Below are 57,671 nucleotides of genomic sequence, written 5' to 3'. Positions count from 1 at the left end.
ACCTTTGACTATGTAAAGGGAGGCGGCGGAAGCGGAGATGTTACAGTGCCTTATGTGAGAAACCTTTACGAGGGCCTGTCACAGTTTTCTGAAGACATTTCAATATTTGACAAATCAGCCAGATTTTACAAGGAATATGTAGAAGAGCAGTACAGACAGGGCATTGCCCCTGGCATGTTAAAAGAGCCGGCTCTTGCAGAGGATATTGTAAGCGACGCTGCAGCCTTCACAGATACTGCAATCATCACTATCAGCAGATTCTCTGGTGAGGGCTGGGATAGAAAAGTTGCAGGAGTAGACAGAGAAATCAAGTGTGAGGACGTAGGACTTGTTGCTCAGGCCAACAAGATCTTCGACCATGGCGATTTCTATCTGACAAATGCAGAAAAGAAGATGGTCAAGCAGGTAAAAGAAAACTTCTCCAATGTCATAGTTGTTATGAACGTAGGCGGAATTGTTGATACTACCTGGTTTAAAAATGATGATGCTATTTCATCAGTTCTTATGGCATGGCAGGGCGGAATAGAAGGCGGCCTTGCAGCAGCAAGAATTCTCATTGGCAAGGTCAATCCATCAGGCAAGCTTGCAGATACATTTGCGGCAAAGCTTGAGGATTACCCATCAACAGACGGATTCCATGAGGATGATGAGTACGTTGATTACACAGAAGATATCTATGTTGGTTACAGATACTTTGAGACAATTCCAGGGGCTGCTAAAAAGGTAAACTATCCATTTGGATTTGGCCTTTCCTACACGACATTCTTGCTTGAGGATTGCAAGGCAGAAGCTTTCACAGTTGAGAGCGTTGTAGAAGATTCAATTGCCGTATCCACAAAAGCGAAGGAAAACAGCGGAAAAACTGCAAAGAGTGTGAAATCAGCTGATGAAACAAAGACAGACAATAACCTTGCAGATGCTATCGTAGTAAGAGCAATTGTTACCAATGTTGGAAAACGTCCAGGAAAAGAAGTAGTGCAGCTCTACTACAGTGCGCCTCAGGGCAAGCTTGGAAAACCCGCTAAGGTTCTTGGCGGATATTACAAGACACGCCTTCTTGCACCAGGTGAGAGCGAGCGCGTGACAATAGCTCTTTATATGGATGATATGGCTTCCTATGATGACCTTGGCAAGGTTAAAAAAGCTGCCTGGGTTCTTGAAAAGGGCCAGTACAAGTTCTATCTTGGAACATCCGTAAGAGACGTAAGAGAACTTGATTATAAATATGAACTTAAGAAAAACGTAGTTGTAGAGCAGGTTTCAAATAAGCTCGTTCCAACATCTCTTAAAAAGAGAATGCTCTCTGATGGTACATTTGAGGAGCTTCCACAGCTTAAGCCTGTTGATACATATGCTTCAATATTTAAAAGAGAAAAAGACTGGAAGGAGACTATCAACTGGAAAGTACTAAAGACACCTAAGGTTCGTCCCCAGGATATGTTCCAGCTCTTCCTTCCACCAAGTGACAAGGATCCCAAGAAATTCATTGAAGTTGCAGAATGCAAGATAACCCTTGAAGATTTCATGAAGCAGCTTTCTGATGAGCAGCTTGCATCTCTCCTTGGCGGACAGCCCAATATGGGTATGGCCAACACCTTTGGATATGGTAACCTTCCAGAGGTTGGTGTTCCATCAGCCATGACCTGCGATGGCCCTGCCGGAGTCAGGATCGCACCTGAAGTTGGCGTTCAGACAACAGCATTCCCATGCTCAACTCTTCTTGCATGCACCTGGAATGAAGACGTTTGTTATGCGGTTGGTGTAGCTGGTGGTGCTGAGGCAAAAGAGTGTAACTTTGGCGCATGGCTAACACCTGCAGTAAATATTCACAGAAGTCCTCTGTGCGGAAGAAACTTTGAGTACTATTCAGAAGATCCATTCCTTGCTGGTAAGCAGGCAGCAGCTATGGTTCGTGGTATTCAGAGCAACAATATCGCTGCTACTCCTAAACACTTTGCCCTTAATAACAAGGAATCCAACAGAAAGGGCAGCGATTCAAGAGCATCAGAAAGAGCCATTAGAGAAATCTACTTAAAGGCCTTTGAAATAATTGTAAAAGAGGCAGAACCTTGGAGCATCATGTCTTCCTACAATATAATAAACGGACAGAGAGCTTCTGAGTCCTATGACCTTCTTACAGGAATCCTCAGAGATGAGTGGGGCTTTGAAGGCGTAGTTGTAAGTGACTGGTGGGGCTATGGTGAACACTACAAAGAAGTCCTTGCAGGCAATGACATCAAAATGGGCTGTGGCTATACTGATCAGCTCCTTGCAGCCATTGATAAAAAGGCACTTTCAAGAAAAGATTTAGAGAAATCCGCTGCTCGTGTTCTCACAATGCTTCTTAAGCTAGACTAATACTTAAACGATATTGTTAATACTTTGTAAATTCTCTGTAAATAGCGCCAAAAACATTGTTTTTGGCGCTATAATTATAGTAGTACAGTAGCTTTTCGTTTTTGTACTAGGGGTGTTAAGGAGGTTTCCTTATGAAGAGAAGATCGATTGTTGGAATATTATTAATTGCATTGCTCATGGGACTTGTAGGTTGCACTTCTGCTGGCAGCAATAGCACAGATAGAACAGTTGGAACTGGCGGAAGCCCTGCGGATTCTGGAGATCTCAAGCCAGTCATTTACCTGTATCCATTAGAGGACAATACAGAAATATCTGTAAGGCTTGATTATGATGGAAATCTTGTGGACCTTATTCCGGAGTTTAATGCCGAGAACACCTGGAATGTAACCGCTAATAGAGACGGCAAGATAACTTTTGAGGGACAGACCTATGACTATCTTTTCTGGGAAGGCGATCCAAACTATTCCTATGACTTTTATTCAGGCTTCTGTGTAAAAGGTGAGGATACAGAGAAATTCCTTAATGAGAAGCTTGCAATCCTTGGATTGAATGATTCTGAGAGAGCAGAATTCATCGAGTTCTGGCTTCCTATGATGGAAAAGAATCCTTATAATATGGTGAGCTTCCAGGGTAATACCTATAGTCGAGGAGCTAAGCTTACAGTTTCACCTGAACCTGATACTCTGATTCGTGTATTTATGGCCTGGTATCCAACAGATAGATACATCAAGATCAACCCTCAGTACCTCGAGACACCGCTTCGTGGCGGCTTTACAGTAGTTGAATGGGGCGGCAATAAAGTGAAATAAACAAGTTTTGAGCATTCACCCTCGATGCTGAAATACATTGCATCGAGGGTTTTATATTGCAGAGCCGCTGATATGATATAAGACAGATTTAACACGCCGTAAATGAGTATTGTTTTGTGAGGGCATAAATGAAGAAAAGAAAAATGTATATAGTTTTAGTTTTAGTAGTGGTCCTTGGCATACTGCTATTGTCACAAATCGCTAAGAACCGCGGCGGAATCAATGTTAAGTGCAACGTAGAGTATCCTGTACCTGAAAAAATGGTTGGCTACAGGCAGGATGATGATAGATGGAAGGATATTCATCTTGGAGAATCCAAGTATACCATGGAATCTTCAGGATGCATTACAACATGCATAGCTTCGGCGATTTCTGAAACAGACAATCCTTTAACTCCAGAAGAAACTGTAACTTTGCTGTCAGAAAATGGCGTATTTGATGACGATGGAAATATGCAGTGGAGCAAGCTTGACAGTCTCCCTGGATTTAATGCTCAGGTTTTCAGCGACCTTAATTCTAGCTATATTGATGAGTGCCTTGCTCAGGGGAGATATCCAATTGTGAAGGTTCACAGGAAATCACTTTTTAGCTATCACCACTTTGTTCTGATCATTGGTGCAGAGAATGGGCAGTATATCTGCATGGACCCATTAAAAGATTCGTACACCACGCTCAAAGACTATGGAAACAGAATTTACTCCGTGAGATGCGTGTGGTACGAGGGTGAAAACTGAATAACATAATTTCAACTTGCAACAAGTATAATGTTGTTTTAAAATGTTGTGCGTGATATTGGATTTTTTCCTGTATCACGCACTTATTTTTTGTATGATGTAAATAATGCAGGATGCAGATTTTTCCTGATTTCCTGCTAGATTTAAAAGAAATGGAGAAATATCATGATGCAATCACGTACACATAACTGTGGTGAGCTGCGCATGGCCAATGTTGGCGAGAGCGTTACTCTTGTTGGATGGCTTGAGAACATGCGTGAAGTTGGTTCAGGACTTGGATTCGTTGTCCTTCGTGACTTCTATGGCACAACACAGATTGTCCTTGAGACAGAGGAAATGGTCAAGACTGCCAAGGCCATCAATAAAGAGTCAACAATTTCCGTTAAGGGTGTAGTAAGAGAGCGTAGCAGTAAGAACCCCAAGCAGGAGACTGGTGATATCGAGGTTGTTCCTGAGTCTATCACAGTACTGGGCCGCTGCCGTTACAACGAGCTTCCTTTCGAGATCAACCACTCAAGAGAAGCTGATGAGACAGCTCGTCTTAAATATCGTTACCTTGATCTTCGTAATCCAGAGGTTAAGAAGAACATTATCCTTAGAAGCAATGTTATCTCAGCACTTCGTCAGGCTATGACAGAGCATGGATTCATGGAGATCACAACTCCTATCCTTACAGCTTCATCACCAGAGGGAGCAAGAGACTACCTTGTACCAGCAAGAAAGCATCCTGGTAAGTTCTATGCACTTCCACAGGCTCCACAGCAGTTCAAGCAGCTTCTTATGACAGCTGGATTTGATCGCTATTTCCAGATTGCACCATGCTTCCGTGATGAGGATGCAAGAGGAGACAGAAGCCCTGGAGAGTTCTATCAGCTTGATATGGAGATGGCTTTTGCTACTCAGGAAGATGTATTTTCAGTATGCGAGGATGTTCTTCCTCCAGTATTTGAGAAGTTTGGAACATATAACCGTGCATCCAAGGCTCCATTTACTCGTATTCCATATCTTGAGGCTATGGAGAAATATGGTTCAGACAAGCCAGACCTTAGAATTGATCTTACAGTAGACGATGTTACTGAGGTTCTCAAGGATTGCGGCTTTGGACCATTTGCATCAACAGTTTCTGCTGAGGCAGCAGAGGCAAGTGAGGGCGCTCTTACAGCAGGCGCAGAAACAGGCGTTAGAATTAAGGCTGTTGTTATTTCTGATTTCAAAGAGAGCCGTAAGTTCATCGACAAGACTATCGGTGATGTAGAGGTTCAGTCAGGTAACAAGGCTTACTGGTTTAGAATGGATGAGAACGGAGAACTTGTTGGAGGTATCTCCAAGTTTGTTGCTCCTATCAAGGATTCTGTAGTTTCAGCTCTTTCACTTAAGGCTGGAGACCTTGTAGTTCTCTCAGCAGGTAAGCTTAACATGGCTCAGAAGACTGCTGGTGTTATCGTTAAGACCTTTGGTGCTGCTGTTCCTGGACACATGGACAAAGAGAAATATGAATTCTGCTGGATTGTAGACTTCCCTATGTATGAAATCGGTGAGGAGTCAGGCGAGCTCGAATTCTGCCACAACCCATTCTCAATGCCATCAGGCGGACTTGAGACACTTCTTAAGGCAGAGAGAGGCGAGATCGATCCTCTTTCAATTACAGCAGATCAGTACGACCTTGTTGTAAACGGAATCGAGCTTTCATCAGGTGCTGTTCGTAACCATGATCCTGAGATCATGATCAAGGCTTTCGAGATGGTAAGACTTGGCGAGGAAGATGTTAAGGCTAAGTTCCCAGCTATGTACAACGCATTCTGCTACGGTGCACCACCACACGCAGGAATTGCTCCTGGCGTAGACCGTATGGTAATGCTTCTTGCAGGTGAGGACTCAATCCGTGAGATCATTCCTTTCCCTATGAACAAGAATGCAGCAGATGTCATGATGGGTGCTCCAAGCTATGTAACAGACAAGCAGCTTGAAGAGCTTCACATAAAGTCAACTGCAACAGAAGATGCAGAATAAGTAAAAGAAATCCTGTGAAATAACCGAAATTTTGATAAAAGTTTTATTAATAACTAAGCTGTGAATCGCAAAAATGTGTAAATATGCGGTTCACAGCTTTTTTTCACAATAACGAGAAAGTGTCCCAAATTGTCTAACTTTGGTTGTAGAAATGCCGTAAAAAGTGTATTATTAAGTTGTTATACTGTTATGTTATGCGCAATTACTATGCCCTGATGTAATATTCAGTACATTGCGAGAGAAAAAGCGATCGGTATAACGTTAATTGCAACACAATTTGCGACAGGAAGGAGTAAGGTAAGGCCATATGCAATTTAAAGATTTATCTAAGTTATTAAGTCAGTTTGCTATGGTGGGGCAGCTCGGATTGTCGCTTCTTATGCCACTTCTTTTATGCTTGTTTGCTTGTTATCTTCTATGCACCAAGCTTTCTGTTGGTGCCTGGGTATATATACCGGGGTTTATATTGGGGCTCGGTGGTTCTATGACAACCGCCTATAAGGTTTATCTGTCAGTTATTCGCAGGGAAGAGAAAAAGAAAAGAGTAAGGGATCCTAAGGAAGTCTATTTCAATAAGCATATGTGAGCTTTATCAGCGAAATATGCATTTATAGAGTAGGTATGGATCTGAGAATTATTTGGGGAGAGACAGGATGTTTAAATTACAGGATGCAGTAAAAAAGGAAACCCGAAATATCGCAATTGGCACAGGCATTGGCGTGCTGATCATGTTTTTAATATTTTTTGTTTTACATATGGTAATACCAGAGGATGCACCCTTTGGATGGAGTGTACCCTTTGATTACAGAGTGATTCTGGCTGGAATTATAGGTTTTTTTGTTGCTGTCGGGAATTTTTTCTGGATGGCGCTTACAGTTCAGAAAGTTACATCCATAGATGATGAGAAAAGGGCCAGGGAAACCATGGGCGTTAGCCTTCGTTACCGAACCATGATGCAGCTTCTGTGGGTGATACTTGCTATAGTGGTTCCAGTTTTTAATCTGGTGGCGGGCATTGTTCCGCTGTTTATACCTAGCATCACAATAAAACTACGCGGGATCATGTCTGCGGGGAAAGGAGGTTGAAGGCGAAAGCATGAGTAATGGTTTCGAAGTCGATTATGCGGTCATATACAAGACCTTCCATACTGGCATTCCGATTCTGGGAGACTTTAAGCTTACAGAAACACTGATTGTCAGCTGGATAGTGATGATAATCATCACAGGACTATGTATATTCCTGACCAGAGACCTTCGGGTCGAGAACATTTCGAAAAGACAGGCTTTTGCGGAAATGCTTGTTGAGACGGGTAATAATTTTGTCCGTAACAACACAGGAGGCAATAAGTTTGATAAGCTGATCCCATTTGTTTCAGCTCTTTTTGCTACCAGTGTAGTATCAAACCTTATAAGCCTTATAGGACTGCGAAGTCCAACAGCAGACCTATCAACGGAAGCAGCCTGGGCAGTAGTTGTTTTCATAATGATCACTGCCACCAAGATTAAGACCAACGGATTTGGCGGATATTTGAAGGGATTCACTACTCCTATTGCAGTTATGACACCGTTTAATATCCTGTCAGAGTTGGCAACACCAGTAAGTATGGCTTGCCGTCATTTTGGAAATATTCTTTCCGGTGTAGTTATTGACGGACTTATCTACTGGGCACTTGGACTTGCATCAGCAGCTTTATTTGGACTTATCCCAGGAGCTGTAGGAGATTTCCTTTCCAAGATACCAATTCTTGGAGTAGGTATTCCTGCTATAACCGGTGTATATTTTGACTGGTTCTCAGGCTGTATGCAGGCATTTATCTTCTGTATGCTGACAGTTATGTATATAGCTAACGCCGCAGAGGAAGGGTGATAAAGGGATTGCGAGAATGAAATGGAGCAATCCGATATCACGCCTAAAAATACAATTAAATATAAATACACAAAAAACAAGAAAACTTCATTTAGGAGGCAAAGAATTATGGGTGATTTTCAGGTACTAGCAAAAGGTATAGCACTTGCAGGATGTGGATTAGGTGCAGGATGTGCACTTATCGCAGGTATTGGTCCTGGTATTGGTGAAGGAACTGCTGTTTCTAAGGCTCTTGAAGCTATCGGACGTCAGCCTGAGTGTAAGGGCGACGTTACAGGTACCATGCTCCTTGGTTGTGCGGTTGCTGAGACAACTGGTATCTATGGTTTCGTTACAGGTCTTCTTCTTATCTTCGTTGCACCAGGTATGTTCATGAATTACTTGCAGTAACAAGGGATTCAAAGTTTCAAATACGCATGCTTGCATGCAAGGATTTGAAACCTTGAAGACCGCAAGGACATGAGGAAAAAAGGAATTTTTATGAAATAAAAATTACGATTTCCGAATGTCCGCCGGATTGCGAGAACGAAGTGGAGCAATCCGAGGTTAATGCAATTTGTAGTGATAAGCGCCGCGAAAGCAGCAAAGCAACTGCGCAGCCCTTAATCATTGCAATATGTAGTGGATATCAGTTGGTAAACACAAAATAAGGAGAGAAATCATATGGATATACAGGCCCTAATGATGATCACTGCGGACGTTAAAGAGACGCAGGATCTGGTTACACTAGTGCCCTGGACGTTTATCATTCAGATAATCAACCTGTTTATCCAGGTATTTTTGATCAAGAAATTCCTTTTCAAGCCTATCAATGACATTCTTGAAAAGAGAAAAAAACTTGCAGATAAAACGATCCGAGAGGCAAGAGAGGCCCAGGATAAAGCTGATTCTCTTAAAGAGCAATATGAAAACAGCCTGACAAAGGCACATGCAGAAGCTGCTGAGATTGTTTCTGAAGCACAGAAGGAAGCTCAGAAAAAAGCAGACACAATTGTGCAGGAGGCTCAGGAGGAAGCAGCCGGAATCAAGTCCAGAGCTGCTGCTGACATAGAGCAGGAGAAGAAGAAAGCTATTAACGAGGCCAAGGATGAAATCGGTGGTCTTGCGATGGATATCGCAGGCAAGGTAGTTGAGAAAGAAATCAACGAAGCCGATCATAGAAAGCTTATTGATGACTTTATCAATAAGGTTGGAGCATAAGGTTAAGGTAAAAGGAGAAATTTATGAGCGCAGCTGGAGATCTTTATGGGCAGAGCCTATATGATCTGGCAGCGGAAGAGAACCTTACGGATGAAATACTGGGCGAAATGGAGGCTGTAAAAGGGATATTCAAAGAAAACCCTGATTACATAACCCTCCTATCGGAACCTTCAGTCCCAAAACATGAAAGACTGCAGCTAGTAGATCAGGCATTTGCTGGAAGCCTGCAGCCATATCTTCTGAACTTTATCAAGATTCTCATCGAGAAGGGCCTTTTGAGAGAGTTTTCTGCTTGTCAGAAACGCTTTAGAAAGAGCTACAACGAGGCACATGGAATAGCAGATGCGGTCGTTACTACAGCTATAGCTCTTGATGATAAAGAGCTTGGTCTTCTCAAAGAAAAACTTGAAAAGATCAGCGGTAAGAAGATTTTATTGAAACAGAAGACAGATCCATCAGTCCTGGGCGGCGTTAGAGTGGATCTGGAGGGACAGCTCTTTGACGGCACAGTCAAGGGTAGGTTATCCGAGCTTCGCAGACGTGTTGATGAAACGGTCATCTAATAATAAACATCGGAGGATGATATGGAACTAAAACCAGAAAAAATATCCGAGGTCATTCGAAGCCAGATAAAGAATTATCAGAATGCAATTATCCAGAACGAGACTGGAACAGTTCTTACCGTTGGTGATGGTATTGCCAGAGTTAGCGGACTTTTGAACTGTATGTCCGGAGAGCTTTTGGAGTTTGAAAATGGTACTTTTGGAATGGCTCAGAACCTCGAGGAAACAGTAGTATCCGCGGTATTGTTCGGCGAGGATGTAGGAATCAGCGAAGGACAGACCGTAAAGCGTACAGGAAGGGTTGTATCTGTTCCTGTAGGCGAGCAGATGATTGGACGTGTAGTAAACGCTATCGGCCAGCCTATTGATGGCCAGGGACCAATCGAAGCTGCAGAATATAGACCAGTTGAATCACCAGCTCCTGGTATCATTGCCAGACAGCCGGTAAAAGAACCACTTCAGACAGGTATCAAGGCTATCGATTCCATGATCCCTATCGGAAGAGGACAGCGTGAGCTTATCATCGGCGATAGACAGACTGGTAAGACAACTATCGCAGTTGACACAATTCTTAACCAGAAGGGCAAAGATGTTATCTGTATCTACGTTGCTATTGGACAGAAACGTTCAACAGTTACATCACTGGTTGAAGATCTTAAGAAGGGCGGAGCTATGGACTACACTATCGTTGTAGCAGCTACAGCTTCAGAGCCTAGCCCACTTCAGTACATTTCACCATACACAGGCTGTGCTATGGGTGAGTACTTTATGCACAAGGGCAAACATGTACTTTGTATCTATGACGACTTGTCCAAGCACGCTGTAGCATACAGAGCACTTTCACTTCTTATCAGAAGACCACCAGGACGTGAAGCTTATCCTGGAGACGTTTTCTACCTGCACTCAAGACTTCTTGAGAGAGCAGCTAAGCTCTCTGATGAGAATGGAGGAGGTTCACTTACAGCCCTTCCTATCATCGAGACACAGGCCGGTGACGTATCAGCCTACATTCCTACAAACGTTATCTCTATCACAGATGGACAGATATTCCTTGAGACAGAGCTTTTCCACTCAGGAATCATGCCAGCGGTTAACCCTGGTATCTCCGTATCCCGTGTAGGTGGTAATGCGCAGATCAAGGCTATGAAGAAGGTTGCCGGAACACTTAAACTTGTATATTCACAGTACCGTGAGCTGCAGAGCTTCGCTCAGTTCGGTTCAGACCTTGATGAAGACACCAAGAACCGTCTTGCACAGGGCGAACGTATCGTAGAAGTTCTCAAGCAGAACAAGAATATGCCTGTTCCTGTAGAAAAGCAGGTTGCTATTCTCTATGCGGTTGTTAATAACATCCTGATGAAGGTTGAAGCAAGCGATATTGCTGAATATGAGGCTGGTCTTTATGACTTCCTTGATCAGAATCCTTCCGGAATTGCTGCTATGCGTGAGATTCGTGAGAGCGGCAAGCTTGAAAAGGAAACAGAGGATAAGTTAAAGGCAGCATTAGACGCTTATACAGATAAGTTCGTTAAGAGCAGATAAGGAGGATAAATAATGGCTGGATCAATGAAAGCTGTTAAACTCCGAATCAAGAGCGTCCAGAGCACAATGCAGATTACGAAGGCTATGCAGCTTGTTGCTGCATCAAAGCTTCGTAAAGCCAAGGAAAGAGCTGATGAATCAAAGCCCTACCTTGAGACAATGCTTGAAACACTTACAGATATAGCCAATGGTAATACAGATTACCGTTCTATTTACACCAAGCCAGGTGAAAATGATAAGAAATGGCTCTATGTTGTTATTGCCGGAGACAGAGGTCTTGCAGGTGGTTACAACTCTAATCTGTTCAAGTTTGTTGAAGCTGAGATCAAGGACAAAGAGGACGTGACAGTTCTTCCAATCGGTAAAAAATCTGTGGAGTTCTTTAAACACAGAAATATTCCAATCCTTACTGAGGAATATGCCGAGGTTGCCAAAACAACTATCTCTGATTGTTTCCAGATAGCCAAGCTTATCTGTGGATCATATGGTGGTGGCGGATTTGGACATGTATTCTTGTGTTACACAAACTTCGTGTCCATGCTGTCCCAGGTTCCGATGGCTACATCTCTTTTACCACTGTCAGATCTTTCATCTGACAATAAAAAGAGCGATGGAAAGCCCAGGGATCTTATCCTTTATGAGCCAAACAGCGAGACAGTGTTCGATGCTATAGTTCCGGAGTATCTGGCGGGCATTCTATATACCAGTATCAATATTTCTTATGCCAGTGAGCTTGCTGCTCGTAGAACTGCTATGGAAGCTGCAACTGACAATGCAGAAGAAATGATAGAGACCTTGAGTCTGTACTATAACAGAGCTCGTCAGGCAAGCATCACGCAGGAAATTACAGAAATTGTCGCTGGTGCCGAAAGCTGAGAACCAGGTGAAGTTTTATTGAGCCTTGGTACGAAGCTTGTTCTGTCGAGCACGAAGTGCGAGAGCAGAAATTCCTTGCATGAAGTGCGAGAACAGAACTTCATTAGGATATAACAACTTTGAATAAGGAGTTTAACAATGAGTGAAAATCATGTTGGAAAGGTAATACAGGTTACAGGCCCTGTACTTGACATCCGATACAAAGAGGGTGAACTTCCAGATCTTCACAATGCCATAGAAATCATGATCGAAGACCGTAAGCTGATCGCAGAGGTTGCTCAGCAGGTTGGAGATGACGTAGTAAGATGCGTTGCCATGAGTTCAACAGATGGTCTTGTCAGAGGCGCAGATGCCGTAGATACTGGAAGCCCTATCACTGTACCGGTTGGTGATGAGTGTCTGGGTAGAATTTTCAATCTTTTGGGAGATCCTGTTGATAATGGACCAGATCCTGGTGCAAAAGAGAGATGGCCAATCCATCGTCCTGCACCTGCTTATGAGGAACAGGTTCCTGCTACAGAGATCTTTGAGACAGGTATCAAGGTCGTTGACCTTATCTGCCCTTATGCTAAGGGTGGTAAGATTGGTTTGTTCGGTGGTGCCGGCGTAGGTAAGACCGTACTTATCATGGAGCTTATCAACAACGTTGCCAAGGCACACGGTGGTATTTCAGTATTCACCGGTGTTGGTGAGCGTACTCGTGAAGGTAATGACCTTTACGGAGAAATGAAGGAAAGTGGAGTTTTGGATAAGACTGCACTGGTTTATGGACAGATGAATGAACCACCGGGAGCCAGAATGAGAGTTGGCCTTTCAGGACTTACAATGGCTGAGTATTTCCGTGATGTCAAGAATCAGGACGTGCTTCTGTTCATTGACAATATCTTCCGTTTCACACAGGCTGGTTCAGAGGTTTCAGCCCTCCTTGGACGTATGCCTTCAGCCGTAGGTTACCAGCCTACACTGGCTACAGAAATGGGTGCTCTTCAGGAGCGTATCACATCAACCAAGAAGGGTTCTATCACATCAGTTCAGGCCGTATACGTACCTGCTGATGACCTTACAGACCCTGCTCCTGCTACAACATTCACACACCTTGATGCTACAACCGTTCTTTCCAGAGATATCGCATCAAAGGGTATTTATCCAGCTGTTGATCCTCTTGATTCAACAAGCCGTATCCTTTCACCAGATATCGTAGGAAAAGAGCATTATGAGGTAGCAAAAGGCGTACAGCAGGTGCTCCAGAGATATCGTGAACTTCAGGATATCATCGCTATCATGGGTATGGACGAACTTTCAGAGGAAGATAAGCTTACAGTTTACAGAGCTCGTAAGGTCCAGAACTTCCTGTCACAGAGCTTCTCAGTTGCTGAGCAGTTCACAGGTCTTCCTGGAAAATATGTTCCTCTTAAGGAGACAATCCGTGGATTCAAGATGATCCTTGACGGTGAGTGCGATGATCTCCCAGAGTCAGCATTCCTTCTTGTTGGAACTATCGACGAAGTATTCGAGAAGGCTAAAAAGCAGTAATGCTTTTAGCCCATAATATGTAAAAGGAGTGCAATATGGCTGCAACATATCATTTACAGGTTGTATCCTTAGATGGTCTTGAATATGAAGGCGAAGTCCAGAAGATACTGCTTCGTACAATAGATGGTGATGTTGAGATTCTTGCTCGTCATACCAACTACTGTACTGCCATTGGAATGGGAACTGCCAAGGTAGTCCTTGAAGATGGCAAGGAGAGAAAAGCAGCCTGTATCGGTGGAATGCTCTCAGTCATGAACGGAGAAGTAAGAGTCCTTCCAACTACCTGGGAATGGAGTGAGGACATTGACGTAGAGCGTGCCAAGGCCGCTAAGGCAAAGGCGGAGGAGAGACTAAAAGACAAAAAGCTTGACAATGAGGCCAGGATAAGAGCCGAGGCCAAGTTGTACAGAGCCTTAGTCAGAATAGGTTCTTCTTCCGGACACGATCATCTTAATGATCAATAAGTTTTGATTTATGGAACGCTGACTCCGGAATCGGAGTCAGCGTTAATTTTCATATCCCAAGAAATATGTTTCCTGGGATATGAAAATTAACGCTATGCTATCACATTGATCAGGGATCGGAGGGGCGACTTTTGAGAAATGAAGTTAAGATGAAAAAAGATAGTGGAAAGTGGCGTGTTATCCTGGTTATTACCGGGGTATTTTTTAATGTGCTGCTTTTTTTCATAACTCATCATTTTGGGCTTCCTATTTTTCTTGATACTGTAGGCACAATAATATCTTCGGTAATAGGAGGGCTTTTCCCGGGAATCCTGACGGCTGTTTTATCAAATACACTATGTGCAGTGATTGATGATAATTCTGTTTTCTTCATGATTGTCAATGTTGCTGTCGCTATCTTTACCGCTTGGTATTCCAGAAAATATTCCTTTATCAAAATAGAAAGAGTTATCATATTTGGCTTGATTGCAGGTGCTGTTTCCGGCCTCATGGGTGCTTTTATCCAGGATGTGTTATTTGGAGAAATGCAAAATAGCATACTTGTAGAAATCATGACCCCTATACATGACAACCTTCATATTTCAGAGCAGCTTTCCTTATATATTGGCAGCACACTTATTAACATTTTGGACAAGATGCTTTCTTCATTCATGGCCTTTATAGTTGTTTACTATACGCCTATGGAAGAGATAAAAATTGTTCAGGATGTTGGATGGAGACAAAGACCATTATCAATCGATGAGCTTCAAAAAATAAAGGCTTGGGACAAGGATGTTAAGGTAACCGCCAGATCAAGGATGGCCTACACACTTGTTGGGGCTTCAATTATTCTTGTGTTTATCATGGGGTGGATTGGAGTAAGCCTGTACTTTGAAAATCAAAAAAATGAGAGAATTGATAGTGCCTGGAATGCAACCAGCTTCACGACTCAAATGATAGACCCAGAGTCTATTGAAAATTTCCTGGAAAAAGGAGAAGAAGACGATAGTTATTTGCTGTTTCAGAATCTTTTATCCACAATAAGAGATAATGCCTATGGGCTTGAAAATCTCTTTATTGTTAAATCCCAGGAAGATGGTGTCATTTATATTTTCGACCTTCCCACAGAGAAAAAGCCAGATCCTTACGAGTTGGGGGAATTTGTATCCTACGATGACTTTGGAATGACAAAAGTAAAAGAGAAGGCTGTAAGTGGAAGGGCAGGCTATGTAGAGTCGGGCTCACTTTTTGGATGGAAAATGATAGTTTTTAACCCTGTATATGATGCGGAGGGAACTTGCGTATGCTACGTTGTTGCGGAAGTCTCTCTGGCATACATGGCAGGCTATATGAGAACCTTCATTCTCAAAGTTGTGATCATCCTGTCTGGATATTTTGTACTGATAGTAGCTTATGCCTTATGGACAACTGACGTTTATGACACTTACCCCATTAGTAGTATGGCTGAAATGCTTGACAGATTCAGTAAAGGGGATGACTCCCAGGAACAGCTTGACTCTAATGTAAGGGAAATACGTGCACTGGATATACATACAGGAGATGAAACAGAAAAGCTATATAAGAGTATCTGCAGCATGACTTTAAATCAGGCAGAGCAGATGAGAAGCATCAGAAGACTGTCTGAATCCACAGCCAAGATGCAGGATGGTCTTATCATGACAATGGCTGACATGGTTGAAAACAGAAACCTTGATATGGGTGCACATATACAGCGAACTACGGCCTACGTCAGAATAATAATGGAGAGTCTTAAGAAAAAGGGCTACTATGCAGAAAAACTGACACCTAAATTTTTCTCTGATGTTGTAAGATCTGCACCTTTATATGATGTAGGTAAGATCAAGATTCCGGATGAAATACTTCAGAAACCTGGAGAACTAACTCCGGAAGAGTTTGAAGTAATAAAGACACATACAATTGAAGGTAAAAAGATATTGGACAACGCCATCAGTACCTCAAATGGTGATAATTACCTGAAAGAAGCCAGAAATATGGCAACATACCATCATGAGCACTGGGATGGCGGCGGATATCCAGAAGGACTTCATGGAGAGGTTATTCCTCTATCTGCAAGAATAATGGCAATAGCAGATGTTTTTGATGATATTACATCGGACAGGGTATATAGAAAGGCATACCCACTTGATGAGGCTCTTGATATCATGAGAGATTTTAATGGAACAGTTTTTGACCCTAAGTGCCTTGAGGCTTTTATGGATGCACTTCCTGAAATAAAGGTCATCATGATGAAATATGGTGGAAAGAGTGTATAAATGAAAAACTTAAAGAAAAAATACATTTACGCCATCGCAGTAGTGCTAATGATATGCGAAATAGTCCACATTTCACTAAACGCTGCAGCATCAGATGGAAGCGGGGTGTTGCCCTATGAAAAAGTAAATAAGTACGGCGGTGGATATGCAGTAACAAGGCAACTTGAGGGAGTTGGCTATGCTGCGTACATTTATGATGCTACCAACGGCCTTCCAACCTCTGATGCTATGTGTATTCTAGGATCAAGTGATGGACATATATGGATAGGCGGCTATAGTGGCGTTGTGTGCTATGATGGAATCCTTTTTGAAAGGCTTGACACATCAAATGGACTAACAAGTGCAAGGACTCTTTTTGAAGATAGCAAAAAGAGAATATGGGTTGGAACCAATGATAACGGAGTGGTTCTCCTTGACGGTAAAGAGAGGACTCAATTCACTGTTTTTGATGGTCTTCCCTCTTCATCAATAAGAAGCATTGCAGAGGATTACCAAGGAAATTTCATAATTGGTACAACTCAGGGATTATGCTATATCGACGAAAATTTTGAGATTAAGAAAATAGAAAATAGAATTCTAAATACAGAGCGAATTCTTAAGCTTGAGCTAGGTGCTGATGGAAAAATATATGGTCATACCGCTAATGGGTATATTTTTACAATTGAGAATTGTCTTGTGACAAGCATATACAGTGGCAAAGACCTTGGAATGGCAAAGATAACTACCATGATGACAGATCCATATCATGGAGGGAACTTATATATTTGTACTGAAAAAGGTTATATTTACCACGGAAAGCTGGGGACAAAGGCAATTGGCCTTAAAACCACATCTATTCCAAGAAACAAGGCTGCTCATTGGATTTCCTATGAATGCGGAAGAATTTGGGTTTCAACAACTTCCGAAGCAGGCTATATAGATGCAGATGGTAGTTATACTGAACTTAATGATCTTCCAATGAATAGTGCTATAGAGATGATGACCTCAGATTACCAGGGGAATATGTGGTATGCATCTTCTACCCAGGGTGTAATGAAGCTTGTTACAGATAATTTTGTGGACATGACAAAATCTGACGGCTTGCCACAATATGTAACCAATGCTACCTGCTATTATCAGGGCAAGCTATATGTTGGAACTGATAATGGTCTTTTTATCCTGAATGAAAAGGGTGTACTGGAGAATAATAACCTTACAAGATACGTAGGAGATGCCAGAGTAAGAAACATAATGGCTGACAGTAAGGGGAATCTTTGGGTCGCGACCTATACGAGAGGTAAGGGCCTGATATGCTATTCGCAGAGTGGAGAATTCAAGATCTATACAACTGTAGATGGACTTGGTGATAATTCAGTAAGATGCTTGGCAGAAACAAAAGATGGTTCCATTATTGCTGGAACAAATGGCGGAATATCTATAATAAAGGACGACAAGATTGTAAAGAACTATGGTGTAAAAGAGGGCTTATTAAATGCCATGATCCTCACTCTTATTGAAAGAGAAGACGGTATCATAATGGCAGGAACTGATGGTGGTGGACTATACATCATAGACGGAGATGATATTAAGCATATAGGCCTCGAGGATGGGCTTACAAGCGAGGTGGTCCTCAGAATAAAGGAGGACAAGGAAAGAGATGTATACTGGGTTATTACATCCAATTCAATAGAATATTTAAGTAAGGAAAAGTTGACTATCGTATCTTCTTTTCCCTTTAACAATAACTATGACATCTATTATGACGAGTTTGAAAATGTGTGGATATTATCTTCCTATGGCATCTACAGGGTTAAGGCCCAGGAAATGCTCGATGACAATGTACATACTTACAAACTCTATACTATATCTAATGGTATGCCCTATGCTGTGACTTCCCAGGAGTATGGGTGCATGGATGAAGATGGTAACCTCTACGTGCCAGGTAGAGAGGGCGTTATCAGGGTAAATATAAATAAGTACTTTGAAGAGAGTGACACAGTCAAAATAGCAATTAATTCAGTTTATTGTGATGATGAGGTTATTTATCCGGATTCTCAAGGCACATATATAATACCTGCAGATACAGCACGTATTAAGATAACCCCTTCAGTTATGGATTATACAATGCTTAATCCTAATGTCAGGGTTTTCTTTGAGGGAAAAGAAAGTGAGGGTCTTACCACGCCCAGAAGTGAACTATCTACACTTGAGTACACATCATTAAGCTATGGAACTTATACCCTGCACATCCAGCTCATCAATAACAGGGATGAAGTGACTCATGATGAGAGATTTCTGATTATCAAGAAACCTCGTTTCTTCGAGCTGTTCATTGTAAAGATATTTATCCTTCTGCTGATAGCCTTTGCAACAGGATATATAGTATGGCGAGTACTTAAATCCACAGTCATTTCCAAACAGATGAAGGAGATAAAAGCAGCCAAAGAAGAGGCAGAAAGAGCCAACACTGCAAAATCCAGATTCCTTGCTAATATGTCTCATGAGATCAGAACTCCTATCAATACCATAATGGGTATGAATGAAATGATCCTAAGAGAAGATGCTTCAAATGTTCCCAAGAATTATTTCCTGTCTATGATGAACTATTCTCTTGACATAAAAAATGCTACGGAATCTCTGCTGGGACTTATCAACGACCTTCTGGATATGTCCAAGATTGAGTCTGGAAAGATGCATCTTGTGGAGCAGGAATACGATGTTCAGGATCAGCTGCGCTCAATCGTATCCATGATACGATCAAGAAGTACGGAAAAAGAGCTGATATTTGAAGTTGTAGTAGATGAGATCATTCCCAAAAGACTCTATGGAGATGCAGGAAAGATAAAGCAGATAGTCCTTAATCTTTTGACAAATGCTGTTAAATATACTGAGCAAGGTGGAATTGCCTTTACTGTATCGATGGAAGCAAGGAAGGATGATATCTGTGATTTCAGAATCTCAGTTAAGGATACAGGTATTGGCGTAAAAGAAGAAGATATGGATAAGCTCTTCATGGCCTATGAAAGGCTTGACGAGGAAAAGAACAGTGCCATCCAGGGTACAGGACTTGGACTTGATATTTCAAGGAGATTTGCAGAGCTTATTGGAGGAAATCTCTGGTGTGAAAGTGTTTATGGCGAAGGCTCAGAGTTTATCCTGACTTTTAAGCAGAGAATCGTGGACTCTACTCCTATAGGCGTATTTATTGAGCACGATACAAGTAGTGGTCCATATGTTCCTAAATTTATTGCTCCTGACGCAGACATTCTGGTAGTTGATGATACACCGATGAACCTTAGCGTTATAAAGGGATTACTAAAGGCTACAAAGGTCTTTGTTACCACAGCAGACAGTGGAGAGCAGGCTCTTGAAAAGATCAAAGAGAGCAAGTTTAACGTGGTACTTCTGGATCATATGATGCCAGGAATGGACGGAATAGAGACCTGTGCCAAGATAAGAGAAATATATCCTGATCTTCCAGTGTATGCACTTACTGCTAACGCAGCTGCTGGAGAGGAATTCTATAAGTCAAAAGGCTTTAACGGCTATCTTGCCAAGCCTGTAGATAGTGCCACACTTGAGAGCACGATATTAAAACATCTTCCACCTGAAATGGTCATGACAAGAGAAGATGAAGAAGATGAAGAAGAGTTAAAAGAGCTTCCTGATAACATGCTGTGGATCAATGAAGTGGAGGGTCTATCAGTTGATGATGGTATCAAGAACTCTGGAAGTATTTCAAGTTATATCTTTGCACTTAGATTGTTCCTTGACACTATTGATGACAACATTTCAGTTATCACAAACTCTTATGAGAGCGGAGATATAAGGCTTTACACAATAAAAGTTCATGCTTTAAAGAGTTCTGCCAGAATAATCGGTGCACTTGAACTTTCAAAAGAGGCAGCAGATCTTGAAAAGGCTGGAAAAGACGGAGATAAGAGCTTCATAGATCTTCATACAAATAAGCTGATCAGTGATTATAGTGCTTTCAAGCAAAAGCTAGAGAAGATGGATCAGGAATTTGACACAAGTGCTGACGATGAAGGAAAAGAGATGATATCTGAGGAAGACCTTAATGATGCCTATAGTGCACTTAAAGATGTTATTTCTCAGATGGATTATGATGCTGTTGAAATGATCCTTGGGCAGCTAAAAGAGTTCCGCCTGCCTAAAGAGGATGAGGACAAGCTTAACACTCTTGCAAAACTTCTTAAGACTTTTGACTGGGATAAAATGGAAGAATTGTTTGAATGAATTGATTTACAGGGAGCAGATTGATGTTTGATTTTATAAGAACTCATCAACTTGATATTATGCTGGCACTTAGCGCGGCCTGTTTTACTATGGCATTGCTACTTGTCATTACCAAGTTTCTTTCAAAAAGGAGAAAATGGATCCTTGTAATGATGGAGCTTGTAGCCACATCCCTTCTTATGTTTGACAGACAGGCCTATATGTATAGCGGTAATGTAACAAGGACTGGTCTTGTAATGGTCAGAGTCAGCAACTTCGTAGTTTTCTTCTTGACATCTGCAGTTGTATTTGGATTCAACCTGTATCTGACAGACCTTTTAACAGAAGAGGGCAAGCTCGAGAAGATACCAAAGAGACTTCGCCTGGTTGCACTATTATCCATATTTGGAATGGTCCTGGCTGTTATAGCTGCTTTTACAGGGCTGTATTATAGTTTTGACAGTATGAATGTTTATCACAGAGGCCCAGGATTTCTTATAAGCTATATTGTTCCGGTTGTATGTCCCTTTATTCTCTTCTCTGTCGTAAGACAATATAAAAGATATTTTAGCAAGATCATATATACAGCACTTGTAATATATCTTATGTTCCCTCTGGCTGTGGGAATACTACAAATATTTACTTATGGAATTTCAATAGTAAATATGGCTATGGTGCTGGTTTCAATCTTCCTGTACGTATTTACTTATTTGGACGTAAACGCAACTGTTCTTCATGCCCATGAGATAGAGATGCAGGCTCTTGAAGAAGATAAAAAGAGTATGAAAAGGCTGTTTGACCAGACTGCGACTGCTTTTGTGGCAGCCATGGAAATGAAGGATGCTTTTCCTAAAGGTCACTCCGCCAAGGCGGCAGAAATGGCAGGAAGAATAGCAAAAGCAGCAGGTAAGAACAACGATGAGATTGATGAGATTTATTATTCAGCTCTTTTACACAACGTAGGAGTAATGGGAATTCCTGATGGAATCATAGAAAATGCCAATAAGCTGTCCCCTGAACAATACGAAGTATTTAAGAGGGCACCTATCTATAGTGAAGAGATATTATCAAATATCAGAGAGTACCCGATACTGGCAGTAGCAGCCAGATACGCCTATGAAAAGTATGATGGATCAGGCTTCCCGGAGGGACTTAAAGGTGAGGCTATTCCAGAGGTTGCAAGGATCATGGCAGTTGTTGACGCTTATGATTCTATGACCACACGGAGTAAGTTTAGTAATCCTCTCCCGGAACTCATTGTGAGAGAGGAACTGATAAAGGCATCGGGAACTACGCTTGATCCTGTATTTACGGATATTATGGTTGAAATCATGGACAGAATGGCAGCAGAGCAGGCTCTGACAGAGAAAAAGTCAGAGGATGAGATAGAGAAGGCAATTCTGTGCTCAGCCTATAGAGATAAGATAACAAAAGGCATACTTATAGCCAATTCACCAGTTAGCATCAGCTTTTTTGCTGAACCTAGAAAGAATAAGGATAGCGATTTTAGCGCGCCTTCAATAATCGTATTTGATTCCTATGACAGAAGGATACATACAAATCCCAGATCTATAGATGCCTACAAGTATACTGAGTATGGTGAAGTGTGGTTTGATGGACATTATGTTTCTACAGAAGCAAGGAACATGGAGGCTTTTGTAGAAGATATTTCAGAGGATAATTCTGACTGGGAAAGCGGAAAGTATGTAATTTTTGCCACAAGATATGAGGATCATGTGAAGATCAGCATGACAGATGGCAAAAAGGATATAGATGTGACGATAGCGTTACCTGATAGTTCTAAGTTTGCTGCAATAGCAATAACGGGTGAGAACTGCTATATAAGCAATATCACTGTTGACAGATCAGATGAGGAAACTACTGAGGGAGATATTACAAGAATTGCTGATATGGTCAGCTATATTCAGCGCATGGAATCAGACATTCCTAATGTTCAGATTGACAGCTACAGATCTGCTTATACTGAAGGGGTTGAGATAGATGGATTTATGGAGATTGCTTTCCACAGCATGTCTCTTCCTGCATCGAATCTTATGTGGCACTGTCCGTCGATTGTACTTTATTATTCTGAAGATGGAAAGGTCGGCGGACCTGGTTACAAGGAATACGCACTTATAAAGCTAAATGGTGAGATAGATAAAAACGACCTGTATGCCAGAAATAGTTTTACCATGAGAAAGCTTGAAGATTTCCCTGGATGGGACACCTGGAAGAAAACAAATAAGGCAGGCTTAGAGTATGAGGTTGAATTACATTGCAAAGGAAATACTCTGACGCTTAAGACAACAAACATGGGCATAGAAATCCAAAATATTACTACTGTAGTTGATGGCGGAGACAAGGTTTATGCAGCTCTTTCCGGAGATATGGTTGCTATTACTGACATAAGGATCAAGTAACAATAATCAAGTAGTAAATAGCAAAATACGGAGTGCGGATAAGGGGCAAAATATGTAAAATAATAGTGTTATTTTTTCATATGCGAGGAGGTACATAAATGTTATACATTGGTGTAGATTTGGGGACATCATCTGTTAAGCTTGTGCTTATGGATGAAACAGGCAAGATCCATGGAACAGTAACAAGAGAATATCCTTTATTTTTCCCACAGCCAGGCTGGTCAGAGCAGAAACCTGAGGACTGGTATGCTCAGGCAATCGAGGGACTCAAGGAGTTATTGAAGGATGCTGACAAGTCACAGGTTGCAGGTATCAGTTTTGGTGGCCAGATGCACGGCCTTGTAATTCTTGATGAAAATGACAACGTTTTAAGACCTGCTATTTTGTGGAATGATGGAAGAACTCAGAAACAGGTAGATTTCCTTAACGGAGAGATTGGAAAAGAGACACTTTCCAAATACACTGCAAATATCGCCTTTGCAGGATTTACAGCTCCAAAGATTCTTTGGGTAAAAGAAAATGAGCCTGAGAATTTCAAGAAGATCAAAAAGATAATGCTTCCTAAGGATTATCTTGCATATAAGCTTTCAGGAACCTTCTGCACAGATTATTCTGATGCTTCAGGAATGCTGTTGCTTGATGTTCAGAACCGCAAGTGGTCAAAAGAGATGTGTGATATCTGCGGAATTACAGAAGATATGCTTCCTCAGCTCTTTGAGAGTTTTGAGAAGGTTGGAACACTTAAGGCTGATCTTGCAAAAGAGCTTGGACTTTCTGAGAATGTTGTTATTGCCGCAGGTGCTGGTGACAACGCAGCAGCAGCTGTTGGAACAGGCACAGTTGGACCTAATAAATGTAATGTTTCTCTTGGAACAAGTGGAACAATCTTCATGTCTTCAGACTCATTTGCTGTAGACAGTAACAATGCCCTTCATTCATTTGACCACGCTGATGGCAAGTTCCATCTTATGGGATGCATGCTCAGTGCAGCCAGCTGTAACAAGTGGTGGAATGATGAAATCCTTAAGACCAAGGATTATGCTGCAGAGCAGAAGGGAATCGAGAAGCTTGGCGAGAACCACGTATTCTTCCTGCCATATCTTATGGGCGAGAGATCACCTTGGAATAATCCTAATGCACGTGCTACTTTTACAGGTATCACAATGGATACAACAAGAGAGGATATGACACAGGCTGTACTTGAAGGCGTTGCATTTGCAACTAGAGATATGTTCGAGGTAGCAAAATCTATTGGAGTTGCTCCTTCTAGAACAATGATCTGTGGCGGCGGTGCTAAGAGCCCTCTTTGGAGAAAGATGATCGCAAATATACTCAACGTAGAGGTTGACGTTCCTGTTTGCGAGGAAGGCCCTGGTATGGGAGGCGCTATGCTTGCAATGGTAGCCTGCGGAGCTTACAAGACTGTAGAAGAAGCAGCAGCTGCAATTGTTAAGGTTGATAAGACAGAGAAGCCAGATCCAGAGCTTGTTAAGAAGTATGAAGCAAGATATCAGCAGTTCAAGACTATTTATCCTGCACTTGCTGAGACATTCAATAAGATTGTATGAACTGAAAATGGACCGTTAACTCCGTCCCCCAGTACTATTTCTGTGGGCCACGATCATCCATACAACGTGCACAACAAAAATGCACACCATGAGGAACAGGTGTGTATAAAAGATACCAACTATGTAGTAGTTTCGCTCAAGTAGGTATCCCATATTAAAGCCAAAGAGATTTAATAGACCTATAAGTATCAGGGTGAGAGCCATGTAGGGCAAGTTGAAGAACATATTCTTAAGGGCAACCAAAAAGTCCTTAAAGGATGCGTCGAAATAGACGAATCTACCTACCATAAGACCAAAGTAGTACATCATAACTGGGCTGTACTGGCTTTCATCACCAATAGTATTTAAGTACATTAAGATCACAATGACGTAGAACATAGCGAGCATGCGAATGGTAGCTTTTTCTTCTCTTGTGATCTTTTTTAGTGGGATTATAAAAGTGTCCAGAAGAGTGTTGATAACGCAGGACATCAAAATAAGGAGAAGAAGCAGAAAATCTTTACCCTCTGACCACATTTCAAAAAGCATGCGCTCTGTGCTGGTGAGTTTACCCGCAGCACCGGACTGGGCAAGGGTGTAGATATGATTTATGATGACGTAGGAGCAGGAGAAGGACAAAACGGAAACTCCTGCAATCAGCATTTCAAAAAAGCGCTGGACCTTGTCCACAAAGGCAAGGTCCATAGCTATTTCACGGCTTCTGCCATGAAGCTTCTTGTTTAATACGAGATTGGTTGAAAGGTAGATGATTCCAATACTTATACCTACTCCAATGAAAGTAATAAGAAGAAAAATTAGTTTTTTCCCCAAGGTAAAGTCTGGGTTTAAGTAAGCACTGATAGACATAATAAAACTCCAATCTAGTAAAAAATTATAATGTTAAGATTCTAGAAAATGACCACGAATAGAACAATAAGGGCTATTATAGCTGCAATAATAGCTATCCTAATGAGCATCCTTCTGGATATGAAGACTTTCTTTCTTCTGCCGATAAATGTTCCTACATCCTCAGCCTTTAAATCTTCGCCGCTATATTTGTTTGGATCAACCTTGCGCATGTACTTGGCTGTACGAACCAGGAAATCAAAGAGCTCCATATGTTTATTTAGGAAGGTTACAACAGACTCATTAACGTGATTCATTTTTAGAAGAGAAATAACTGCACTTGGCTGCTTGCCGATAAGCTCCATCAAAAGGTCATAATTGGTGACAAAGTTGATAAGCCCAAGAATTCCAGTGTTGAAGCCGTTTTGCTTTAATATCTCTCTTACAGATTGTACCATCTTTGGCTTTTCCTGTTTATACCTCAGGATATATGCAACCAATTTGGCAGCGCTATCTGAGTGCTGCTCGTCGGAAAAGATATTTATAAGGCCATTTGTATCCCCATGCTCAGCGCATACGATAACTGCCCCCAGCATCTTGGCAACGCCTTCTCTTGTGGACATTCTGGTGGACCTTATAAAGCTGTTTAGCATGATATCAAGATCTGCCATCTTGGGATCCTGGGAATCTGCCTTCCAAACGCTCATTCCCCCAAAGTCATCGTAAAAGAGAATAGCATTTGCGCAGTGGTTTTCGGCAAAGCCCATTCTTCCAAAGTTTGTTCCCAGATAGAATTGTCTTTTACCAACGTCATTTAGAAGAATATTTACAAAATCGCTCTGGGCAATGATATTAAGAATCTTGCCCTGATTCTTGATTATGTTGGATGCATATTTTTCTATAAATTCATCAGAAAATCCCTGACCATCAAAGGAATAGCAGTTATCAACTCTGTCATCCATTATAGTGATAAACTTTGATTTATTACCGCCTTTTGAGTGGCCTGTGACAGTTATACACTGGCAGTCACTAAGGTCAAGAGACTGGAACCATTTTAAGGCATTTTCCTGAAATGCAGTCGGCACCTGATAAAGCCCTGATACATTGTCAATCCATTCAGCGTCTCCCTGAGTTCCCTTAAATACAATAACAGCTTCATTGCAGGAAGGGTCAAACAAATATGCACTTCGGCTTTCTCCTGCAGAAATATCTTCCCTGTGGGAGTCGCGGACTATAAGGCTTTTTAGGTGTTCATTGGGCCTTATTGCCCACAGGATCTCTTTATACTCAGCGCCTGTAACGCCGGTACTGTATTCGTAATCATCTTTTATTTTAGAAGCATTGAATAGTACAGAATTTATGTAGTCGCCAACAGTTTTGCCATTCCAGACGGCTGAAGCAAAAGTGCCATCAGGCCCCCCAAGCTGTTCGCAGTACATAAGGTTGTTGAGTAGAACTATTTCCCCAATAGTAAGATTACTTGTCATGGTGGTTCCTCCCCCATATCGGATGCCGGACAACAAGAAACAAATGTACAGAAATATTATAGCAGATAAAAAGGCATGAATTGATAAAATACCCGCATTATATACGCGGAGAAATGAAAAGGGGCTTTGTATAATGTTTTATTGTGGATATGATTCTCGAATTTGTTCAAGAATTGGCCTAGAAGAATAGTATGTAGTATGTTCAAATTAATCTGAAAAATAAGGAGTCTGTTCAATGTCAAAACTTATTTTACCTCGTCTTTTGTCTGATGGAGTGGTTCTTCAGCGCAGAAAGGCAATACATATCTGGGGATGGGATGAAAAGAATGCTCAGATAACAGTTTCTCTTACGGAGAAAATAAAGGATAGTATATCTGAGGAAAACATTTTAAGTTCAGCCAGCATCAGCTGCGGAGATAATGGCAGATTTGATATTTATCTTCCAGCCCGTGAAAGCGGCGGCCCATATAATCTGGAGGTTTCTGATGACAGAGGCGAGACTATTATCATCAATGACGTTATGATAGGTCTGGTGTGGTTCTGCACAGGACAGTCTAACATGGAGCTACCGGTAAACAGGGTAAAAGATAAATATCCGGAGCTTTTGGAAATTGCAGATAACAACATGATCAGAACCTTCAAGATCATAGAAGACAGTAGTTTTGAAGGCCCGCTTGAGGAGCTTAAATCAGGAAGCTGGACAAGTGTCAATAAAGAGACAATCATAAATTTCTCTGCTACAGCTTACTTTTTTGCCAGGAATCTCCAGGATATTACAGGGCAGACTATTGGCTTTATAAACGCAAGTCTTGGCGGCTCAAGGATTTCTTCCTGGATGGGAAGAGAAATGCTTGAGGGCTATGATGAGCTTTTAGCTGAGGCAGACAAGTATTCTGATGCAGAATTCAGGAAACAGGTTGCAAAGAGCAATATGGAAAATGGTGACGCCTGGAGGAAGAATCTTTATGAGACAGATCTTGGCATAAGCGAGCACTGGGAAGCCTGGGATGGCAGCGATGATACTGATGATCAGTGGAAAGAATTTGCAATTCCATCATTTTTCAAGGGAACAGAGCTTGATGGCTTTATAGGAAGCGTATGGTTTAGAAGAAAGTTTGACCTTCCAACTGAACTTGCAGGGCAGAAGGCTCGTCTTTTCCTGGGAACAATTGTGGATAACGATGTCGTATTTGTTAATGGGCAGAGAGTGGGAGATACTCCTTATCAGTATCCACCACGCAAATATGATATTCCAGAAGGTCTTACCAGGGAAAAAGATAACACAATAGTCATAAGAGTATGCGTGGAAACAGGGCTTGGAAGATTTACTCCTGACAAGGACTATAAGATTTTTAATGATAAATGTTCAGTGAGACTTGATAGTTTTGATGGCTCTACAAATGGGAAATGGGACAAACACTGGAAATACAGGATTGGCGCTAAGTGCGACATGATCCCGCCTACAGACTTTATTAACTGGAAGTCTACAGGTCTTTATAATGCCATGACATACCCTTGCCATAATTTCCCAATAGATGGAGTGATCTGGTATCAGGGAGAGTCCAATGTTGAGGATGGCTATGATTACAACGAGCTTACAAAGCGTCAGATAGAGGGCTACAGGAAGGCATGGAACGAGGAAAACCTCCCATTTATCGGGGTTCAGCTTCCAAACTTTACAATTGACTGCCCTATAGATGATGACTGGGGAAGGTTCAGATTAACCCAGCGAGGGATCCTTGATATTCCGGGAACGGGACTTGCTGTGACATTGGGACTTGGCGAAGATAATGATCTTCATCCTGTTACAAAAGAGCCTATTGGAAAGAGGTTGGCTCTTTGGGCATCACATCTTAAATATGGTTATAACGGCGAGTATATGGGACCTGAAGTTGTAAGTGCCCAAAAGATAGTAGATAGAAATGGCAAAAAGGCCATAGAAGTGAAGCTATCTCATGCAGGTGGCCTCAAGGTCATGGATGCCGGAAAAGGAACAGAAATAACAGATTTATTTGTAAGAAGTAAGAAAGAAAAGGTACAAGCAAAAGTGATAATCGATACAGACAACGGGGGATTACTAGTTTACATCGAGGATGATAAGGCCTACGAGGAGGCCAAAGAGATAATGTGGTGTTGCGATAACACCTACAGCGGGGGACTTATAACAAACGAGACAGAAATACCTATGGGACCATTTCTGGAAATTATAGAAGGAACAGGAAACGACGAGGATAAAAAAAGCAAAAGACCAGCTTGAGTAAGAGCTTTGGAAAGGGCAGGAATGAAGAAACTATTTACCAGCGGATGGAAATTTTGGGAATCAGAATATGGAGTAAGTTACGAGGAGGCTATGAACCATGTTTCAGAATTTGAAGATGTGGTAATTCCCCATGACTATATGATAACTGATCCCCAGAACCTTTATAGGGACAGTACAGGATGGTACAAAAAGAGCTTTGAGCTAACAGATAAGGATCTGTCAAAAGAACTGTTTCTTATCTTTGACGGAATCTATATGGATAGCCTTGTCTATATAAACGGCCAGGTCGCTGGTGAGTGGAAGTATGGATACTCACAGTTTATTCTTGGAATATCGGAGTTTGTAAGGCCGGGTCTCAACGAAATAGTTGTGGCCGCAAGATGCAAATTCCCAAATACAAGATGGTATTCAGGAGCAGGAATATACAGAAATGTATGGATCTGCGACTATGAAAAGACCTATATTCCTGAAAATGGCATATATGTTCACAGCCAGAAGCTGCCAGACTCAGAGAGTCAGGGGGCATCTCTTTGTGATTATAAAATGATCGTAACTTCAGAAATCTGCTCTGCAGACAATGAGAAGGTAGCAGTGCGCTATTCTCTTTTTGATTCTGAGGGAAAAGAAATTACTCTTGAAGCCTGCGACAATGACGAACTTCTTGCAGATCTCCTTCCAACTACTATAGAAAGCGTTAATAAAGGGAAAGAGGCAGATACAGCCTCCAGCCTTCAGGTTGGAATTTTCAATGTAAGAGGTGTTTCTGAGTGGGATATAGAGGAGCCTCAACTTTATACACTGAGGGTTGAACTACAGTCATCAGAAGGAATATGTATTCAGACAGAAGAAATCAAGATAGGCTTTAGAGATGTCCGCATGGACCCGCAGAAGGGCTTCTTCCTAAACGGCAGAAACTTAAAGCTAAATGGAGTATGCCTTCACCATGACCTTGGAGCATTAGGGTCAGCCTACAATAACTCTGCTATGCGCAGGAGATTATTGCAGCTGCGTGAAATGGGAGTAAATGCTATAAGGCTTACTCACAATATGTATGATCCTCACGTGATTGTACTTGCTGATGAGATGGGATTTCTTTTGATCTCAGAAGCTTTTGATATGTGGGAAGGTGCCAAGACGGAATTTGACTATGCAAGATTTTTCCCAAAATGGCATGACAAAGATGTGGCCAGCTGGGTTAGAAGAGATAGAAACCACCCTTCTGTAATAATGTGGAGTATTGGTAATGAGATTTACGATACACATTCCAGCGAAAGAGGCCAGGAAGTTACAAGAGATCTAAAGAGTCTTGTGGAAAAGCATGATCCTTTAAAGAATGCAAGAGCAACAATAGGCTCAAACTATATGCCTTGGGAGATGGCTCAGAAGTGCGCGGATATCCTTAAGGTTGCAGGCTATAACTATGCAGAAAACTATTATGAAGAGCATCACAAGGCGCATCCTGACTGGGTTATCTACGGAAGTGAGACCTACTCTATCGTACAGAGTAGAGGAGTTTACCATTTCCCTCTTTCTGCACCAATCCTTTCTGATACAGATGAGCAGTGTTCATCTCTTGGAAACAGCACAACAAGCTGGGGAGCTGACAGCATAGAAAACTGTATCTGCAAGGACAGAGACATGGAGTTTTCCATGGGACAGTTTATATGGACAGGTTACGACTACATAGGAGAGCCAACACCTTACCATACCAAGAATTCTTATTTTGGACTTATTGATACAGCAGGCTTTTATAAGGACGCCTTTTATGCCTGGAAATCTGCCTGGGTCAGCCCTGACAAGGACCCCTTTGTTCATGTGTTCCCATACTGGGATTTCAATGAAGGTCAGCTTATTGATGTGAGAGTTTGTAGTAACTGCCCTGAGGTTGAACTTTTCGTAAATGGAAAGAGCCTTGGAAGACAGGAACTTACACATATGCCTCACAGTGGCAACAAGATTTTTGCAGACTATAAAGTGCCCTATGAAAAGGGCGAGATCACAGCTATCTGCTATGACGCTTCGGGAAAAGAACTAGCAAAAGATATCCACAAGTCCTTTGGGGATACAGATAAGTTTGTGGTTGAGATTGATAAGAGATTAGAGACCTCTGAATATAGCAATGTGGATAAGTCTGCCTCTTTTGCTGATATCCAGCTTGTATTTGCAGAGATCAGCGCGGTAGACAGTGACGGTAATCCTGTTGAGAACGCTTCTGATTACGTAGATGTATATGTGTCTGGAGGAAGACTAATAGGCCTTGATAACGGTGACAGTACTGACTATGACAGCTATAAGGCAAGCACCAGAAAGCTCTTTAACGGCAAACTTCTTGCTATAGTCCTGCCTGAGGGTCCTGTGGATAATGTGAAGATTGAAGTCAAGAAAGCATCCACAGTTCCAGTAAGAAAGGTTGAGCTTACTGTGAAAGAGGGCACAAGGTCTTTAAATAGTGATACTAAGACTGCCATAGTTCAGGCCAGGGTTTATCCTGCAGATGCTACAGATAAAAAGCTGGTTTTCAGAGCTCTAAATAAAAACGGAACTGAAACTAATATAGCTAAGATCAGCGTAATAGATGAAGAAAGCGGTATGTGCCAGGTAACAGCTCTTGGAGATGGCTCTTTTACTTTAAGATGCGAAGCTTCGAACGGAAGAGATACTGTAGCTGTCATGTCCTGCCTTGAATTTGAGGTTACTGGGCTTGGGGCAGCATTCCTTGATCCTTATGGCTTTATTCCGGGAAGTCTTTATACCTCATATATTGGCCTTGTTGGAAGCGGCAATGAGTTTGGTGTTGCTTCTGCCAAGGGAGAGGAGACTGTTATAACCTATGCAGGCATCGATTTTGGAAAAGAGGGATCTGATGTGATCACCGTTCCTATCTTTACCTTAAATGACGATGCTTATGATATAGAAATCTGGAAGGGTATTCCTGGTGAGGATGGCGCGACACTCTTAAAGGCGGCAGTCTACCAGAAGAAATCTATCTGGAATGTATATCAGGAGGATAGCTGGAAACTCTCAGAGAGATTAACTGGAATCCAGACGATAAGCTTTAAGGTATTTAACAAATTCCATATAAAGGGCTTTTCTTTTGAAAGGCAGCTCAGGGCATTTACGCAGATAAGAGCCCTGGATGCGGATTCGATTTACGGAGATACCTTTACAAGGACAGAAAATACTGTTGAGGGAATTGGCAATAATGTAACGTTAGGTTTTGATGACATAGATTTTGGAGCAGAGGGAACAAGAAAAGTCACAATCTGTGGAAGAGCCAGGGCAGCAGCCAATACAATTCATTTGAGACTTGTTAAGATAAATGAAAATGCCAGCGCCGAAACTGGTGATACAGGTGCGATGGAAACATATGACAAAGCTGGCACAGAGATAAAGGAAATCCTGGAGTTCCCACAAAGCTCTGAATATAAAGAAGTCACTTTCCAGATCGGAGAAAGAAAAGGAAAGTGGGACATTACCTTTGTGTTCCTTCCAGGAAGTGACTTTGACTTTGATTCATTTAGTTTTGTCAGGACTTAAATCTGCTCCGGTCCTGTAGAGCTTGCGGTATTCTGTAGGAGAGCACTTATTGATATCCTTGAATACACGGTTAAAGGTGGACAGACTAAAGAAGCCGGACTGAAGGGCTATGTCCATAACGGACAGGTCTGTATCGCCTAAAAGCTCCTGGGCCATGAGAACACGGCGCTTAGTAATATACTGATAGCAGGAGATTCCCATGTAAGCCTTAAAGAGTCTTTCGAAGTGGAACTTGGAGAATCCTGCAAGGTCAGCCAGCTGCTCGACTGTAAGATCATCAGAGCGGTGAGAGTCGATGTAGTTGGTGACTTCAACAAGTTTATCGATATTCTTGCGCTGGTTATCTGGTGTATCCTTGCCTGCGACGGCATTGTTAAGATGCATGCTGCCTATCTGGGCAAGGATCAGAGATACCAGGGAATAAACAGAAATCTGAAGGAATTCATCCTGCTGGCCATAGAGCCTGTCAATTTCCCAGAAATAATTCTGAAGACGAGCAACCTCAACCGGATACAGATTCTGACTGATATGCGTATAGGGTGGAAGACCCTTTATGAGTGGGATCAGTGATGAAACCTGTGAATAGTTTGCAAGATCGAACAGGAGGATAAGTTTTTCTCCTCCAGGGGTATCTGAAATATATTCATGGAGTGTACCTGGTGCGATCAGCATAATATCGCCAGGCATACAGTTTACGACAGCAGAAGAGTCATTGTGAAACTTAACCTTAAGGGAACCTGAGAGTACCAAAATAAGCTCCACTTCGTTGTGCCAGTGGAGTGGATAATTGGCCAGGTCATTGTGATATAACAAGACGCCCTTTAAGGTATCGTAAAAGATATGTTCTCTTGACTGCGCGTTGATATCGTTGATCATTGGTGCTCCTTACGTAAACTAAGTAAAAGTTGTAGTAATTTTATCATTAATTGTCGGAAAATGAATAGTTGAGACGAAAACATTCATATTAAAATAATAACGCTTATATTTTGGAAATATTAGGAGAAGATAGTTATGGGCGATAAAAAATGGTCACAGTTGTGGCTTGATTATGAAGCAAAAAAAGGCGCTGCAAAAAATGCAGAGGAAGACAAACTTAAAATAGATTTTGAAGGTTTTGATCCTGAAAATCGCGTTATTAAAAGCGCTGTTAAAGAGCTAAATAAGGCTTTTGCAGATACTGACAAGAAGATAGTGATCTCTTTTGTCAGGAATGATGAGATCAAAAAGGAAGGCTATAGCGCTTGCGGTGTTATAGGCGGAAGCGATAACAGAAAGGTAGACGCTGATACTACTGAACTTGTAGTTTCTTCTGCAGATGAAAATGGTGCACTTTACGGAGCGTTCCATATTATCAGAAGCATGCTCATGGGTGAGGACCTTGATAACTTGTGCGCTATAAAGACACCATCTAATCCTCTTAGAATGATGGATCACTGGGATAACATGGATGGCAGCATAGAGAGAGGCTATTCAGGCAGATCTTTTTTCTATGAGAACGATGATATTGTTATAAATGAGAGAACTGTTGACTATGCAAGATTCATGGCCAGTATTGGTATAAATGGTGTTGTCATCAATAATGTAAATGTTAAATGGGCAGCATCTGACCTTATCACCACTAGATTTTTTGACAAGGTAAAAGAGCTATCTGACATATTTGGAGATTATGGCATCAAGCTATATCTTTCACTTAATTTTGCATCTCCTATTGAAATTGGAGGGCTTTCTATATGCGACCCGCTGGATAAAGAAGTTATCGAGTGGTGGAAAAATAAGATAAAAGAGGTATATGAACACCTGCCAGAACTTGGAGGCTTCCTTGTTAAAGCAGACTCTGAGGGAAGACCCGGACCTTTTACCTACGGAAGAACTCAGGCAGATGGCGCAAATATGCTGGGAGACATTATTGCTCCTTATGGCGGAATTATAATCTGGAGATGCTTTGTCTATAACTGCACCCAGGACTGGAGAGACACTAAGACTGACAGAGCAAGGGCTGGATATGACTACTTCAAGGGACTTGATGGAGAGTATCATGACAACGTCATACTTCAGATAAAGAATGGACCAATGGACTTCCAGATAAGAGAGCCCATATCTCCACTCATTGGTGGACTTACCAGGACCAATCAGATGCTGGAGGTTCAGATAGCTCAGGAGTACACAGGCCATCAGATAGATCTTTGCTACCTGATTCCAATGTTTAAGGAAATTCTGGAGTTTAAGACCTATTGTGCCGAGGAAAATGATACAGTTGCTGATGTTGTAAGTGGTAGGACCATGGGCAACAGCCTTGCTGGAATGGCTGCAGTCATAAATACTGGTAATGACTACAACTGGACTGGCAACGACCTTGCGGCAGCTAACCTCTACGGCTTTGGGAGACTAGCCTATGACACCGACCTTGATTCTGAAGAAATTGCAAGAGAGTGGGTTAAGCTCACCTTTAATCTGGAAAAAGAGCTTGAGGATAAGCTGGTAGATATGCTTCTTAATTCTCGTGAGATTTATGAGAAGTATACAAGTCCTCTTGGAATTGGATGGATGGTAACTCCTGGAGATCACTATGGTCCAAGTGTCGATGGCTATGAGTATTCAAGATGGGGAACTTATCACAGAGCAGATCATTTGGGACTTGGCGTAGACAGAACAGATAAGGGAACAGGCTATGCTCAGCAGTATTACCCAGAGAATGCGCAGATGTACAATGATCCAAGGACCTGCCCTGAGAACCTTCTTCTTTTCTTCCATCATATTCCATATACCTGGAAGCTAAAGAGTGGACAGAGCCTTATACAGTACATCTATGATGTTCACTTTGAAGGGTATAGTAAAGCCCAGGAACTTTTAGAAAGCTGGAAGAGCTTTGAAGGAAAAGTCCCTGAGCGTACATATAACTGCGTAATGCATAGATTTGAACTGCAGGTCAATAATGCCCATGAGTGGTGCGATCAGGTTAATTCCTACTTCTATCGTAAGAGCGGAATCCCTGATGAAAAGAACAGGCCAATTTACTGATATATGTAATACAGAGCTTAGTTATGCCCAGAGCTTGGCTCCAATTTTGTCTGGCATGACAGAGGGCTCTTTGTTGGCAAGCTGATACTGCTTGGGAGACATTCCTATCTGCTGGGAAAAACGTCTTGAAAAGCTCGAGTAGTTATTGTAGCCGGCCATGAAACAAACATCATAAGGTGGATAGTTCTGGAGTAGTAGTTTCTGCGCCAGAACTATTTTTTTTCCACTGATATAGTGCTTTAGAGAATCTCCGGTTGCTTCTGAAAACACACGGCTTAAGTGATCACTGCTATAGTGGAGAGCCTCTGACATATCCTTAATAGTGATATTTTCTTCTATGTGGGAGTCAATATAGTCAAATATTCTGGACACAACTGAAGGCATAAGGCTTTTCTTTTTCTGATGTGTGGAACTAGTGGAAAACTTATTAGTCATAACGAGAAATTCCACAAGAAGCGCCCTTGAGAGGATGGTGTGGCCAAATTCATCGCTGTTTAAAGCGGCCTCAAGCCTGTCTGCAATTTCGATAAAACCCTGAAGCTTGTCGTTTGGAATATGCACATGATTCATATTTGGAGAATCGCTACTTCTAAAGATTGTGGAAAAGTCTGTATCTTCGTCGCCTAATCTTTTCAGAGTTTCATATTGAACATTTATGACAATTCGCTCGTATCCGCTGATGTCTTCAAGATCAAGTCCATGGAAGACAAGAGGACTTACCAAAAACATATCACCGCGCTTCATCTGATAAATATCAGGCTCAATCATTATGTTTACATCCCCTTTAAGGAAGAGAACGATTTCATAGCCATCGTGATTATGTACAGTTTTAATATCGGACGGAGTTACGCGTGCAGTCTTGTGTTCGCAAATTATTTCCTGATCTATCATGCTATATGGGCAATCTAGAGCTTTTTTCATATTTAAGTTTCCCCCACTAGATTATGTACAAAACATCTAAACAAAAAATGACAAACGCAATCATTGTTGTGCAACATTATATCGGAAATTGCAAAATTATTCTATCCTTTTGTGTATTTATATATAAATCCTAGACAGTATTATAAAGTTGTATGAAAAATAGGGGGTGTTATTAAGCCCTAAGGAGGAGTAATGGCTAATAATTCAGGGAAGAAGTCAAAGGTTAAATTTGGCGTTTACATGAAAAAGTACTGGCAGTTATATGCTATGCTGTTTCTGCCTTTGACATATCTACTAATTTTCAAGTACGCGCCAATGATCTATGTGCAGATCGCATTTAAAAAGTACAGTCTAGTAAAGAGTGTGTGGGAGCTTCCACTTGCAAACAATCATGGTTTTGAGTACTTCATTGCGGCATTTAAGAATAATGATTTCAAATATGCCCTTAGAAACACCCTTACACTGAATCTATTGGATCTTTTCTTTGGTTTCCCGGCACCAATCATTTTTGCACTTATTCTTAATGAACTGTGTTTTGTGAAATTTAAAAAGGTAGTTCAGACAATTGCTTACATGCCACATTTCCTGTCATGGGTCATCATCTACAGCTTGGCGCTCCAGCTCCTTGCTCCTAACGATGGTCTTGTAAATATGGTAATAAAGAACTTTGGTGGCGAAGCTATTCCATTTTTGAATGATGCTACTCACTGGATCGGAAGCTACATTGGCTTTGGAATCTGGCAGAACTTTGGATGGGGCTCCATCATTTATCTTGCAGCAATTGCAGGTATTAACCCTGAGCTTTATGAGGCTGCTGCAGTAGATGGCGCTGGAAGGTTCCGCAAGATATGGCATATTACACTTCCTGGCATCAAGCCTACAATCGTTGTTCTTCTTATCATGAGCCTTGGAAATATCTTGGGCGGCGGATTTGACAGACCATTTGCATTCCAGAATAACCTTGTAATGCGTGTGGCTGATGTTATTGCAACCTTCGTATATAGAGTTGGTATTAAAGGCCTTCAGTTCTCTCTGACCACAGCGGTTGGACTATTCCAGTCTGTAGTAGGTGTGTTCTTCCTGCTGATGGCAAACTTTATCTCTCGCAAACTTGGTGAGAGAGGAATATGGTAAGGGGGAACAAACGAAAATGAAGATCAAATCAAATGCAGACAAAGCATGGGATGTAGTGTTTGTGATATTTTGCCTTTTAGTAAGTGCAATGTGCGTCATCCCAATGCTGAACCTTCTTGCCAAGTCACTTAGTGGAACAGACTTTTTGGTAAGAAATGAAGTATATCTTTTGCCTAAGGGCCTTAACTTTAACGCTTATTCAACAGTACTAAAGGATCCCAAATATATCAGAGCATTTATCTGGACAGTGTTTTTAACAATCATATGCACAATTCTTTCTCTTACAATGACAACACTTTGTGCATTCCCTCTGATCTTTGAGAACCTTAAGGGAAGAAAAGCGATAAACATTTTTATCACAATCACAATGTTCTTTAACGCAGGAACAATACCTAACTACCTGCTGATGCAGAAGCTCCACCTTCTCAGCAACCCTCTGGTTCTTATTATTCCAGGCGTTATGAGCGTTTATAACATGATCATCATGAGAAGCTTTTTCTATGGCATACCCGATAGCCTTAGAGAATCCGCAGAAATAGATGGAGCAACATTTTTTAAGATACTTGTACTTATATATCTTCCACTTTCAAAGCCTGTTATGGCAACACTTGCCTTGTTCTATGCGGTAGGAAGATGGAATGGTTACTCAGATGCTCTTATGTACATGAGAGATGACAGATTCTATACTCTGCAGCTTCTTTTGTACAACATCATCAACAATATAAATCAGGTTGAGGTAGCAACTCAGGAAGGATTCTCATCACCTGGACTTTCAGCATCCTTAAAGGCTGCAATCGTAATGTTCTCAACAGTTCCGATCCTGTGTATCTATCCTTTCCTGCAGAAATACTTCATCCATGGAGTAACCCTCGGCGCAGTCAAGGAGTAAAGAAAATAAAAAGAGGGTAAAAGAGAAATCAAAAAGAAGCACACTCTGAAAAACTAACCGACACAAAATGTAGAGGCTAAAAAACCAACTTGGTTAGTGGTGAAATAAAATGAGTTTTCCACAAATGCATGTACTGGAGTGAGTTTAGCTCTATGGAGACGAGACAATTCCTCTGAATTGGCTCGTCGGAATGCCCAGAGCTACCGATCTACAGTACATGCATTGCGGAAAACGGTGTTCATGGTACCAATCCCGTGGTGGGAAAAAGTATATAAAAATGGAGGTATAGTTATGAAGAAAAAGGTATTATCCATGTTTCTTGCATCTGCAATGGCACTTTCAGTAGTAGCCTGCGGATCATCAAACGGGGGCGCTGACACAACAGCATCAAATGAAACAGCTCCTGCACAGGAGACTAAAGAAGAGGCTCCAGCAGCTGAAACACCAACTGAGCCAGAGACTTCTTCAGAACTTACAGATGGTAAGTTTGCTGAGACAAGAAAAATCACAGTTGAGATCTACGACAGAGGAAATGACGGCGGATCAGATCCTGAGAACAACATGTACACAGAGTACATCAAGAAGGGAATGCTTGAGGAGCACAACGTAGAAGTTACCTTCAAGAAGGTTCCAAGATGGACAGAGGTTGATGATATCAACAACCTTCTTGCAGCTGGCGAAGCTCCAGACATCTGCGTAACATATTCATATCCTACAGTTCTTACATACGCTCAGATGGGCGGTGTTATCGATCTTAGCGAAATGATCGAGACATACAAGAGTGATCTTCCAAACCTTTGGGGATGGCTTGGCGACACAAATATGCTCTGGGATAAGGATCCTAAGACAGGCGCTGTATGGGCACTTGAAGGAAAGAGAGCAGAGCAGCAGAGAATTGTTACTTTCGTTCGTCAGGACTGGCTCGATAAGCTTAACTTAAAGGCTCCTACAACAACTCAGGAGTTTGAAGATATGCTTGTAGCATTCAGAGATAACGCTGATACACTTCTTGGCGCTGATGCTTCCAAGATGGTTCCTTTCTCAACAAGCTATGATATCGGTTGGAGAGCTTCAAATATCATCACTTCATTCATGGATCCAGCTATCACAGATAAAGAGTACTATATTAACGGATTTGATGACAGAATGGTTACACAGGCTTCTACAAAGGAAGCTGTAAGACTTCTTAACAAGTGGTACAACGACGGCCTCATGTGGAAAGACTTCGCTCTTTATGGAAGCGGAGATACAACTGAGGATGACATGATCAAGGCTGGTTATGTTGGTGCCTTCCAGCACAACTGGGATTATGTATTTAGAAATGGTGAAGATTCAATCAATGCCAACCTTAAGAGAAATGTTGGCGAAGATGCTAAGTTTGTTCCTGTAGATTGCTTCCAGAACTCAGCTAATAAGTATTCTAAGTGGCTTTACAGCTCAGCTGGAGACAGAAAGCTCTTCTTCCCTACAACAAACACAGAGCCTCTTGCTTCACTTCTTTACCTTGACTTCATTTCACAGCCAGATACAATCAAGTATCTCCAGGCTGGTGAAGAGGGTGTTACACATGAAGTTCTTGATTCTGGTGCTATCCAGATCATTGCAGCAACAGGCGATGCAATCCAGAACTCTGGTAAGAACATTGACTACACAATCACATGTAACGGAACATACTTTGGTGATGAGAAACTTGCAGCTCTTTCACTTGCATATGGTTATGCAGAAGCTGATCCTGAGCTTGTAGATCAGGCTAACAAGATTGCTATGGCAGATGGTCTTGAGCCAAAGAATGTTAACGTTGGTGAGATCACAGCAGAAGCTGGTGTTGGTGATACTCTTTCATCAAAGAGAGATCAGGTTTATGACAACGCAGTCGTTGCTTCTGTAGATAGCTTTGACTCAACATGGGATAGCTTCCTTTCAGATTACCTCTCAGCAGGTGGACAGGCAATCATTGATGAGCGTACTCAGAAGTGGGCAGAGTACTTCGGCGATGCTGATATGCTCCCATAATGAATTGTTAATACTGACAGATTATAAAAAGCGCGGCCTTTTTTGGCCGCGCTTTTTTGAGCTGTTTCTACGCGAGTAATTCTTGGTAGATAATCTGTCTACATGGTAAAATGTATTACATGATATAAAAAAGTGAGATTTATACCTATCATGGAGCGAGATGCATGACAAGTAAAAAGGATAAAAACGGGTTAACTGAAAAAGAATTCCTTCGAAATTACAGGGCTGATGACTATGAAAAACCTTCTGTATCTACTGATATTCTTGTTCTTGGGACAAGTCCTGATCTTAAAAATATGAGAATTCTTCTGGTAAAAAGAGATGAGCATCCGTTTCTTGATATGTGGTCACTTCCTGGAGGATTTGTCCATCAGGATGAAACTGCTTATCAGGCAGCAGCGAGAGTTCTTTCTCGAAAAGCCGGCCTTGAAAATACATACCTTGATCAGATCTATACCTTTACAAGGCCTGGAAGAGATCCCAGGACCTGGGTTATGAGTATAGCTTATCTGGCACTTGTTTCGGATGTCCGGGATGAAGTAGTGGATGGGACTTATAAGACTATGGATTCGGCGTGGTTTGATATGATTATCAATCAGGACGAGATTAGATTTGTCAATCAGAATAGACATGTGGAAATCAAGTATTCTATAGAGAGTAAGTCTTTTAAAAATGGAAGGATAACCTACGAGAACCTGGTTTCGACGCCAGCTTCCAAGGAGAAGCTTGCATTTGATCATATTGAGATCATCATTGAATCTATTTTAAAGCTCAAGGCTGAATTTGAGCATACAGATTTATCTTTTAACATGATTGGAGAAAAGTTTACACTGCCGGATCTTCAGGCTGTTTATGAGCTTGTTCTTGGCAGAAAGCTTTACAAGACTAACTTTAGGGCACTAGTGGCTCCTAAGATAGAGGCTACATGTGAAAAAAGAAAATCTATTATCAGTAACAAAATGTCAGCAGAATATAGATATATAGGATAGTAAAGATGCGTTTTAGGCCTGATCACTGGAAATGATCAGGTCTTATTTTTTTTCTTGACAAAGTAGTAAAATGCTACTAATATAAAATCAACAAAAGAAAGTAGCAAATAACTACTAATCAAACCGGGAGGCACACTATGAAATTCAAAAAGTTTAAACCAAATGATTATGTAATGGTGATTAAAAATGGAAAGGTTGTCAGAGAGGGACTTGGACTGTCAGTATTATACAATGACCTTACAACCAGTATCATGGTTGCGCCATCTACAGCGTTTGATGGTGCATTCGCTTTTGATGACGTGGTAACAAGTGATTACCAGAGCGTATGTGTTCAGGGTGTTACTACATATATGATCACGGATTATAACAAGGCAGCCAAGATGCTTGATTTTGCGTATCAGCCTCCCATCCAGACAGATGACAAGATTGCAGAGCAGATGGCTCTTTTGGAAAAGAGAATCAACAACATCATCAAAGCTATCGTGATCAGAGAAGTTAGCAAGAAGGATGTTCGTACAATAATCAGACTTGCAGATGAGATGGCAGAGACAATAGAGACAGCGCTTACAAGTGATGAGTCTATAGCCAAACTTGGTGTTAGCATAGTTGCGATAAACATCCTGGGAATAAATCCTAAAGCGGAGACCAGAAAGGCTCTGGAGGCAGCAGCCAGGGAGCAGATCTTAAAGGAGCAGGACGATGCAATTTATATGCGTAGAAATGCTGCTATTGAACAGGAACGCGTTATCAAGGAAAATGAGATCAATACAGAGATCAAGGTAGCTGAAAAAGAGAAAGAGAAGGAAGAAAAAGAGCAGGAGATGAGACAGTACGTGCTGCGCTGCGACCTGGATATGAAGAAGGAGCAGGAGGAAAGAGAGCAGGAGATGCGCCTTAAGGCTCTTAGAAGCGAACTTGCCATGAATACCGAGAAACAGGAAAAGGAATTTGCCCTTAAAGAGATGGCAGCTGCCAAGAAACTTCAGATTGAAAATAAGGAAATGCTGGGTAAGATAGAACTTGAGAAGAAGAACAGTGAATACACTGCTCTGGAAGTTGAAAATGAAAAGGCTAAGGCAGATCAGCAGGCATATGCACTGGCAGGAATTGTTAAGGCATATAATCAGCTCAACGTGGCTCTTGTTGAAGCTTGCGCAATGGCTCAGATGGATCCTGCTACACTTATGGCTAAGGCATTCATGAACATTGGTGACAACGCAGACAAGATTGGAACAATCAACTTTACGCCAGATTTATTGCAGACATTAACTGGAGGAATCGCAAGGGAAACTGCAGGTCTGACAGCAGATAAAGTGAAGGATGCAGCAAATGCTGTGCTGGGACAGAAAAAGAAATAAGCAAGCAGGAGATACTTAAATTATGGACAGAGGGATGAATAAGGTAGTTCTCATAAAGCGCCGAACCAGGTATGAGGAACTGAAAAGAAGATATAATACCGTAGAACAGGCCAGGTTCTACATTGAACATCTGGGAGCAGATTTCTCTGATTATGAAACAGAGGATAAAAACTATAACGCGGCTCTTGAAAGCGTGAGAAACCTTGTTCGCCCAATGGCCAGACTTCAGGAAATAGATAGGGAATACCTGCCCAATATGATATTTGGCAAGGATGACATAGTTATCGCAGTTGGCCAGGATGGACTCGTAGCCAATGCCATGAAATATCTGGATGGACAGCCTCTGATCGGAGTTAACCCAGATCCTGCCAGATGGGATGGAGTTCTTTTACCATTTGAAACAGGGGATATTAAGGGTATTTTACCCAAGGTTATTGATGGAAGCTTTGATGCAAAAAGTGTTACAATGGGTAAAGTGGAATCAAAGGATGGCCAGGTCCTATACGCGGTTAATGACTTTTTTATCGGCGTATCCAACCACACATCTGCAAGATACCACATTAACTACCGTGATCAGGTTGAAAATCAGTCCTCATCAGGGATTATCATTTCTACTGGATTTGGAATGACTGGTTGGCACAAATCAGTTATGGCGGAATTTAGAGGAATGGCCAGGGCTTTTGGCATGGGGAGTGTTCCGGAACCATCATATGATTGGGGAGCAAGGCAATTGACATTTCAGGTAAGAGAGCCTTATCCTAGCAGATTTACTCAGGCAGATATTGTTTATGGACAGATTGGCGGAGACGAGAAGCTGATCGTTACTTCTGACATGAGTGAAAACGGCGTAGTCTTTTCAGATGGTATTATCGATGACACAATTGATTTCAATGCTGGTATGGAGATCAAGATTGGTGTCTCGGACCGTATTGGAAGGCTCGTGACCGGTTAGGAGTCATATGTCAGCAAGTTTTGATAAGTTTTTTGACCAGGATGGAAATATAAGAGAAGGGGTTCTTACAGGCAATACATGGCTTAAGCTTTTGACAGATACAGATAATGTATATGTTAATGCTGAGCGACTTGACAGTATTGGAAGTCTTTCTGGTAAAGAGACTTTAATGTATGTTATGCGCACTTTGGACATTCTTGATGAGATATCTTCAGAAAAAGAGCTTACCAAGCAGGAAAAGGATGTGATCGAAACAGTTCTTAAATGGTCTGAGGTTGCCAAGGGCGGTTTGTCCAAAGAGAGAAATGAATGGAGGAAAAAGGGTTATCCAATAGATATCCACAATATAGCCTCCGCTGAAATATATAAAGATGAAACAGGAGATGATGGCCTTATCTATACACTGATCAAGACTCATGGAGTTATTGGTCAGTGTATTCGCGGTGAGATCTCTGTTTCTGCAAACAAAGAGCTTCTTGCATATCGAAAGTATAATGCTCTCGATATGAAGAGGCTCTTACTTGTGCTCAACGAATGCATCATAAGGGCTGTTTCAGACAAAATCTGGGATTCAGTAAAAGTTAGTACCAAGTCTCTTATAGACAATATAGTATCCGGAGAACTTACAGAGTTTTCTCCTCAGTACAGGCTTCAGAGACTATGTCCTGGTGAGATGGAATTCTTTGGAAGTGATGTGGACTTTTTTGCAAAAGAGATATTTCCTAAGCATGAGCTGTGGTATTTCGAAGCTGCTCTTTCCAGCTTTGATATGGGACAGATCAGGACAATCCTGACTAATACTGTAAAAGAAATAGAGAGGTCAGGGCAGGAGGTTTTGCATCTTAACTTTAAGCCTCTGGCAGACAGCCTTCTCTATGATTATGAGGGCAAAAAGCATGTAAATGTCTACAAAAAGCGTATTATCGAAAAATATCTTTTGGATTCATCTGTCCAGAATGTGGATATCGACGTGAAGATAGAAAATAAGAGTGCTTTTGTGGATTTCAAGTTCTCAAAGGTCTGCGAAAAACTTATTGAATTCTGCGTAGAAGCAGAGAGGAGCGGCCTTCTTACCTTTGAAAAGAGCATAATTGTTCTCTACGACATGTTTGGCTTTAGAAGAGATGCATTTGACAGGCTCAATAATGAAGATAAGTATCTTATGACTATGAATAATGTTTCTGCAAGCACCAAGGACAGCATCATTGATTATGTCACTGGAGAAAGTGTAGTGGATGTTGGATCAGGCGGTGGAATTCTTCTTGATAAGCTTGAAGGTAAATTCCCTGACAAGCAGATCATAGGAACGGATATATCTACCAATGTCATCGAAACTCTTGATCAGAAGAAACACAGAGAAGGCCACAAATGGAATGTTCTTGTGCACAACTTTGTGGATAGTACCATGGAAAGAGAAGTTGGAAGCATAATCTTTTCATCCATACTTCATGAAATATATTCATATACAGAAGGGACAAATGGGAAATTTGATATAGACAGCGTCAAGCTTGCTCTTAGAAATGCCTACGATAGCCTCGGCAAGGGCGGAAGGATCATTATAAGAGACGGAGTTAAAACAAGTGGTAATGCTGTAAGGAAAATAAGGTTTAAAACAGAGGCAGGACTTGATTTCTTCAAAAATTATGTGAAGGACTTTAAGGGGCTTAAGGACATTCCAGAGGAAAAGAAAGTTCTTTTTATAGATGAGGATAAACTCACGGTTGCAGGCGATATAAACTTTATCAGGGAATTTCTTTTTACATATACATGGGGAACAGAAAGCTATGCTCATGAGGTACAAGAGCAGTTTGGTTATTTCACTCTTGAGCAGTACAGGGATTTTTTCAAAGAGCTTGGAGCAAGGGTGGTAGTAGCAAAAGAGCTTTTGGAGCCAGGTTATCCTGACAATCTTGGACAGTACCTGGATCTTCTTGATGAGAATGGAAATGTGGTGGAATACCCTGCTTCAAACTGCATAATTGTAGCTGAAAAATAAAACGCAAGTATTAAGAGGCATAGGGCAAAAAATGGTAAGAACATCAATCCTCCTTATGTAAAAATAGATAATACGGAAAGTATTATTTTGGAAAACTATGAGGATGAGTTGATGAACAGAGAAGAAGCAAAAAAGCGTGCACAGGAACTCGTTGCTAAGATGACCGTAGAAGAGAAGGCATCTCAGCTTCGCTATGATGCACCAGCTATCGACAGACTTGGAATACCAGCTTATAACTGGTGGAATGAGGCTCTGCACGGTGTTGCAAGAGCAGGTACAGCCACAATGTTTCCACAGGCCATCGGACTTGCAGCAGCATTTGATGAAGAGCTTATGGGCGAAGTTGGCGAGATCATAGCAGAGGAAGCTCGTGCTAAATATAATGAGCAGGCTAAGAGAGAAGACAGAGATATCTACAAAGGTCTTACTTTCTGGGCTCCAAACGTTAACATTTTCAGAGATCCACGCTGGGGCAGAGGCCATGAGACTTATGGTGAGGATCCATTCCTTACAAGCTCTCTTGCTGTTCCTTTTGTTAAGGGAATGCAGGGCGATGGAGAATACATGAAGGCTGCAGCATGTGCCAAGCATTTTGCAGTTCACTCTGGACCTGAGGGCGAGAGACATTTCTTTGACGCCAAGGCAAGCAAGAAGGATCTTGAAGAGACCTACCTTCCAGCTTTTGAAGCCCTTGTAAAAGAGGCTGACGTAGAGGCTGTAATGGGGGCTTATAACAGAACAAATGGCGAGCCATGCTGTGCTAACAAGCCTCTTATGGTGGATAAACTCCGTGGCGAGTGGGGCTTTAAGGGCCACTTTGTATCTGATTGCTGGGCTATCAAGGATTTCCATGAGAACCACAAGGTCACATCAAGTCCTGAGGAGTCTGCTAAGCTCGCTCTTGAAATGGGATGCGATCTTAACTGCGGATGCACATATCAGTCCATTATGAATGGTGTAAGAGCTGGTCTTATAGATGAGAAGTATCTTACTGAGTCTTGCGTAAGACTCTTTACAACAAGATTCCTTCTCGGAATGTTTGATAAGACAGAATTTGATGAGATTCCTTTTGAAAAGGTAGAGTGCAAAGAGCACCTTATTGTTGCAAAGAGAGCAGCAAAAGAGTCAGTAGTTCTTCTTAAGAATGACGGACTTCTTCCTCTTAATAAGGACAACATAAAGACAATCGGTGTAGTTGGACCAAACGCTAACTCCAGATTGTCACTTATAGGTAACTACCATGGAACAGCTTCAAGATATGTAACAGTTCTTGAGGGAATCCAGGACAAGGTAGGAGATGATGTTCGCGTACTCTACTCAGAGGGTTGCGATATCTTCAAGAATAATATAAGTAACCTTGCAGATCCAAATCTTCCAGACAGATTGTCAGAGGCTCAGGCTGTTGCAGACCACTCAGATGTAGTAGTTGTTGTAGTAGGTCTTGATGAGAACCTTGAGGGTGAAGAGGGAGATGCAGGTAACCAGTTTGCATCAGGAGATAAGATCAACCTTAGCCTTCCACTTCCTCAGAGACAGCTCCTTTACACTGTTCTTGAGTGTGGCAAGCCTACAATTGTTATCAACATGGCTGGTAGTGCTATTGATCTTTCTAAAGCTCAGGAGGATGCTAACGCAATTCTTCAGGCCTTCTATCCTGGAGCAAGAGGCGGCGCAGATGTTGCAGATATTCTCTTTGGAGAAGTATCACCATCAGGTAAGCTTCCTGTAACCTTCTACAAGTCAGCTGATGATCTTCCTGACTTCAAGGATTATTCCATGAAGAACAGGACATACAAGTACTTTACAGGCACACCTCTTTATCCATTTGGATATGGTCTTACATACGGCGATTGCTATGTTAAGCCTGACTTCAACTTTAATGTTAAGTATGCTGATGCTAATAAGGCAACAGGTGCAGAGATTACAGTGACAGTTGCTAATGATGGCAAGTTCGATACAGATGAAGTTGTTCAGCTCTACATCAAGGATCTTGATTCTGAGTTTGCAACACTTAATCCAAGCCTTTGCGGATTTAAGAGAGTTCATGTTCCAGCAGGAAAAGAGGTAACAGTTACTCTTTCAATTAATGAGAGAGCCCTTACTTCTGTAGATGAAGAAGGTAAAAGAGCTATCTTTGCCAAGAACTTCAGACTCTATGCAGGTACTCAGCAGCCAGATGCTCGCTCAGAGGAACTTACAGGTCATAAGTGCATAAGCGTGGACTTTACTATTTGACATACCTCAGAGTTAGATCCGCAGGATGATTTTGCTCTAGAGATAACATGTATGTGTTTTGAAATATAACACGTACAACTTACAAGCAATTTGAATAATTTTGTATGCAATTTTTCTACGTTTTGATAGCTTGTAATTTGGATGCCTATGACAGATAATATGTATCGTCAGAAAAAGTATACAAGTGCAAAGTTGTATTTTTTCAACTTGGATATTGGCAGATCTTTTTACAATGCACATGTGTGTATCGACCACTTGGAACGCAAAGTTCTTGGGAGATAAAAGTTTTATGAAGGCGCCTATAGCGCAAGAAAGGGGATTTTTATGATTAACATTCCAGAAGTTAAAATTGGACTTGTTGCAGTAAGCCGTGACTGCTTCCCAGCATCACTTGCTGTCAACAGAAGAAAAGCTTTAGTAGAGGCTTATAAGAAGAACTACAACGACAAGGACGTTTATGAGTGTCCTGTTTGTATCATCGAGAGCGAGACTCAGACACTTGAGGCTCTTGAGGATGTTAAGAAGGCTGGATGTAACGCTCTTTGCGTATACCTTGGAAACTTCGGACCAGAAATTTCTGAGACACTTCTTGCTGAGAAGTTTGACGGACCTGTAATGTTCTGTGCTGCTGCAGAGGAGTCACAGGGCGACCTTATCGATGGCAGAGGAGATGCATACTGCGGTATGCTCAATGCTAGCTACAACCTTCACCTTCGTGGAGTTAAGGCATATATTCCAGAGTATCCAGTAGGAACTGCTGATGAGTGTGCTAAGATGATCAACGAGTTCGTACCTATCGCAAGAGCTCTTGATGGACTTGAAAACCTCAAGGTTATTTCATTCGGACCTCGTCCTATGAACTTCCTTGCTTGTAACGCTCCTATCCAACAGATCTACAACATGGGTGCTGAGATTGAGGAGAACTCAGAGCTTGACCTCTTCGAGTCATTCAACAAGCACGCTGGTGATCCTAGAATTGCAGAAGTTAAGGCTGATATGGAAAAAGACCTTGGCGCTGGCAACAAGAAGCCTGAAATCCTTGAGAAGCTTGCTCAGTACGAGCTTACACTTCTTGACTGGATCGAAGAGCACAGAGGCGGTAAGAAGTATGTTTGTATCGCTGGTAAGTGCTGGCCTGCATTCCAGACACAGTTTGGATTTGTTCCTTGCTATGTAAACTCAAGACTTACAGGAAGAGGAATCCCTGTATCTTGTGAAGTAGATATCTACGGTGCTATTTCAGAGTTCATCGGAACATGCATTTCTGATGATGCTGTAACACTTCTTGATATCAACAACTCTGTACCTGCTGATATGTACGAGCAGTCAATCAAGGGCAAGTTCGATTACAAGCACACAGACACATTCATGGGCTTCCACTGCGGAAACACATGCACAAGCAAGCTTTCAAGCTGCGAGATGAAGTTCCAGAGAATTATGGCTAGAAACCTTCCTGAGGAAGTTACACAGGGAACACTTGAGGGTGATATCATTCCTGGAAACATCACATTCTACAGACTTCAGAGCACATCTGACAATCATCTTAAGGCTTATGTTGCACAGGGCGAAGTTCTTCCTGTTGCTACACAGTCATTCGGTGGTATCGGTGTATTCGCTATTCCAGAGATGGGAAGATTCTACAGACACATTCTCATCCAGCACAACTTCCCTCACCACGGAGCAGTTGCGTTTGGCCACTTCGGAAAGGCTCTTTACGAAGTATTTAAGTATGTTGGAGCAGAGGTTATTGGTTACAACCAGCCAGCTTCTCTTCCATACCCAACAGAGAATCCATTTGCATAATGCGATAAACATAGAAAAGGGATGCAGAAATGCATCCCTTTTTGATATAGGAAAAACCTCCATTTCTTATGACAAAAGAGTTAGAACTCCGGAATTTGACTGATTGGCCTGGGCAAGAACAGATTCTCCAGCTTTAGAGAGAATGCTAAGGTTTGAAAAGTTAAACATCTGCTTAGCCATATCAGTGTCACGGACACTTGATTCTGCAGACTGGGTGTTCTCCATAGTGTTGTCCAGATTCTTTATAGTGTGCTCTAGTCTGTTTTGTATGGAACCATAGTAGGAGCGCATTTCACTGACATTTGTAAGAGCGGATTTGAATTTGTCTATTGCTTCAAGAGAATCCTGTCTTGTCGCCGTATTTACGCCGTCTATGCCAATAGCTTCTGCGGATAAGGAATATCTTTTTATTCCAATTTCATTTTCTGGATCTGTTTCAGAGCCTACCTGAAGATAGATGTCGGGAACTGTAGATTCAGATTCGTGTCCGACCTTTGCGCCATCAGGAGGGAAAATAAGTATTTCGTTGAAAGTAGCCTTATTGGCAATACTTTCAATTTCACTGGAAATTCTTTTAACTTCCTCGTTGATGTAGGATCTGTCATCATCTGTTAATGTATCTGTAGCAGCCTTTACAGAAATCTCATTGCCACGCTGGAGCATGTCATGGACTTCATTTAAAGCGCCATCTGCAATCTGTACAAGGGAAATTCCATCCTGAGCATTGCTGGATGCTTGAGTGAGGCCTCTAACCTGTCTCCTCATTGTTTCAGAAATACCAAGACCAGCCGCATCATCAGCAGACCGGTTAATTTTATAACCCGTCGAAAGTTTTTCTGCTGAGTACCGCTGGGAAACAGTAGTCATGCCATATTGACGATTTGCATTCATTCCAGAAATGTTGTGTTGTATTACCATAGGCTCCATCCTCTTAAAACGACACTCCTTGTCTTTTTTTATATCGGAATAAATATACATTAATCTTAGGACATATTAGTAAAATATATACGAAAAAATAAACAAAATTTCCCAAGTGAATCTGTGCATTATCACGGAGAAATATGGAGGACAGATACGCTTGCAGAGTGATTAATAGTACATAAAAATCAATATTTACACGCATATTCTGCATATGTTATCATTTGAACGCAGGAATACCAGAAATTATATGCAGGCATATGTATAATTATGCATTTCTCTTTTTGATGAGAAACAGAAATCTATTTTTTGAAAGGATGAGATATGAAAATAGTAGTAGCTGATAAAGACAGTGTTGGATCAGATATGGATTATAGCCTTTATGATGAGCTTGGAGAGGTTACTTATTATGATGATAAGATAACTGAGGATAATGCCAAAGAAAGGCTTGCTGGAGCTGAGGTACTTATGATCAATAAAAGTGCCATTACTGATAAAATCCTTGATGATGCCCCGGATTTAAAGCTTATTTGCGAATTTGCAACAGGCTTTGATAATGCAAATATTCCTGCCTGCAACAGGCATGGGGTCAAGGTTGCCAATGTGGTCAATTATTCCACAGCATCTGTAGCGCAGCACACTTTTGCTCTTTTATTCTACCTTATGGAGAGCATGAGACATTATGATGAATTCGTAAAAAGTGGTGACTATGCAAATCAGCCACATTTCTGTTGCCTTGATATTCCATTTCATGAGCTTGATGGTATGACCTACGGAATAGTTGGCATGGGAAATATAGGCAGAAAGGTTGCGCAGATTGCAACAGCCTTTGGAGCCAAGGTTATCTTTTACTCTGCATCTGGTAACAGCACCTGCACAGACTACGAGAGAGTTGAATTCGATGAGCTATTAAGGAGAAGTGATGTCATCTCAATCCATTGTCCACTTAGTGACAGGACTAGAAATCTCTTTAGCGGTGATGTATTTGATAAGATGAAAGATACCGCAATCCTCATAAATGTCGCACGAGGGGCTGTTGTAAGTGAACAGGATCTTGCAGATGCACTTTTAAATAAAAAAATAAAGGCCGCAGGTCTGGATGTATTAAATCCAGAACCCATGGCCAAAGATTCACCTCTTTTGAAGATACAGGATAGCACAAAACTCATAGTAACGCCTCACCTTGCCTGGGCCAGCACAGAGGCCCGTCGCAGATGCCTTGAGGAAGTTAAAAAGAATGTTCAGGCTTACCAGAGGGGTGAAGCAAGAAATATAGTAAATCCATGATCGTAAAGTTTGCATTACTCTTTACTGAATGCAAGCTGAGCAAAATTATAAAAGCCAAGATACCAAATGCGGAAATCATGCTGTCCGTCAAGCTCCTGCCACATGTAGTTCTCACCATCAACAAATTGGTCGCATACAGAGGGCAGTGTCTTGGCTGCGGCAGAATGGCTAGAATAGGCTGTTCTGTCCTGAAGACCGCATATGTTATAAAAATAATAGATTGGATATTCATTGCCTTCAAGAATGCTAGCTGTCTTGGAGGCAATATTGCTTGTTGGGGCAGCTGAGAAAGCTCCAAAATATCCAAACATATCTATGCATTCTCCAATACCGATGTTGATAGTCTGCATACCACCCATGGAAAGCCCGGCAATTGCTCTATGGGCTCTGGCTTCTGAAAGGTCATACCCTTCCTCATAATCAGCATATGTGCTGTAGTGTGAATCTATATATGGAATCAGGTCGTTTCTCAACTCCTGACCAAATACATAGAAAGAATCTATGGCAGATGAACCGTTTTCTGCCTTATAATCACCTGCTCTTCCATTTGGAGTAACTACAATAAAGGACTCTATATCGCCATAATAGGCGAGATTATCCATTATTGCCTTTACTCTGGAAGTGCTCTTATTCATTCCCCATTCATCTTCGTCACCACCAATGCCATGTAACAGGATCATTACATTATATTTTTTATCCTCGCTGTATCCAGCAGGCAAATAAATATTTGCTTCCTTGGTAAATTCATGGCCATCTCCGGCATAATCATGAGCTGTATAGGTAATCCTCTCGATAGTGCCTGCACCTTCATCAGTACGAAGAGCTGTGTATCTTGGAAGGACCATATTTCCAACTTCTGCATGGGCTTCCTGTGGCGCTGTCGTAGAAGAACTGCTGGCATCAGTGTTCACTGAGCTTGCCTCTTCCAATAATATTTCATCTGAAATAGCACTGTCAGCCTCTTCAGAGTAAGATGTCTCTTGTGCAATTGCTTTCTCAATATCATTACCACAACCTGTAAGTAATAATCCCATAACTAATATCCCCGCTAATACCTTATTTTTCATTTTACAAATCCTTCCTGTATATAAGTATTTCAATGATATGTAGTGTAAGGCATTTTGCTAGTTTTCTCTTACCATTTGTTTCTTGGCTCTAGCCATTTATTGCTAAGATTTCATGAGTAAAAATGAATCAGGAAAACACTATAAAATTTCATCCGGGCATAGTGCCCGGATATTTTATAGAATTATATATACGCTTGCGTATATATAATTCTAAGTATATAATAAAGTCAGAAGGAGGATGCGATTATGTACCTTAAGCAATATCTTGAAGACAATAGTATATCTATATATAAAGTTGCGAATAGCGCTCTGGTTGCTTATCCTACGGTCTTTAACATTGTTAATGGGAAGGTGGATATCCTTAACTGCGCTCTTGGTGTTGTGAAAAAGATAGCTGATGCTCTTAACCTCACAATAGATGAGCTTCTTACGCTGTGCGATAAGAATCATTCCTTCAACCTTTTCAGAAGTGAGCAGTGTCATTTGGTAAATCGTATTGGTGAGATAGATTACGTGATCGACCTTTTGGAAAAGAAAAAGATAGATTATTACTGGAAATTGGATATGAAAGCAGAAGCATTTTATCTTCTTGCAATGCTTGATTATCTGAGCAAGCGAAACGACCTTCCAAAGTGTACCGAGTATGAAGAAATCAGGCGATATAAGTTGGAGAAACCGGTCTTTCCCGCTGATACAGAACTATCAGAAAAGCTTTTGGGGAGGGATGCACACCAAGAAGCTTTGAATCACGCAATTCCCGAGTTCCTTAATTTTAATATAGTAGAATGCGAGATTATAAATGAATAACGTTTTATTTACGAAAGATAATATAGACAATCTACTGTTCCAACTTGCAAAAGAGTATAAAAAGATCAATAGAAAGAACACACCTGCAGAAATTGTTATTATAGGTGGAGCTGCTATAGTTTCAAAATATGGCTTCCGGGCTTCTACAACGGATATTGATAGTCTGATTTTTGCCTCTTCTTCAATGAAGGATGCAATAAATACCGTAGGCGACAAAAATGGACTGCCAACAGGTTGGATTAATGAGGAATTCAGGAAAACAAGTTCATACACTGAAAAGATCAGGCAGTATTCTAAGCATTATAAGCTGTTTGCCAATATCCTGGAAGCGAGGATGCTTCCTTCTGAGTATGATGTAGCAATGAAACTTGCGTCATTAAGACCGTACAAATATGATATGTCAGATGCTGTCGGCATCATAAAGTCAGAGAATATTACAAGAGAGCAGATAGAGAAAGCAGTTGTGGATTTTTATGGAGGATTCGAAAAACTGTCCCATCCTGATGAAGCCAAAAAACTTCTTGATAGTATCTTTTCTGCACATAACCTAGATGAGCTATATGACAGTACCAGAACATCAGAATCGGATAACCGGGTAATTCTCAAGGACATCGATGATAATTATCCGAAGCTTCTTAATGAAGGTAATTTGGCAAGCGTGTTAGAGGCTGCAAAAAGGAAGAAAGACAGTAAATAGTAATAGTCTCATGAAATTTTGAGACTATCATGAGACTGAGCTTTTGTTTGAAAAGCAAATACTCACGGGAATGTCATAGAACGGGCATGTGAGCACGAAAAAATTACATACGCTAATCTCGATATAGATGATATCGATTTTGAAGAGCGTGAGTGCATTGTTCTAGGAAAAGGCGATAAAGAATGTATGGTGACTTGTTGACAGTTGAAAAAGCTGTTGATGATATAACCAAGTTTGTAAAAGCAGCAGTGATTGGCAGATAAAAATAGCATTTGGTATCGCCACCATCGGGTTACCGCTTAGTAATTCATTATAAGAAAGAAAAATGAATACGAATCAAGTGAAACACTGAAAAATATAGGTTATACTTGAGTTATGAGAGGTATTCATATGGTTGAGGAAGTTTTAAAATACAGACTAAAAGAGCTAAGAAAATCTCACAACATAACACAGGCGGCTTTGGCAAGCGACATCGGTGTCTCAGAGAGTAGCATTTCCAAATGGGAAAGTGGAAATGCTATCCCAGACATAGAAATGCTCTGCACTTTATCTGAATACTTTGATGTGTCTATCGATGAACTGCTAGATAGAAATGCATTACTTAAACGAAAAATCAGTGACTGGCATTTGCAGAATAAAGAAAAACAACCTTATACAAGCAATACTGAATTATTAGGCTCTCTGATCAATGCTGATGATCTACTTATACAGTTGGTTTTAAAAAAGCTGGAATTAGCTGATGTTATCAGCATTATCGCAGGCTCTTCATATGCTGTTTGTAATAGGATTTTTTCAAATTTATCTCTTAAGGTATCTGGATTTGTCGTAGACCATCTCCCAGAGACTGCCATTGATGAAAATGAGATTATCCGTACAGAAAACAAAGTCTTGGAAATCATCGAAGACATAAAAACAAGGGTATCAAAGTAATACCTTTGTTAACCTTAATAACGCTAAAAATCGGTGATCTTACGGTCACTGATTTTAATAAAATAAAAAAACTTACACACTTAACTTGACACACTCGGTTTTTAAATTTGCTAATATAATAAGGCCTGTATCTCAGATGGATACAGGCCTTTGATAATGTTAGAATCCAACACAGTTGCCCTTTAATGTGGCACCTTTAATGTTATTCTTTCCGTTTTTAGATGTGCAATCCTGGATTACCGCTGTTCCAAAGGTTACCTTTTTGCCAAGCGCAGAAGGTGTTCCTTCCTTTGGCCAGTTAAAGTTGTACTTTTTATTGCTGTCTGCTGTGCACTTTTTCATAGTAACAACTCCGCTCTGGTTATTTCTGTCAAAGCCAGAAGCGTAGTTGCCAACTGCTGAACATCCTTCCAAAACATGATTCAAAGGATCAAGGTGAGCTGCGACGCCAGAGGTCTTGTTGTCAACGCCGCCAAGCTTGAAGCCGTTACCGTCGCCGTAAATACCATCGCAATATCCATTGTAGTTTGCTCTACAGTTCTTAAAAGTCACAGCCCCATGTGCTGCATAGAGATCCCAACCATCATCGCTATTATATTCAGCAACGCAGCCTTCAAAATAGTTGCCGGTTCCTGAATGGAGCTTACAAGCAAATCCGTCTGCATTTTCACCCTTAGGATCTGCATTGTGGTGTGAAGTGCAGTTGTAGAATTTGTTGTTGGAGCCACCGTTACTGATCTGGAAACCTGCATCCTTGTTATAGCAGCAGGTTACATTAGTAAAAGTATTGTTGTTGCCATCGATAAAGATACCGTTGTCAGCAGCATTTTTTACTGTAAAGTTTGAAAGATTGCTGCCACTTCCTGAGATGGTGATTCCTCTTCCAGAGCTTCCGCTTGTGGATGAAAAATCAATTGTGGCATTGTTCTTACCAGTGATATGCACACCGGAAGGAAGTTTTACGGAGCCACTCTTTACAGTACCGTCAATAACAATTGTGGTGCCGCTCTTAGCATTGCTGATAGCAGAAGAAAGAGATGTTCCACCATTCTTAACTGTAATAGTGCTGCCACTTGTGCTTCCTGAACCGCTACCAGAACCTGAACCGCTACCAGAACCTGAACCGCTGCCAGGGCCTGATCCAGAACCTGAACCGCTACCGGAACCACCTCCGGAGCCTGATCCGTTAGAGCAAGCTTCGAATTTGAACTGCTGATAGGTGTTTTTCCTGTTGTACTTCCAGGTAACAATGTTGGCGCCAGCATCTACTGATGCGTTATATACGCTTACAGCCTGTTTTTCAGAGCCACATTTGCTCTTAAGAGCTACAACTCCGTCAGAAATCTTAACTACCTTAAAAATCTGTGAATCCTTGCCATTAGCTGGCCAGATCTGAATGTTAGTACCGTCTGCTGATTTGCCCCCGTTTACGTCAAGCATACGACCACCGTTCATTCCACTTTTGATTGTGATATAGTTGCTGCCAAGGTTTGTAACATACCACTTCTGGCAACTATTTCCATTTCCTGTCCACTGCTGGACATTTGCCCCGTTTGCGTCGGAAGCATTAGCAACATCAACATACATCTGGCTGTTGATGTTCTTAATGTAGTACCAACCATCAGAAATGATGTTGGATGCGGCTTCTACCTGAAGCGTAGGAGCTGCGAATGTGGAAGATGCCACAATTACAGATGCTGTTGTTATAGCCATAACAACCTTTTTGATCAGCTTTTTGAACATACCTTCTTGTCCTCCCTTATTAAGTTAAGTATAGTTTTGCCTCCACAAGCTAAAACATGAGAAAATCATAACACGCATGAATACTGGATGTAAACGCTTTCATAAACGTAAAAATGTATGAAAATGCGCACTTTCTTTTGGTGATAATTACAATAATCGTAATAATTGGGAATGAACTACCCTCACCGGCTCCACGTCGGAAAGGGTTTCTGTTATGCCGCATGGCGGCATGAACCTGTAGGATGCTCTATGCAGCCTGCAGAACAGGGCATGTCCACTATGCCCCTATCCCATTGGCTTACCTTTGGGAATACTTTCCTTAAGATGTTTGCAGCTCCATTTATGTCTGCATTTGTTATTGTACCATCGTAGTG

41 protein-coding genes (1 of these 41 running past the window's edge) are annotated in these 57,671 nt (G+C 41.5%); 34 read left to right on the top strand and 7 right to left on the bottom strand.

What is annotated here, in order from left to right; all coding sequences use genetic code 11:
* From G631_RS0110755 to xylB, 18 genes are all read left to right on the top strand, one after another.
* On the top strand, positions 1 to 2,358 hold the 3' portion of the coding sequence (locus tag G631_RS0110755) for a glycoside hydrolase family 3 protein (protein WP_026489452.1). 192 nt of this gene lie to the left of the window's left edge; only the last 2,358 of its 2,550 coding nucleotides appear in the window; its start codon lies beyond the left edge, outside the window; the stop codon is at positions 2,356 to 2,358.
* A 131-nt stretch (positions 2,359 to 2,489) separates the two neighbouring features.
* Positions 2,490 to 3,167 (top strand): hypothetical protein, encoded by a 678-nt coding sequence (locus tag G631_RS21400; protein WP_026489451.1) that lies wholly within the window; start codon positions 2,490 to 2,492, stop codon positions 3,165 to 3,167.
* 128 nt (positions 3,168 to 3,295) lie between these two features.
* Positions 3,296 to 3,901, top strand: coding sequence for a hypothetical protein (locus G631_RS0110745; protein ID WP_026489450.1), 606 nt, complete (start codon positions 3,296 to 3,298; stop codon positions 3,899 to 3,901).
* A gap of 165 nt (positions 3,902 to 4,066) precedes the next feature.
* A complete protein-coding gene (aspS, locus tag G631_RS0110740; protein WP_035789702.1) occupies positions 4,067 to 5,911 on the top strand; it encodes an aspartate--tRNA ligase in 1,845 nt (614 codons plus the stop codon).
* A gap of 307 nt (positions 5,912 to 6,218) precedes the next feature.
* Positions 6,219 to 6,497, top strand: a complete 279-nt coding sequence (locus tag G631_RS0110735) for an AtpZ/AtpI family protein (RefSeq protein ID WP_026489448.1) — start codon at positions 6,219 to 6,221, stop codon at positions 6,495 to 6,497.
* Between the two features lie 67 nt (positions 6,498 to 6,564).
* Positions 6,565 to 6,996 carry an ATP synthase subunit I gene (locus G631_RS0110730; RefSeq protein ID WP_035789700.1) on the top strand — a complete coding sequence of 144 codons (432 nt, stop codon included), beginning with the start codon at positions 6,565 to 6,567 and terminating at the stop codon, positions 6,994 to 6,996.
* 10 nt (positions 6,997 to 7,006) lie between these two features.
* The gene (locus tag G631_RS0110725) at positions 7,007 to 7,777 is read left to right on the top strand and encodes a F0F1 ATP synthase subunit A (protein WP_026489446.1); all 771 of its coding nucleotides are present in this window, start codon (positions 7,007 to 7,009) and stop codon (positions 7,775 to 7,777) included.
* A 108-nt stretch (positions 7,778 to 7,885) separates the two neighbouring features.
* Positions 7,886 to 8,167, top strand: coding sequence for an ATP synthase F0 subunit C (atpE, locus tag G631_RS0110720; RefSeq protein WP_026489445.1), 282 nt, complete (start codon positions 7,886 to 7,888; stop codon positions 8,165 to 8,167).
* Between the two features lie 273 nt (positions 8,168 to 8,440).
* Positions 8,441 to 8,977: a F0F1 ATP synthase subunit B gene (atpF, locus tag G631_RS0110715; RefSeq protein WP_242829095.1), complete on the top strand. Its 537-nt coding sequence runs from the start codon at positions 8,441 to 8,443 to the stop codon at positions 8,975 to 8,977.
* Between the two features lie 23 nt (positions 8,978 to 9,000).
* The gene (atpH, locus tag G631_RS0110710) at positions 9,001 to 9,540 is read left to right on the top strand and encodes an ATP synthase F1 subunit delta (protein ID WP_026489443.1); all 540 of its coding nucleotides are present in this window, start codon (positions 9,001 to 9,003) and stop codon (positions 9,538 to 9,540) included.
* A 21-nt stretch (positions 9,541 to 9,561) separates the two neighbouring features.
* Positions 9,562 to 11,082, top strand: a complete 1,521-nt coding sequence (atpA, locus tag G631_RS0110705; RefSeq protein WP_026489442.1) for a F0F1 ATP synthase subunit alpha — start codon at positions 9,562 to 9,564, stop codon at positions 11,080 to 11,082.
* A 12-nt stretch (positions 11,083 to 11,094) separates the two neighbouring features.
* A complete protein-coding gene (atpG, locus tag G631_RS0110700; RefSeq protein WP_026489441.1) occupies positions 11,095 to 11,958 on the top strand; it encodes an ATP synthase F1 subunit gamma in 864 nt (287 codons plus the stop codon).
* A 138-nt stretch (positions 11,959 to 12,096) separates the two neighbouring features.
* Entirely contained in the window at positions 12,097 to 13,491 is a 1,395-nt protein-coding gene (gene atpD, locus G631_RS0110695; RefSeq protein WP_026489440.1) for a F0F1 ATP synthase subunit beta, read from the top strand.
* A gap of 35 nt (positions 13,492 to 13,526) precedes the next feature.
* Positions 13,527 to 13,955 carry an ATP synthase F1 subunit epsilon gene (atpC, locus tag G631_RS0110690; protein WP_026489439.1) on the top strand — a complete coding sequence of 143 codons (429 nt, stop codon included), beginning with the start codon at positions 13,527 to 13,529 and terminating at the stop codon, positions 13,953 to 13,955.
* Positions 13,956 to 14,086: 131 nt separating this feature from the next.
* Positions 14,087 to 16,228 (top strand): HD domain-containing phosphohydrolase, encoded by a 2,142-nt coding sequence (locus G631_RS0110685; RefSeq protein ID WP_026489438.1) that lies wholly within the window; start codon positions 14,087 to 14,089, stop codon positions 16,226 to 16,228.
* Complete coding sequence (locus G631_RS0110680) at positions 16,229 to 20,464, top strand: hybrid sensor histidine kinase/response regulator (RefSeq protein WP_026489437.1); 4,236 nt, start codon at positions 16,229 to 16,231, stop codon at positions 20,462 to 20,464.
* A gap of 23 nt (positions 20,465 to 20,487) precedes the next feature.
* Entirely contained in the window at positions 20,488 to 22,863 is a 2,376-nt protein-coding gene (locus tag G631_RS0110675) for an HD-GYP domain-containing protein (RefSeq protein ID WP_026489436.1), read from the top strand.
* Between the two features lie 98 nt (positions 22,864 to 22,961).
* Positions 22,962 to 24,431, top strand: a complete 1,470-nt coding sequence (xylB, locus tag G631_RS0110670; RefSeq protein WP_026489435.1) for a xylulokinase — start codon at positions 22,962 to 22,964, stop codon at positions 24,429 to 24,431.
* Positions 24,432 to 24,446: 15 nt separating this feature from the next.
* Here the strand turns inward: xylB and G631_RS0110665 are convergent, their stop codons facing one another.
* Both G631_RS0110665 and G631_RS0110660 read right to left on the bottom strand, forming a co-directional pair.
* Positions 24,447 to 25,277 (bottom strand): hypothetical protein, encoded by an 831-nt coding sequence (locus G631_RS0110665; RefSeq protein ID WP_026489434.1) that lies wholly within the window; start codon positions 25,275 to 25,277, stop codon positions 24,447 to 24,449.
* A 41-nt stretch (positions 25,278 to 25,318) separates the two neighbouring features.
* Positions 25,319 to 26,743 (bottom strand): Mbeg1-like protein, encoded by a 1,425-nt coding sequence (locus tag G631_RS0110660; protein WP_035789698.1) that lies wholly within the window; start codon positions 26,741 to 26,743, stop codon positions 25,319 to 25,321.
* 235 nt (positions 26,744 to 26,978) lie between these two features.
* Between G631_RS0110660 and G631_RS0110655 the strand changes: the two genes are divergently transcribed.
* Positions 26,979 to 29,000: a sialate O-acetylesterase gene (locus G631_RS0110655; protein WP_026489432.1), complete on the top strand. Its 2,022-nt coding sequence runs from the start codon at positions 26,979 to 26,981 to the stop codon at positions 28,998 to 29,000.
* A gap of 24 nt (positions 29,001 to 29,024) precedes the next feature.
* On the top strand, positions 29,025 to 32,540 hold the full coding sequence (locus G631_RS0110650) for a DUF4982 domain-containing protein (RefSeq protein ID WP_035789696.1): 3,516 nt from the start codon (positions 29,025 to 29,027) through the stop codon (positions 32,538 to 32,540).
* Here G631_RS0110650 and G631_RS0110645 read toward each other — a convergent pair.
* Entirely contained in the window at positions 32,517 to 33,416 is a 900-nt protein-coding gene (locus tag G631_RS0110645; RefSeq protein ID WP_026489430.1) for an AraC family transcriptional regulator, read from the bottom strand. The genes G631_RS0110650 and G631_RS0110645 overlap by 24 nt on opposite strands.
* Before the next feature lie 135 nt (positions 33,417 to 33,551).
* On the opposite strand from G631_RS0110645, the gene G631_RS0110640 reads away from it, so the two are divergent.
* A complete protein-coding gene (locus G631_RS0110640; protein ID WP_026489429.1) occupies positions 33,552 to 35,558 on the top strand; it encodes an alpha-glucuronidase in 2,007 nt (668 codons plus the stop codon).
* A gap of 21 nt (positions 35,559 to 35,579) precedes the next feature.
* Here G631_RS0110640 and G631_RS0110635 read toward each other — a convergent pair whose 3' ends face one another.
* Positions 35,580 to 36,479 carry a helix-turn-helix domain-containing protein gene (locus G631_RS0110635; protein ID WP_026489428.1) on the bottom strand — a complete coding sequence of 300 codons (900 nt, stop codon included), beginning with the start codon at positions 36,477 to 36,479 and terminating at the stop codon, positions 35,580 to 35,582.
* Positions 36,480 to 36,671: 192 nt separating this feature from the next.
* Between G631_RS0110635 and G631_RS0110630 the strand changes: the two genes are divergently transcribed.
* From G631_RS0110630 to G631_RS0110590, 9 genes are all read left to right on the top strand, one after another.
* Complete coding sequence (locus G631_RS0110630) at positions 36,672 to 37,613, top strand: ABC transporter permease (RefSeq protein ID WP_026489427.1); 942 nt, start codon at positions 36,672 to 36,674, stop codon at positions 37,611 to 37,613.
* A 16-nt stretch (positions 37,614 to 37,629) separates the two neighbouring features.
* A complete protein-coding gene (locus G631_RS0110625; RefSeq protein WP_026489426.1) occupies positions 37,630 to 38,502 on the top strand; it encodes a carbohydrate ABC transporter permease in 873 nt (290 codons plus the stop codon).
* Positions 38,503 to 38,793: 291 nt separating this feature from the next.
* Positions 38,794 to 40,515: an extracellular solute-binding protein gene (locus G631_RS0110620; protein ID WP_026489425.1), complete on the top strand. Its 1,722-nt coding sequence runs from the start codon at positions 38,794 to 38,796 to the stop codon at positions 40,513 to 40,515.
* Positions 40,516 to 40,679: 164 nt separating this feature from the next.
* Positions 40,680 to 41,504, top strand: a complete 825-nt coding sequence (locus G631_RS0110615) for an NUDIX domain-containing protein (protein ID WP_026489424.1) — start codon at positions 40,680 to 40,682, stop codon at positions 41,502 to 41,504.
* A 137-nt stretch (positions 41,505 to 41,641) separates the two neighbouring features.
* A complete protein-coding gene (locus G631_RS0110610) occupies positions 41,642 to 42,862 on the top strand; it encodes an SPFH domain-containing protein (RefSeq protein ID WP_026489423.1) in 1,221 nt (406 codons plus the stop codon).
* A gap of 22 nt (positions 42,863 to 42,884) precedes the next feature.
* On the top strand, positions 42,885 to 43,814 hold the full coding sequence (locus G631_RS21395) for a sugar kinase (RefSeq protein ID WP_026489422.1): 930 nt from the start codon (positions 42,885 to 42,887) through the stop codon (positions 43,812 to 43,814).
* 7 nt (positions 43,815 to 43,821) lie between these two features.
* Positions 43,822 to 45,810 (top strand): methyltransferase domain-containing protein, encoded by a 1,989-nt coding sequence (locus tag G631_RS0110600; protein ID WP_051197139.1) that lies wholly within the window; start codon positions 43,822 to 43,824, stop codon positions 45,808 to 45,810.
* A 111-nt stretch (positions 45,811 to 45,921) separates the two neighbouring features.
* Entirely contained in the window at positions 45,922 to 48,045 is a 2,124-nt protein-coding gene (locus tag G631_RS0110595) for a glycoside hydrolase family 3 C-terminal domain-containing protein (protein ID WP_026489420.1), read from the top strand.
* 324 nt (positions 48,046 to 48,369) lie between these two features.
* Positions 48,370 to 49,848 (top strand): L-fucose/L-arabinose isomerase family protein, encoded by a 1,479-nt coding sequence (locus G631_RS0110590; protein ID WP_026489419.1) that lies wholly within the window; start codon positions 48,370 to 48,372, stop codon positions 49,846 to 49,848.
* A gap of 66 nt (positions 49,849 to 49,914) precedes the next feature.
* On the opposite strand, the gene G631_RS0110585 is transcribed toward G631_RS0110590, so the two are convergent.
* Positions 49,915 to 50,766: a flagellin N-terminal helical domain-containing protein gene (locus G631_RS0110585; RefSeq protein WP_026489418.1), complete on the bottom strand. Its 852-nt coding sequence runs from the start codon at positions 50,764 to 50,766 to the stop codon at positions 49,915 to 49,917.
* A gap of 324 nt (positions 50,767 to 51,090) precedes the next feature.
* Between G631_RS0110585 and G631_RS0110580 the strand changes: the two genes are divergently transcribed.
* Positions 51,091 to 52,053 carry a D-2-hydroxyacid dehydrogenase gene (locus G631_RS0110580; protein ID WP_026489417.1) on the top strand — a complete coding sequence of 321 codons (963 nt, stop codon included), beginning with the start codon at positions 51,091 to 51,093 and terminating at the stop codon, positions 52,051 to 52,053.
* A gap of 14 nt (positions 52,054 to 52,067) precedes the next feature.
* Here the strand turns inward: G631_RS0110580 and G631_RS0110575 are convergent, their stop codons facing one another.
* A complete protein-coding gene (locus G631_RS0110575; RefSeq protein WP_026489416.1) occupies positions 52,068 to 53,120 on the bottom strand; it encodes an alpha/beta hydrolase in 1,053 nt (350 codons plus the stop codon).
* A 246-nt stretch (positions 53,121 to 53,366) separates the two neighbouring features.
* On the opposite strand from G631_RS0110575, the gene G631_RS0110570 reads away from it, so the two are divergent.
* The 3 genes from G631_RS0110570 to G631_RS20265 all read left to right on the top strand — a co-directional run bounded on the left by G631_RS0110570 (position 53,367) and on the right by G631_RS20265 (position 55,554).
* Positions 53,367 to 53,927, top strand: a complete 561-nt coding sequence (locus G631_RS0110570; protein WP_026489415.1) for a helix-turn-helix domain-containing protein — start codon at positions 53,367 to 53,369, stop codon at positions 53,925 to 53,927.
* Positions 53,920 to 54,624 carry a DUF6036 family nucleotidyltransferase gene (locus G631_RS0110565; protein WP_026489414.1) on the top strand — a complete coding sequence of 235 codons (705 nt, stop codon included), beginning with the start codon at positions 53,920 to 53,922 and terminating at the stop codon, positions 54,622 to 54,624. Before G631_RS0110570 ends, G631_RS0110565 begins: the two co-directional genes overlap by 8 nt.
* A gap of 390 nt (positions 54,625 to 55,014) precedes the next feature.
* Positions 55,015 to 55,554 carry a helix-turn-helix domain-containing protein gene (locus tag G631_RS20265; RefSeq protein ID WP_051197138.1) on the top strand — a complete coding sequence of 180 codons (540 nt, stop codon included), beginning with the start codon at positions 55,015 to 55,017 and terminating at the stop codon, positions 55,552 to 55,554.
* 159 nt (positions 55,555 to 55,713) lie between these two features.
* Here the strand turns inward: G631_RS20265 and G631_RS0110550 are convergent, their stop codons facing one another.
* On the bottom strand, positions 55,714 to 57,297 hold the full coding sequence (locus G631_RS0110550; RefSeq protein ID WP_026489413.1) for an RICIN domain-containing protein: 1,584 nt from the start codon (positions 57,295 to 57,297) through the stop codon (positions 55,714 to 55,716).
* Between the last annotated feature and the right edge of the window lie 374 nt (positions 57,298 to 57,671).

Source organism: Butyrivibrio sp. XBB1001 (genome assembly GCF_000424505.1).
Lineage (GTDB): Bacteria > Bacillota > Clostridia > Lachnospirales > Lachnospiraceae > Butyrivibrio.
Note: the sequence above shows the minus strand (reverse complement) of the source record. Positions and strands in the feature narration are given on the sequence as shown.

What these genes read in the sequence shown, in the direction of transcription:
- G631_RS21400 (WP_026489451.1), top strand. Translation starts at nt 2,490, where the DNA reads ATGAAGAGAAGATCGATTGTTGGAATATTATTAATTGCATTGCTCATG.
- G631_RS0110745 (WP_026489450.1), top strand. Translation starts at nt 3,296, where the DNA reads ATGAAGAAAAGAAAAATGTATATAGTTTTAGTTTTAGTAGTGGTCCTT.
- aspS (WP_035789702.1), top strand. Translation starts at nt 4,067, where the DNA reads ATGATGCAATCACGTACACATAACTGTGGTGAGCTGCGCATGGCCAAT.
- G631_RS0110735 (WP_026489448.1), top strand. Translation starts at nt 6,219, where the DNA reads ATGCAATTTAAAGATTTATCTAAGTTATTAAGTCAGTTTGCTATGGTG.
- G631_RS0110730 (WP_035789700.1), top strand. Translation starts at nt 6,565, where the DNA reads ATGTTTAAATTACAGGATGCAGTAAAAAAGGAAACCCGAAATATCGCA.
- G631_RS0110725 (WP_026489446.1), top strand. Translation starts at nt 7,007, where the DNA reads ATGAGTAATGGTTTCGAAGTCGATTATGCGGTCATATACAAGACCTTC.
- atpE (WP_026489445.1), top strand. Translation starts at nt 7,886, where the DNA reads ATGGGTGATTTTCAGGTACTAGCAAAAGGTATAGCACTTGCAGGATGT.
- atpF (WP_242829095.1), top strand. Translation starts at nt 8,441, where the DNA reads ATGGATATACAGGCCCTAATGATGATCACTGCGGACGTTAAAGAGACG.
- atpH (WP_026489443.1), top strand. Translation starts at nt 9,001, where the DNA reads ATGAGCGCAGCTGGAGATCTTTATGGGCAGAGCCTATATGATCTGGCA.
- atpA (WP_026489442.1), top strand. Translation starts at nt 9,562, where the DNA reads ATGGAACTAAAACCAGAAAAAATATCCGAGGTCATTCGAAGCCAGATA.
- atpG (WP_026489441.1), top strand. Translation starts at nt 11,095, where the DNA reads ATGGCTGGATCAATGAAAGCTGTTAAACTCCGAATCAAGAGCGTCCAG.
- atpD (WP_026489440.1), top strand. Translation starts at nt 12,097, where the DNA reads ATGAGTGAAAATCATGTTGGAAAGGTAATACAGGTTACAGGCCCTGTA.
- atpC (WP_026489439.1), top strand. Translation starts at nt 13,527, where the DNA reads ATGGCTGCAACATATCATTTACAGGTTGTATCCTTAGATGGTCTTGAA.
- G631_RS0110680 (WP_026489437.1), top strand. Translation starts at nt 16,229, where the DNA reads ATGAAAAACTTAAAGAAAAAATACATTTACGCCATCGCAGTAGTGCTA.
- G631_RS0110675 (WP_026489436.1), top strand. Translation starts at nt 20,488, where the DNA reads ATGTTTGATTTTATAAGAACTCATCAACTTGATATTATGCTGGCACTT.
- xylB (WP_026489435.1), top strand. Translation starts at nt 22,962, where the DNA reads ATGTTATACATTGGTGTAGATTTGGGGACATCATCTGTTAAGCTTGTG.
- G631_RS0110665 (WP_026489434.1), bottom strand. Translation starts at nt 25,277, where the DNA reads ATGTCTATCAGTGCTTACTTAAACCCAGACTTTACCTTGGGGAAAAAA.
- G631_RS0110660 (WP_035789698.1), bottom strand. Translation starts at nt 26,743, where the DNA reads ATGACAAGTAATCTTACTATTGGGGAAATAGTTCTACTCAACAACCTT.
- G631_RS0110655 (WP_026489432.1), top strand. Translation starts at nt 26,979, where the DNA reads ATGTCAAAACTTATTTTACCTCGTCTTTTGTCTGATGGAGTGGTTCTT.
- G631_RS0110650 (WP_035789696.1), top strand. Translation starts at nt 29,025, where the DNA reads ATGAAGAAACTATTTACCAGCGGATGGAAATTTTGGGAATCAGAATAT.
- G631_RS0110645 (WP_026489430.1), bottom strand. Translation starts at nt 33,416, where the DNA reads ATGATCAACGATATCAACGCGCAGTCAAGAGAACATATCTTTTACGAT.
- G631_RS0110640 (WP_026489429.1), top strand. Translation starts at nt 33,552, where the DNA reads ATGGGCGATAAAAAATGGTCACAGTTGTGGCTTGATTATGAAGCAAAA.
- G631_RS0110635 (WP_026489428.1), bottom strand. Translation starts at nt 36,479, where the DNA reads ATGAAAAAAGCTCTAGATTGCCCATATAGCATGATAGATCAGGAAATA.
- G631_RS0110630 (WP_026489427.1), top strand. Translation starts at nt 36,672, where the DNA reads ATGGCTAATAATTCAGGGAAGAAGTCAAAGGTTAAATTTGGCGTTTAC.
- G631_RS0110625 (WP_026489426.1), top strand. Translation starts at nt 37,630, where the DNA reads ATGAAGATCAAATCAAATGCAGACAAAGCATGGGATGTAGTGTTTGTG.
- G631_RS0110620 (WP_026489425.1), top strand. Translation starts at nt 38,794, where the DNA reads ATGAAGAAAAAGGTATTATCCATGTTTCTTGCATCTGCAATGGCACTT.
- G631_RS0110615 (WP_026489424.1), top strand. Translation starts at nt 40,680, where the DNA reads ATGACAAGTAAAAAGGATAAAAACGGGTTAACTGAAAAAGAATTCCTT.
- G631_RS0110610 (WP_026489423.1), top strand. Translation starts at nt 41,642, where the DNA reads ATGAAATTCAAAAAGTTTAAACCAAATGATTATGTAATGGTGATTAAA.
- G631_RS21395 (WP_026489422.1), top strand. Translation starts at nt 42,885, where the DNA reads ATGGACAGAGGGATGAATAAGGTAGTTCTCATAAAGCGCCGAACCAGG.
- G631_RS0110600 (WP_051197139.1), top strand. Translation starts at nt 43,822, where the DNA reads ATGTCAGCAAGTTTTGATAAGTTTTTTGACCAGGATGGAAATATAAGA.
- G631_RS0110595 (WP_026489420.1), top strand. Translation starts at nt 45,922, where the DNA reads ATGAACAGAGAAGAAGCAAAAAAGCGTGCACAGGAACTCGTTGCTAAG.
- G631_RS0110590 (WP_026489419.1), top strand. Translation starts at nt 48,370, where the DNA reads ATGATTAACATTCCAGAAGTTAAAATTGGACTTGTTGCAGTAAGCCGT.
- G631_RS0110585 (WP_026489418.1), bottom strand. Translation starts at nt 50,766, where the DNA reads ATGGTAATACAACACAACATTTCTGGAATGAATGCAAATCGTCAATAT.
- G631_RS0110580 (WP_026489417.1), top strand. Translation starts at nt 51,091, where the DNA reads ATGAAAATAGTAGTAGCTGATAAAGACAGTGTTGGATCAGATATGGAT.
- G631_RS0110575 (WP_026489416.1), bottom strand. Translation starts at nt 53,120, where the DNA reads ATGAAAAATAAGGTATTAGCGGGGATATTAGTTATGGGATTATTACTT.
- G631_RS0110570 (WP_026489415.1), top strand. Translation starts at nt 53,367, where the DNA reads ATGTACCTTAAGCAATATCTTGAAGACAATAGTATATCTATATATAAA.
- G631_RS0110565 (WP_026489414.1), top strand. Translation starts at nt 53,920, where the DNA reads ATGAATAACGTTTTATTTACGAAAGATAATATAGACAATCTACTGTTC.
- G631_RS20265 (WP_051197138.1), top strand. Translation starts at nt 55,015, where the DNA reads ATGGTTGAGGAAGTTTTAAAATACAGACTAAAAGAGCTAAGAAAATCT.
- G631_RS0110550 (WP_026489413.1), bottom strand. Translation starts at nt 57,297, where the DNA reads ATGTTCAAAAAGCTGATCAAAAAGGTTGTTATGGCTATAACAACAGCA.